At 61.3% G+C, this 57,671-nt stretch carries 48 protein-coding genes (1 of these 48 running past the window's edge); 26 read left to right on the forward strand and 22 right to left on the reverse strand.

Annotated elements, in window-relative coordinates; all coding sequences use genetic code 11:
- Positions 1 to 836: 836 nt before the first annotated feature.
- Positions 837 to 1,145, forward strand: coding sequence for a hypothetical protein (locus VGG64_16290; GenBank protein ID HEY1601163.1), 309 nt, complete (start codon positions 837 to 839; stop codon positions 1,143 to 1,145).
- Positions 1,146 to 1,319: 174 nt separating this feature from the next.
- On the opposite strand, the gene VGG64_16295 is transcribed toward VGG64_16290, so the two are convergent.
- Complete coding sequence (locus tag VGG64_16295; protein ID HEY1601164.1) at positions 1,320 to 1,946, reverse strand: hypothetical protein; 627 nt, start codon at positions 1,944 to 1,946, stop codon at positions 1,320 to 1,322.
- Positions 1,947 to 2,144: 198 nt separating this feature from the next.
- Between VGG64_16295 and VGG64_16300 the strand changes: the two genes are divergently transcribed.
- Positions 2,145 to 2,432 carry a Trm112 family protein gene (locus VGG64_16300; protein HEY1601165.1) on the forward strand — a complete coding sequence of 96 codons (288 nt, stop codon included), beginning with the start codon at positions 2,145 to 2,147 and terminating at the stop codon, positions 2,430 to 2,432.
- A 59-nt stretch (positions 2,433 to 2,491) separates the two neighbouring features.
- Positions 2,492 to 2,836, forward strand: coding sequence for a histidine triad nucleotide-binding protein (locus VGG64_16305; GenBank protein HEY1601166.1), 345 nt, complete (start codon positions 2,492 to 2,494; stop codon positions 2,834 to 2,836).
- A 16-nt stretch (positions 2,837 to 2,852) separates the two neighbouring features.
- Here VGG64_16305 and VGG64_16310 read toward each other — a convergent pair whose 3' ends face one another.
- From VGG64_16310 to VGG64_16320, 3 genes are all read right to left on the reverse strand, one after another.
- Positions 2,853 to 6,728: a family 10 glycosylhydrolase gene (locus tag VGG64_16310; protein ID HEY1601167.1), complete on the reverse strand. Its 3,876-nt coding sequence runs from the start codon at positions 6,726 to 6,728 to the stop codon at positions 2,853 to 2,855.
- A 631-nt stretch (positions 6,729 to 7,359) separates the two neighbouring features.
- Positions 7,360 to 8,604 carry a sulfatase-like hydrolase/transferase gene (locus tag VGG64_16315; GenBank protein HEY1601168.1) on the reverse strand — a complete coding sequence of 415 codons (1,245 nt, stop codon included), beginning with the start codon at positions 8,602 to 8,604 and terminating at the stop codon, positions 7,360 to 7,362.
- A gap of 174 nt (positions 8,605 to 8,778) precedes the next feature.
- Entirely contained in the window at positions 8,779 to 9,387 is a 609-nt protein-coding gene (locus VGG64_16320; GenBank protein HEY1601169.1) for a hypothetical protein, read from the reverse strand.
- Positions 9,388 to 9,678: 291 nt separating this feature from the next.
- Between VGG64_16320 and VGG64_16325 the strand changes: the two genes are divergently transcribed.
- On the forward strand, positions 9,679 to 10,503 hold the full coding sequence (locus VGG64_16325) for a sugar phosphate isomerase/epimerase family protein (protein HEY1601170.1): 825 nt from the start codon (positions 9,679 to 9,681) through the stop codon (positions 10,501 to 10,503).
- Between the two features lie 64 nt (positions 10,504 to 10,567).
- On the opposite strand, the gene VGG64_16330 is transcribed toward VGG64_16325, so the two are convergent.
- Positions 10,568 to 10,963: a 4Fe-4S binding protein gene (locus VGG64_16330; GenBank protein ID HEY1601171.1), complete on the reverse strand. Its 396-nt coding sequence runs from the start codon at positions 10,961 to 10,963 to the stop codon at positions 10,568 to 10,570.
- Positions 10,964 to 11,298: 335 nt separating this feature from the next.
- Between VGG64_16330 and def the strand changes: the two genes are divergently transcribed.
- The gene (def, locus tag VGG64_16335; GenBank protein HEY1601172.1) at positions 11,299 to 11,880 is read left to right on the forward strand and encodes a peptide deformylase; all 582 of its coding nucleotides are present in this window, start codon (positions 11,299 to 11,301) and stop codon (positions 11,878 to 11,880) included.
- A 155-nt stretch (positions 11,881 to 12,035) separates the two neighbouring features.
- Complete coding sequence (gene fmt / locus VGG64_16340; GenBank protein HEY1601173.1) at positions 12,036 to 13,025, forward strand: methionyl-tRNA formyltransferase; 990 nt, start codon at positions 12,036 to 12,038, stop codon at positions 13,023 to 13,025.
- A gap of 285 nt (positions 13,026 to 13,310) precedes the next feature.
- Here fmt and VGG64_16345 read toward each other — a convergent pair whose 3' ends face one another.
- Positions 13,311 to 13,457: a hypothetical protein gene (locus VGG64_16345; protein HEY1601174.1), complete on the reverse strand. Its 147-nt coding sequence runs from the start codon at positions 13,455 to 13,457 to the stop codon at positions 13,311 to 13,313.
- Between the two features lie 258 nt (positions 13,458 to 13,715).
- On the opposite strand from VGG64_16345, the gene glyA reads away from it, so the two are divergent.
- The 4 genes from glyA to VGG64_16365 all read left to right on the forward strand — a co-directional run bounded on the left by glyA (position 13,716) and on the right by VGG64_16365 (position 17,159).
- The gene (gene glyA / locus VGG64_16350) at positions 13,716 to 14,969 is read left to right on the forward strand and encodes a serine hydroxymethyltransferase (protein ID HEY1601175.1); all 1,254 of its coding nucleotides are present in this window, start codon (positions 13,716 to 13,718) and stop codon (positions 14,967 to 14,969) included.
- A gap of 152 nt (positions 14,970 to 15,121) precedes the next feature.
- Positions 15,122 to 15,577, forward strand: a complete 456-nt coding sequence (locus tag VGG64_16355; GenBank protein ID HEY1601176.1) for a response regulator — start codon at positions 15,122 to 15,124, stop codon at positions 15,575 to 15,577.
- Positions 15,578 to 15,760: 183 nt separating this feature from the next.
- Positions 15,761 to 16,726 (forward strand): alkaline phosphatase family protein, encoded by a 966-nt coding sequence (locus tag VGG64_16360; GenBank protein ID HEY1601177.1) that lies wholly within the window; start codon positions 15,761 to 15,763, stop codon positions 16,724 to 16,726.
- A gap of 130 nt (positions 16,727 to 16,856) precedes the next feature.
- On the forward strand, positions 16,857 to 17,159 hold the full coding sequence (locus VGG64_16365) for a Dabb family protein (protein HEY1601178.1): 303 nt from the start codon (positions 16,857 to 16,859) through the stop codon (positions 17,157 to 17,159).
- 94 nt (positions 17,160 to 17,253) lie between these two features.
- Here VGG64_16365 and VGG64_16370 read toward each other — a convergent pair whose 3' ends face one another.
- Together VGG64_16370 and VGG64_16375 are read right to left on the reverse strand one after the other, a co-directional pair.
- On the reverse strand, positions 17,254 to 18,099 hold the full coding sequence (locus tag VGG64_16370) for an arginine deiminase-related protein (protein ID HEY1601179.1): 846 nt from the start codon (positions 18,097 to 18,099) through the stop codon (positions 17,254 to 17,256).
- Positions 18,096 to 19,370 carry a TIGR00300 family protein gene (locus VGG64_16375; protein HEY1601180.1) on the reverse strand — a complete coding sequence of 425 codons (1,275 nt, stop codon included), beginning with the start codon at positions 19,368 to 19,370 and terminating at the stop codon, positions 18,096 to 18,098. Before VGG64_16375 ends, VGG64_16370 begins: the two co-directional genes overlap by 4 nt.
- A gap of 336 nt (positions 19,371 to 19,706) precedes the next feature.
- Here VGG64_16375 and VGG64_16380 point away from each other — a divergent pair, with 336 nt between their 5' ends.
- The 3 genes from VGG64_16380 to ispG all read left to right on the forward strand — a co-directional run bounded on the left by VGG64_16380 (position 19,707) and on the right by ispG (position 23,371).
- The gene (locus VGG64_16380; GenBank protein ID HEY1601181.1) at positions 19,707 to 21,077 is read left to right on the forward strand and encodes a hypothetical protein; all 1,371 of its coding nucleotides are present in this window, start codon (positions 19,707 to 19,709) and stop codon (positions 21,075 to 21,077) included.
- A gap of 40 nt (positions 21,078 to 21,117) precedes the next feature.
- Positions 21,118 to 22,116: a substrate-binding domain-containing protein gene (locus VGG64_16385; GenBank protein ID HEY1601182.1), complete on the forward strand. Its 999-nt coding sequence runs from the start codon at positions 21,118 to 21,120 to the stop codon at positions 22,114 to 22,116.
- Positions 22,117 to 22,222: 106 nt separating this feature from the next.
- Positions 22,223 to 23,371: a (E)-4-hydroxy-3-methylbut-2-enyl-diphosphate synthase gene (ispG, locus tag VGG64_16390; protein HEY1601183.1), complete on the forward strand. Its 1,149-nt coding sequence runs from the start codon at positions 22,223 to 22,225 to the stop codon at positions 23,369 to 23,371.
- Positions 23,372 to 23,385: 14 nt separating this feature from the next.
- Here ispG and VGG64_16395 read toward each other — a convergent pair whose 3' ends face one another.
- Both VGG64_16395 and VGG64_16400 read right to left on the reverse strand, forming a co-directional pair.
- Positions 23,386 to 24,207, reverse strand: a complete 822-nt coding sequence (locus VGG64_16395) for a class I SAM-dependent methyltransferase (protein HEY1601184.1) — start codon at positions 24,205 to 24,207, stop codon at positions 23,386 to 23,388.
- A gap of 196 nt (positions 24,208 to 24,403) precedes the next feature.
- Positions 24,404 to 26,515 (reverse strand): tetratricopeptide repeat protein, encoded by a 2,112-nt coding sequence (locus VGG64_16400; GenBank protein HEY1601185.1) that lies wholly within the window; start codon positions 26,513 to 26,515, stop codon positions 24,404 to 24,406.
- Positions 26,516 to 27,160: 645 nt separating this feature from the next.
- Between VGG64_16400 and VGG64_16405 the strand changes: the two genes are divergently transcribed.
- Positions 27,161 to 27,982: a DUF1570 domain-containing protein gene (locus VGG64_16405; GenBank protein ID HEY1601186.1), complete on the forward strand. Its 822-nt coding sequence runs from the start codon at positions 27,161 to 27,163 to the stop codon at positions 27,980 to 27,982.
- 56 nt (positions 27,983 to 28,038) lie between these two features.
- Here the strand turns inward: VGG64_16405 and VGG64_16410 are convergent, their stop codons facing one another.
- The 3 genes from VGG64_16410 to VGG64_16420 form a co-directional block, all read right to left on the reverse strand.
- Positions 28,039 to 29,001 carry a GNAT family N-acetyltransferase gene (locus VGG64_16410; GenBank protein HEY1601187.1) on the reverse strand — a complete coding sequence of 321 codons (963 nt, stop codon included), beginning with the start codon at positions 28,999 to 29,001 and terminating at the stop codon, positions 28,039 to 28,041.
- Positions 29,002 to 29,120: 119 nt separating this feature from the next.
- Positions 29,121 to 29,453, reverse strand: coding sequence for a Rieske 2Fe-2S domain-containing protein (locus tag VGG64_16415; protein HEY1601188.1), 333 nt, complete (start codon positions 29,451 to 29,453; stop codon positions 29,121 to 29,123).
- Positions 29,454 to 29,634: 181 nt separating this feature from the next.
- The gene (locus VGG64_16420) at positions 29,635 to 30,558 is read right to left on the reverse strand and encodes a lysophospholipid acyltransferase family protein (protein ID HEY1601189.1); all 924 of its coding nucleotides are present in this window, start codon (positions 30,556 to 30,558) and stop codon (positions 29,635 to 29,637) included.
- 682 nt (positions 30,559 to 31,240) lie between these two features.
- On the opposite strand from VGG64_16420, the gene VGG64_16425 reads away from it, so the two are divergent.
- Entirely contained in the window at positions 31,241 to 32,203 is a 963-nt protein-coding gene (locus VGG64_16425) for a serine acetyltransferase (GenBank protein HEY1601190.1), read from the forward strand.
- Between the two features lie 41 nt (positions 32,204 to 32,244).
- On the opposite strand, the gene VGG64_16430 is transcribed toward VGG64_16425, so the two are convergent.
- The 3 genes from VGG64_16430 to VGG64_16440 all read right to left on the reverse strand — a co-directional run bounded on the left by VGG64_16430 (position 32,245) and on the right by VGG64_16440 (position 36,742).
- Positions 32,245 to 33,489: a PQQ-binding-like beta-propeller repeat protein gene (locus tag VGG64_16430; GenBank protein ID HEY1601191.1), complete on the reverse strand. Its 1,245-nt coding sequence runs from the start codon at positions 33,487 to 33,489 to the stop codon at positions 32,245 to 32,247.
- A 292-nt stretch (positions 33,490 to 33,781) separates the two neighbouring features.
- On the reverse strand, positions 33,782 to 34,954 hold the full coding sequence (locus tag VGG64_16435) for a DUF1570 domain-containing protein (GenBank protein HEY1601192.1): 1,173 nt from the start codon (positions 34,952 to 34,954) through the stop codon (positions 33,782 to 33,784).
- Positions 34,955 to 35,146: 192 nt separating this feature from the next.
- On the reverse strand, positions 35,147 to 36,742 hold the full coding sequence (locus VGG64_16440) for an ABC transporter permease subunit (protein ID HEY1601193.1): 1,596 nt from the start codon (positions 36,740 to 36,742) through the stop codon (positions 35,147 to 35,149).
- A 219-nt stretch (positions 36,743 to 36,961) separates the two neighbouring features.
- Here VGG64_16440 and VGG64_16445 point away from each other — a divergent pair, with 219 nt between their 5' ends.
- The 6 genes from VGG64_16445 (at position 36,962) to VGG64_16470 (ending at position 43,359) form a co-directional block, all read left to right on the forward strand.
- Positions 36,962 to 37,663, forward strand: a complete 702-nt coding sequence (locus tag VGG64_16445; GenBank protein HEY1601194.1) for a HEAT repeat domain-containing protein — start codon at positions 36,962 to 36,964, stop codon at positions 37,661 to 37,663.
- Between the two features lie 521 nt (positions 37,664 to 38,184).
- On the forward strand, positions 38,185 to 39,732 hold the full coding sequence (locus VGG64_16450) for a hypothetical protein (protein ID HEY1601195.1): 1,548 nt from the start codon (positions 38,185 to 38,187) through the stop codon (positions 39,730 to 39,732).
- 290 nt (positions 39,733 to 40,022) lie between these two features.
- A complete protein-coding gene (locus VGG64_16455) occupies positions 40,023 to 40,955 on the forward strand; it encodes a diadenylate cyclase (protein ID HEY1601196.1) in 933 nt (310 codons plus the stop codon).
- 253 nt (positions 40,956 to 41,208) lie between these two features.
- Positions 41,209 to 42,231: a DUF1559 domain-containing protein gene (locus VGG64_16460; GenBank protein ID HEY1601197.1), complete on the forward strand. Its 1,023-nt coding sequence runs from the start codon at positions 41,209 to 41,211 to the stop codon at positions 42,229 to 42,231.
- The gene (locus tag VGG64_16465) at positions 42,218 to 43,042 is read left to right on the forward strand and encodes a redoxin domain-containing protein (protein ID HEY1601198.1); all 825 of its coding nucleotides are present in this window, start codon (positions 42,218 to 42,220) and stop codon (positions 43,040 to 43,042) included. Before VGG64_16460 ends, VGG64_16465 begins: the two co-directional genes overlap by 14 nt.
- Positions 43,039 to 43,359: a hypothetical protein gene (locus tag VGG64_16470; GenBank protein ID HEY1601199.1), complete on the forward strand. Its 321-nt coding sequence runs from the start codon at positions 43,039 to 43,041 to the stop codon at positions 43,357 to 43,359. The genes VGG64_16465 and VGG64_16470 overlap by 4 nt, the downstream gene beginning before the upstream one ends.
- 36 nt (positions 43,360 to 43,395) lie before the next feature.
- On the opposite strand, the gene VGG64_16475 is transcribed toward VGG64_16470, so the two are convergent.
- Both VGG64_16475 and VGG64_16480 read right to left on the reverse strand, forming a co-directional pair.
- Entirely contained in the window at positions 43,396 to 44,073 is a 678-nt protein-coding gene (locus VGG64_16475) for a DUF6690 family protein (protein ID HEY1601200.1), read from the reverse strand.
- 220 nt (positions 44,074 to 44,293) lie between these two features.
- A complete protein-coding gene (locus VGG64_16480) occupies positions 44,294 to 45,400 on the reverse strand; it encodes a Gfo/Idh/MocA family oxidoreductase (GenBank protein HEY1601201.1) in 1,107 nt (368 codons plus the stop codon).
- A 121-nt stretch (positions 45,401 to 45,521) separates the two neighbouring features.
- Here VGG64_16480 and VGG64_16485 point away from each other — a divergent pair, with 121 nt between their 5' ends.
- On the forward strand, positions 45,522 to 46,811 hold the full coding sequence (locus tag VGG64_16485; protein HEY1601202.1) for a class I SAM-dependent methyltransferase: 1,290 nt from the start codon (positions 45,522 to 45,524) through the stop codon (positions 46,809 to 46,811).
- A gap of 43 nt (positions 46,812 to 46,854) precedes the next feature.
- On the opposite strand, the gene VGG64_16490 is transcribed toward VGG64_16485, so the two are convergent.
- Positions 46,855 to 48,006, reverse strand: coding sequence for a hypothetical protein (locus VGG64_16490; protein HEY1601203.1), 1,152 nt, complete (start codon positions 48,004 to 48,006; stop codon positions 46,855 to 46,857).
- Positions 48,007 to 48,357: 351 nt separating this feature from the next.
- On the opposite strand from VGG64_16490, the gene hemE reads away from it, so the two are divergent.
- Positions 48,358 to 50,301, forward strand: coding sequence for a uroporphyrinogen decarboxylase (hemE, locus tag VGG64_16495; GenBank protein ID HEY1601204.1), 1,944 nt, complete (start codon positions 48,358 to 48,360; stop codon positions 50,299 to 50,301).
- Positions 50,298 to 51,737, forward strand: coding sequence for a protoporphyrinogen oxidase (hemG, locus tag VGG64_16500; protein HEY1601205.1), 1,440 nt, complete (start codon positions 50,298 to 50,300; stop codon positions 51,735 to 51,737). Before hemE ends, hemG begins: the two co-directional genes overlap by 4 nt.
- Here hemG and VGG64_16505 read toward each other — a convergent pair.
- Entirely contained in the window at positions 51,723 to 53,018 is a 1,296-nt protein-coding gene (locus tag VGG64_16505) for a glucose-1-phosphate adenylyltransferase (protein ID HEY1601206.1), read from the reverse strand. The two genes, hemG and VGG64_16505, sit on opposite strands and share 15 nt — an antisense overlap.
- Positions 53,019 to 53,188: 170 nt before the next feature.
- On the opposite strand from VGG64_16505, the gene VGG64_16510 reads away from it, so the two are divergent.
- Complete coding sequence (locus VGG64_16510; GenBank protein ID HEY1601207.1) at positions 53,189 to 54,247, forward strand: App1 family protein; 1,059 nt, start codon at positions 53,189 to 53,191, stop codon at positions 54,245 to 54,247.
- 94 nt (positions 54,248 to 54,341) lie between these two features.
- Here the strand turns inward: VGG64_16510 and nadE are convergent, their stop codons facing one another.
- Together nadE and VGG64_16520 are read right to left on the reverse strand one after the other, a co-directional pair.
- Positions 54,342 to 56,333, reverse strand: a complete 1,992-nt coding sequence (gene nadE / locus VGG64_16515; protein ID HEY1601208.1) for an NAD(+) synthase — start codon at positions 56,331 to 56,333, stop codon at positions 54,342 to 54,344.
- Between the two features lie 90 nt (positions 56,334 to 56,423).
- Positions 56,424 to 57,278: a DUF480 domain-containing protein gene (locus VGG64_16520; GenBank protein HEY1601209.1), complete on the reverse strand. Its 855-nt coding sequence runs from the start codon at positions 57,276 to 57,278 to the stop codon at positions 56,424 to 56,426.
- Positions 57,279 to 57,503: 225 nt separating this feature from the next.
- Here VGG64_16520 and VGG64_16525 point away from each other — a divergent pair, with 225 nt between their 5' ends.
- Positions 57,504 to 57,671, forward strand: partial view of a Dabb family protein gene (locus VGG64_16525; GenBank protein ID HEY1601210.1) — the 5' end (the start) only. The gene runs 279 nt beyond the window's last position; only the first 168 of its 447 coding nucleotides appear in the window; it begins with the start codon at positions 57,504 to 57,506; the stop codon falls past the right edge of the window.

Genomic DNA, 57,671 nt, shown 5'->3' on the forward strand with positions numbered 1-57,671 from the left:
CGAACCCACAACCCCTTGCGGGGCACCTGATTTCGAGTCAGGCCGCTAACCATTCGCATACCCTCCGAAGCACAACGCCCGATTTCAGGCCGCGTCACAGACCACCTTCACCCTCTCGGCACGCTCGGTCGGACCGCCTTACCGATCAACCGCCAGGACGAAGATAGTTCTGCAAGCGCGATTTGAGGCACGGGCAGCAATAAATCTAGTGTCGGGTCGAGTCGTGTACAAGGTTAGTGCGTTTCGGTTGCCAGCCGACGTCGTACGACGAAAATCTGGCGCACTGCCGAACGCCGCCAGGAATTGGACACGACAGACGACCTAAATTGACGGGATTAATTGCCCCGCTCTTCCGATACATGTGCGTTTGACGTGCGCAATATGACGGCCAGGCACAGATTCTCCGTGCGTCGGAACTACGCCAAATATGCCGCCGCCGGCCCGCCGGCGAGCCTCTTCGGTGACCGCAAAACGGTGTTACGACCCGTACCGGCAGGTTAACCGTGCCGCCGGGCGGGAATCAGTAACGGCCATCCGTGGTGAGCCTCTTGTAAGGGTTCTGGCGCAATGTGCTTACGTGTCGACCACTTAGAAATGCTTCTGGTCTGCGAGGCTCGACCGCCGATATCTCGCTAGTACCGGCCGTGGGGTAATGCTGCACGGTCGGTTGTCCGGCGGAGTCGGTGACTAGCGATGGATCGCAAGCCGTGCGAACGCCCTGACCAAGGCGAGGTCGGGTGTGGGTTCGCTCGGCGGAATGATTCGCAGCAGTTACACGAACCGGCGGACCGCGACGCGGTGCCGGTTGCCTCCAACAATCGGCAACTCATCAACTTATGGCCAAAGAACTGATCCGTGTCGTAACGCGAGCGGCCGATGGATCGATCCGCATCAAGGACTACAGCAAGGAAGATTCTCTTAAGAAACTCCACACGCAGATTGGGGTAGACGACTGCAGCACCGATTTGGGACTGCGCGGATTACCGGTGTTTCGCGGTCTGATTGGGCCGATGCCCGAAGGCAAGAACATCATCCGCTATGAGTCGCCCGAGGTCTTCGAAACTCTGACCAAGGAGTGGAGCACCGCGAAATCGACGCGGCGCTCGCGGCGGCCGAAGATCGTCGAAGACGTCCCGCAGCAATAGTCGGCTATCCTGGGAGTACTGCAATCTGACCATCGCTGCATTCCGCCGCTTCACAGGGCGGGATTGCCGATGGTCAGTTTGTTGATACACCTTCATCTGCAACGCCCGTCAGGCGCGCACGGCGCATTACCGGCGAGCAGCATTCCTCTGCCAGCTGCGTGACGCGCGGGGTGCCTAGCGGCTGAGCGCCGTCGTCGAACCCGTGGTCGGTGATGGCGACGATGACGAAGCGCCCGACAAGGTCGGCGGCGGATCGAGCCGAGCCACGCCCCCCATCGAGCCACTTGTTGGTACGCTCGCCACGACCGACGACGATGCGCCAGGTTGCGGCGGTGACACAGCCACACGGCTGGTAACCTGGTCGTGTACCGTGTGCCAGGTGGTTACCGGCACGTGTACCGTTTCCGTCGTCGGCACGGTTTCGTAGCGTGTGACAGGAACCTGTACGACGTCGCTGTGCGTTTCCCAACGCGTGTACGGGATCGTGCGAGTCGCCAACGTCGGCTGAGCAAAGGGGTTGTATCGCCCTTGCCAGTACGTCTCGGTTCGGTACTCGGTCACGGGAACCGAATACGTCCGCACGACTCCTTGGGTGTCCGTGCGATACTGCCCACGCAGGACAGTCCGAGAACTGGGCTGATACTGCGTCGAGGGTATCTGACGCGGAATCGTGTGATTCGTCTCTTTGTAAGTGACCCCGGAATTCGGGTCTTGATAGTAGCGAACGTCTTGGGCGGTTAAGCCTAGCGGGCTAAGTAAAACCGCCACTAGGGCCGCGGCCCATACAATGCGGCGTTGCATGTTTATGCTCCCGACGTGCCGTGTCGGTGATTCCTTATTGGGTGGGCCTGCCACACCCCTGACGTGGCTTCGCCCGACGTGCTGTCACATTGCCAGCATGCCGATGCGGGTGGGCCCTAGTCCTTTATCGGCACGTTCCGTATAACACCGTTAATCGCGTTTCGCCTGCCGTTCGGACTCTTGTGGAGCGTGCCCTCGGTGATCAGCAAGGAACTCCTCTCGATCTTGGTTTGTCCCGAGGCTCGCACGCCGCTGGAACTCGCGGATCAGACGCTGCTGGCCGCGGTCAATCGTGCTATCAGCGGCGGCCAGGTTCGCAACAAAGGGGGCGAGACCGTGGCTGAAACGCTCGACGCGGCCCTGGTGCGGCAGGATCGGGCCGTGCTCTACCCGATTGTCGACCGCATTCCCATCCTGTTGCTCGATGCAGGCATTGCCTTGGACCAGGGCGACGTGCATTTGGGCGCGCAGCAAAAGCCGTCTTAATCGTGCTACCGCCACGGGCAGCACGATGACCGCGAGTTTATCGGCGAGGCCATCTGAACATGCCTGCAAAGACCATCTTCAAACGGATCATCGACGGCGAGATTCCGGCCGATGTCGTCTACCAGGACGATCGTTGTTTGGCATTTCGCGATGTTTCGCCACAAGCGCCCACGCATATTCTTGTGATCCCGAAGCGCGAAATACCGTCGCTCTCCGACCTGACCGATGACGACGCATTGCTGGCAGGTCACTTGCTGTTGGTCGCGCGGCGCGTAGCGCGGGACCTAAAACTGACGGGTGGTTACCGCGTGGTCATCAATTGTGGGCCGGACGCCGGCCAATCGGTCGACCATTTGCACCTGCACGTTCTGGCAGGTCGACAGCTGACCTGGCCGCCGGGCTGACGCCCACGATTCGCGGCTATCGCAGGAACGACGGCATGGCGCGTCGCACGCGATCCATGATTCCTGGTTTGGTTTCCTCGTCTGTGGCCGTGGCGGGCGTGGCACCCTTGGGCACATAACGAGGCCGCGACGCCACGTTTTGCGACAGCGGCACGTTGGCCACCAGGAATCGTGGCCAATAGCTTTCCAATAGACGCAAGCAATCAGCCAATTGCCGGCTTTCCAGCGTGTAGAAAGCGAAGGTGATCATCTTTTTTAGTTCGCGGATTTCCTGCTCGTCGAATTCGCGCAGCTCGACGTCGTCGATCCAGACCTCGCCCGGCCCGGTCATGTCGAATCGCACGCGGAGGTCGCTCAACTGTTCCGTGGGCAGGTCGCGAATTTCGAATAAATATTGCATCCACTCGGTGCCGATCGTCTGCCCGGTTCCTTGCCCGACCGGCGCGTAACGGTAATAGTCTTGTCCCTTCCATCGCGCGCTGACGGCCAGTCTCAAAGGGGGCTGCCGCGCCGCATCGGCTACGCGCAGCCAGACCAAAACGGACAAATGGCCGCTACGCAAGGGAACAAACGGCGCGCTGATCAGCGAGGCGGCCCCCTGCGTGCTGGCAAATCGCAGGCTCTGGGCCCCGGTTTTCTTCTGTTCGGCATCGAATTCGGCGTACGCGCCGGCTTGCTCGCGCATCTGCCAACCGGGTAGCGGATCGTCCGCGGCGGGCGGCTGCTCGAAGCCGACATTGGCAAGCAGCTTCATTGCGGTCGGCTGCTGCAATAGCGCCACGCGTTCGCCCAAATCGCGAATGCGCAGGTAAAGCTCATTTTCCACGTCTTGGGCGAATGTCACCTGCGGATCTTGCAACTTGACATCCGCGGCCGAAAAACGCCCCGCCAGCAGCTCGAAGGGTTGCAATTCGATGGTCCAAGTCTGCCGCGCGCCGGTCGTCGCGAGCTCCGGTAATTGACGGGACTTTCCGAACCGATCGAGACGCGTGCCCGCGGGGGCCTCGACTTCGACAGTCAATCGCGTCTGCCATGGAGAGTCGTTGGTGAAATACACGAACGTTCCATGCCCATTCGCGTGGCGACGAATTGTGATCGGCTGCGTGGGGCCGTCGATCGTTTCGAAGGCGATTGCTGGCAACTCACGATACGTGGCCACGAGATCGGCGAGCGATTCTTCCTCACCCAGGGGCAACAGCCACCCTCCATCGAACATGGCCTCGGCGTCGAGCGTGGCAATTGCGTGAATAAAGCGTTGGCGATTGAGCGGACCAGACGGCAATGGCTGCCCGACCAACAATGTCTGAGCCCCTTTGAATGGGCTCTTGGCGTCGAACGTCGGCACCCGCAACTGCTGCGGCTCGTGAAAGAACAGCGCCGCGGATACTGCCTGGCCGTGCAGGGCCCGATCCAGCTCCATCGATTGATTCAACTCTAGCCCGACCGCCTGATTCGTGAGCGAGTTCAGCGGTTCGATCCATTGCGGCCGCGTTAGGACGAGGTCGTTGCTGGCTTGATACAGCTTGGGATCGATGCCCAAGGACAGCAGCACTCCTTCGGCGCTAGTGCGTGTGCGCAGGTTGGGCCGTAGTGCCTGTTCGATGTCGGGCCGTTCGAACATGTGCGCACCCAGCAAATACAGTGGCGCCGGTCGGTCGGTCACGCGCGATAGCTCACCGTGCATGCGGACGTGCAATTGGTTCAAGGCCTGGCTACGCCATTCCAGCCAGGGGCCGCGATACTCGGCAGCGATCAACTTGATGCGCGCGTCATGGCTCTCTGGCTCGAGCGGACGGATCCCTTTCTCATGCACGAAGCGATCGACGGTGCGCTGGTCGTAGCCCCAATCCGCGCCCGGTAGCTGGGCGTAGCCATCGGCAGAGAGTTGCACGGCTAGCCCCTGGAACGCTCCGTGATGCTGGTAGCGCTCGCACAATTCGCGCACGACCGCCAGCATAGCGTCCTGCACGCGCACATTTAGTGGATTGTAGTAGGGACCTAGTCCTTTCCGCGTTTCGTGCTCAGCGAGCCAGGGCTTGCCGCCGGCATCGACCGGGGCCACACCGACAGCCTCTTCCTCGTCGCGCCGCTTGAGTGCCTCGAGCTCGGCGAGCGGCGCGGAAAACTGCAAGGCCGGGATCAGCCGCATGCCCTCGCGATCGAACAGTCGGAACAACAGTTCCAGGATGTCTTTACGATAGGGGTCTTGGCCCGACGTGAAGTACGTCCCCGTGTCATAGCGTGGAGTCGGTTCCAAAAGTCGGCTTGGATAAATCGTGCTGCCGTCGGCCAACACGGTCATCACCAGTCCGTTGTAGCCGACGTGTTGCAGATACTCGACAAGGCGGGTCGCGCCTTCGTAGTACGTCACCCAATCGTCCAGTCCGCGACTGCTCCACTCGTCGAAAGCCTCGCTGGCTGAGAAGTTCTCTGGGAACAGCGGACGGTCGTAGAAGCCGGCCAGCAGCCGGTCGCCGACCGGGCCCTTGGCGCCAAACGCATGCGGCAGGAACGTGGGGCGATTCGTATCACGTCCCAGGCCTGAGACTCCTGACGCCTTCGGACCAATCACGCGTATCTTGCCGAACACGGCTCGGGAGCCGTCGCGCTGATTCGTTACCAGCAGCAGAGGAGTCTTAGTGCGCGGCCAGAACGTCACGCGATGCTTCGCCAACCCCGGCTCGTTGCTGGCCGCCTCGTCGGGCAGGCATACTCCCGCATCGATGCCTATCGGCGTGACCTGTCCCGAGGTATTTGGCTCGATGACGCTGATACCCAAAGTTTGAGCGACGTCGGTCGGATACTCGATTTCGACGACGTGCGGTTGTCCGGGCCGGGCGACTGGCAGCGGGAACGCCTCCCAACTTACATTCGGCTCGCGACCGCCGGGGCCCAGTTGAATCAGTTGGCCCAGCGGGTGCTGCCAGGACGTGGCATCACCATTGCCCAAGGGGCCTCGTCGCATGCCAGGGATGAGCGGCACGTTGCCCAACCGTTCCCACCAAGGCGGGCTGGCCGGATCTAGCTCGAACAGCGTTTCTGCCACAGCCGGAAACGGCGCTGCTCCGGCCGGCTGGGGCTGTGAAGCCGCCAGGACCACGACTTGCACTTTGCGTTCTTCGACCGTCTGCTTCCATCCCAAGCGGTTTTGTAGTGCGCGACGATGAACGGCGATGCGCAGATCATAAATCCCTTCGCTGTCGGGTAGCTTCACGGACAGAATGGTCGGCTCGGTTGCGCAGCCATCGGCGGTGAGACTCAACTCGCGTTCGTTCACCCACAGTGGATCCCGCGATGTGCGTGCGGCGAATAGCTGTGACACCAACAGCACCTTGCCACCGATGCCCGGCGGCAGCAGGTGGGGTTCGACTTCGATTTCGGCAACTTCACCGGCCGAGAAGATCACCGAATCTCGCGCCAGCTTGACGCGCAACCGGTCGCCGGGCACGCGGCGAATCAATAGCCGATTGCCCGCCTGATCTAGCGGCGCCGTAAAGACCTCTTGAGAAATTTGCGCGAGCGGAACGTTCAGGTCGACGCCGGTGGGATTCTCACGACTCACCAGCGACACTCGTAATGACGAAGTCAGCGGCGAGGTAACCGTAAAATCTACGCCGTCGTACGCGCGGATGCTGCGTGGTTGAACGTGCAAGATAGCGCCATCGGACCACATTGAGCCCGGTTCGTCGGCTTCAACGCCCAAGGGTATCGGCTCGGCCAATGTGCCTTCGGAGAGCGAGGCCGATCCTTTCCAGTGCTGCCCGCTGCCGCCCCCCCATTCCATCCGCAGCCGTAGGGTTGGTTCATGAGCACGGACACAAAGCGGTCCGACTAGCAGCGTAACGGCGGCCGCGACGAGCGCGATTCCTGCAATGCGGCATGCATTCGTCATTGCAACCAGCGGTGTACTGACCTGCGCTCGCGAGTTTTCGCGACGACTCGAGCGCGCAGCATGCCCCCCGGAAATACCCCAACGGCATTCCGTGGCGGGGCAATCGGCCGAGCGGTTCATTCCACCCGCCGCCGTTTGCCATGCATGCGGACTTCCTTGTCCGATCATCGCACGCTCGAAACTGTTGCTATACCTTGATCAACCCGGTGGGCCTGCATGCGCAATGCACAAGCTCATGTTCGTGCATCGATGAAAGCGCCGTTCGATCGACATGAAGTTGCAGACGACTTCTCACACAAAATTGCCATCGACGCGCCATTGGCGCCACTCGCTGTTGCCGGCGCCGAATTGAGCGACGACGACCTTAGCAATTCATCGGGCGACCGCGCCAGAAAACTTGCTGTAAGTAACAGAGTGGCAAAGAGAAATGGCGTTCCAAGGGCCGCGGATTATAGATTCGCTAGCCGCTTCCACCTATCCCACAATGACGCACGGCCAGGCGAGATTCGGTCTGTCGGCTAGCAGCCTGCGTCGACGGATTTTGCCCGCAACCGCTAGCAACGACCGATGGACGCAGGGAGACAATTCGCAAAGGCAATGTGCAGCGGATCTTTCGCAAGCGGCACGGCGGTTAATCCAAGCCTGCTAGCAGTACGTCCGCTAGCGGAGTTGATGACGTTTCCGACGACGACTGCGCGGACTCTGCCAGCACTTGTTCGAGCAGGTCGACGACCTCGGCACAGCGATCTGCCACGTTGTTCACGTCCCAGCGATCATCTGGTTTGGCGTAGAGTTCGACCGCGGGATCGTGTGTCGCTGCCGCGTCGCCGGTCGCCGTGCCCGGTCTCAACAGATACCAGGCCGGCGTGCGGATGGCGCGATATTTTCCCTCGCCGACCAGGATGGCCCGGTCGCGATACGTCGCCGGCTCGTCACGCACGAGCGACAACAGGCTGCCGCCCGGAGGGTCCGTGCCGAGCGCCGGCAGCGCGAGCCATTCGACCAGCGTCGGCAGCAAATCGTGCGGTTGCACCAGCGCCTGACTGCGATCGCTCGCGCCAACGCCGTCGGGCAGCCTGATAATCCAGGGAACGTGCGCCAATTCGGCATACAGCGAATCGTCGATTGGTCCGATGCGGCGATGTTCGCCCAGGGGGAATCCTCGCGCTGACATCACGGACAACAGAGTACGGTCGTAGATTGGCACTCCCTCCAGCCCTTCGAGTAGCATGCCAAGGCAGATGTCGAGCAACGACACCTGGCCTGCATAGGCGTGCGCAATGGACAAACGCTCGTCGGGATCGTAATTCTCCGGCAGCCATCGACTGGGCACAGCGACATCTGCCAGCGCCGGCGGATCATCCTCGTCGCAGTAGGCGTTGCGGAATTCCAGCGGCGCATCCCACGACGAGCCCAGACTGCCGCAGTGCAACCACAGGCAGAAAGGTTCTGCGGCTGATTCGAGCCACTGTCCTGCCACGGCAAAGAACCTTGCCAGGTTGCTCTGATGAATTTCGTCGACCGGCATCGCAGCGTGATTCAAATCGATGGGAATCACTTCGTCGATCGTCGCAGCCCAAGGCATCTGGGCTACGGTCGGGTCATCGGTGATCAGCGCCGTATGAACGTCGGCCTTATTCAAGCGCTCGATCAGCGTCGGCGCGGTGTGGCCGGCCATGCTTCGCCGCAGAATGTGCGATCCGGACGCCAGCGAAGCATACTGAGCTGCCAGGTCGGGTGATTCGATCAGAGCCTGATCGAATAAAAAACCGTCCGCGGCCAGACGGTCGAAGTTCCGCGTCGAGATCCACGAGTTTCCGTAGCAGCCCAAGTAACCTATGTGCAGCCGATCGATCACCAGGCAGATCGCATTCATGCCGAACGGTTGCCGAGGTATGCCAACGGGACCAAGCCTTTGCGCCGCGCGCCAGCCGCGATTCTACCGAGAATCACCGCCGAGGACACAGGCGCATTCCCGGTAATGACACGTGCCGCCCTCGCGTAGGCCAATGAAAAGCCGCATTGGCTTTCAGCTCGCGACAGCCTGCCGTTAGTTGCGATCGCGCAGGAGTGCCACGAACATTCGTAGCTCTTGCACGTCTTCGCGGAGCTGTTCGAGCTCGAAACGAACGTTCGACAGAGGCGATTCGCTTGCCAAGTGGCGGGCTCGTTCGACCTTGATCTTGGCCAACTCCAGGTCAGCCTTGAGCCGTTCGATTTCCGAGGGACTGACCGTGCCATTGAATTGCAGGTTCGCCCCTTCCGCCTTGGTCAACGATTCCTGCGCACTGCGCAGATCGGACTCGGCGCCCGAGACATAAATCGCGGCGTCGTTCGAGTCATCGTTCTCGGCCAGCTGCACCCGCTCGTGCGCCTCGCGAACATTTTCCTGAATTGCCTGCATGACGCTGGGACGAATCGTGTTCGGTAAACGGCGATTGGTTTCCTGATATTTTTCCAAGGTCGCTTCCATCAGTTTCAGGTAGCCCTTGGCGTAGCGGATGTCGAGCTCTTTTTCCTTGGCTTTTTCTTTCTCTTTGTCGGATTTGTCGGTGGAGGCGTTCTCTTTCTGGTGCGCCGACAACGGGCTGGCGACTTGGATTGCCAGGAAACCGCAGGCCATCAGTCCGGCTACAAAAATCCATCGTCGATTCCACATGGTCTCAACCCTCGATCCGAAATGTGATTGCCGCCAAAGCGGCAGCAAAAATCGCCTTGAAAACCTCGCGGAAATATAGCTTGTAGTTAGCCGCGCGGAGTTGCGCCGGTTTTGACGCCTGGAGCGGTGGCCGGCACCCGTGCCAGGCAAGAAGCCGGCCTCCTTGTCCGACCGCTCGCCCACCGTTACGCTCGACCCCAGTACACGGTGCCCGCGCGGGCCGACGGCCGGATCACCGCACGCTCTGCCATCAATCATCCGCATCCACGACGATAGCCATCAGGGTCTGCCATGAAATTCGCCATTTGCAATGAGACATTCCTGGATTGGCCCTTTGAACGGGCATTTGGCTTCGCCCGCGAATGCGGTTACACGGGCATCGAGATCGCGCCCTTCACGATGGCGACCGATGCCAACGAGATCTCGGCCAGCCGCCGCAGCGAGGTCAGACGTCAGGCCGAGGCGGCCGACCTGCAGGTCGTTGGGCTGCACTGGTTATTGGCCAAGACCTCGGGCTATTACCTCACCAGCCCCGACGACGCGATCCGCCGTAAGACGGCCCAATACGTGCGCGACCTGGCGCACCTATGCCGCGACCTGGGGGGCTCGATCATGGTGTTCGGTTCACCCCAACAGCGCAACTTGCTGCCGGGGGTGACCGAAGAACAGGGGATGGCCTACGCGACCGAAGTATTCCAGGCCGCCATGCCCACGCTCGAAGAATTGGATGTGACGTTGGCCGTCGAACCTTTGGGCCCGGCCGATGGCAACTTCTTACTCACGGCCGACGCCGGCGCGAAGCTGGTAGAAATGGTGGGCTCGCCGCATTGTCGATTGCACCTGGATTGCAAGGCGATGGCCAGCGAAGCACGTCCGATTCCCGAGATCATTCGCCGCCACGCGTCGCTGCTGATGCATTTTCATGCCAACGATGCGAACCTGCTCGGACCGGGATTTGGCACACTCGACTTTGTGCCGATCTTCGAAATGCTCGGCGAGGTCGATTACCGCGGCTGGGTCTCGGTCGAAGTGTTCGACTACAGTCCCGGCGTCGAACGGCTGGCAGGCGAGAGCATCGACTACATGCAACGCTGCGTGGCGGAATTGACCGGCTGAGGTGGGATCGCCACTGGGGATCGCCACTGGGGATCAGAGCTGGATCAGCACTGGGACGCCGATGTCAGCCGGCGCCAACCTTTAGCTCGGCCAGGTGCTGTGCGGTGCCGACCAGCCGGTCCCAGTTATCCGCGATGTATTCCGGTGGTCCACCGATCTGCGCCACAACCTGAGCCACCTGCTCGGTCGGCACCATTTCGATGGCATCCCAGGGACAAACCGTCAGATCGTAAGGGTCGCTCTTCTTACGCGCGATTCGCACGCAGACTTCGCACCCCACGCACCGCTCGATGTCGATTTCGCACCAACTCTGCAGATTGAACATGCCGGGGAACTGTTGCACTTTGACGATGCAATCCACCGGGCAGACCTCTAGGCAAGCCTCGCAACCAGTGCAGTTGTCGGCATTGATGACAGCCAATTCTTTGGGGAGCTTCTTGCGCGGGCCTTGTTTGGCCATGGGGATCAGGTCCTCAAATCTCGATGTCCAGCGGCGGGGGCAGGGGGGCGTGCTCTGCCAAATCGCGGATCGTTTCCACCGTGCCAGCCATCGCCAGCAGCGGTAGACATCCAATCATAGGGACAAATCGGGCGATCGCCAACCGCGCCGTGAGTCGTTCAGGGCAGAAATCGCTTGGCCCGCTGCCGGGCCGACATCCCGCGCGGCGTTATTAGCCGATCGCAACCGCCAGCCACGGAAAGGCTTCTACGCAGCGGCGGCCAGAACTATAATTCTGCCAATGACTTCAATCAAACGACTTGAACGCCATTTGTCGGCGACGGAGACGATCTAGCTTGCGGATCATTCAGTTTCCCCACCCCACCCTGCGGCGCGTATCGAAGCCGCTCCGCCGCGTCGATGACGAATTGCGGCGCATTGTTCGAGAGATGTTCGACGTGATGTACGAGGCCAAGGGCATTGGACTGGCCGCCAACCAGGTCGACCTCCCCTATCGGCTATTCGTCCTCAATCTAATGGGCGATCCGGCCGAGCCTAGTGCCGAGCGCGTGTTCCTGAATCCGGTTTTGAGTCAGCCCAAGGGGTCTGCCGAGTCCGAGGAGGGATGTTTGAGCCTACCCGGCTTATATGCCCCGGTCCGCCGTCCCGAGCAAATAACCATTAGTGCTTACGACCTGGCCGGTAACGAGATCGACGAGACGATCGAGGATTTGTACGCGCGTGCCGCGCAACACGAGACCGATCACTTGAACGGCGTACTGTTCATAGATCGACTAAGTCCGACGGTTCGCTTGGCGATCAAGGATTCGCTGGAAGAGTTCGAAATCGAATTTGCCGACCGCCGCCAGCGCGGTGAGATTCCCGACGACGAGCGCATTTCCGCCCGCCTGGCGGAACTGGAAGAACAGCGCACCTGATTGAAATATTGGGCGGCAGCGAGGATCGGAGCATTTTCCCATCTCCCCTTGCGAGAGAGGGTGATCGGCCGCAGGCCGATCGGGTGAGCGGGGGGAGGCACTCCGACAGTTCACCGGCACCCCACACTTCGCCTTCGGACTGAGAGCAAGCGGCCATGCGACTTGTCATGTTTGGCACCGGACCATTTGCCGCCCCGACGTTTCGCGCGCTGTACGAAACATCTCACCAGGTCGTGGCCTTGGTCACACAACCACCGCGGGTCGTACGCGGCAAAGTCGTGGCAGCAGACAGCCCATTGCGCGACGAGGCAGTCCGACGTGGCACGCCCATTCTCGATCCCGAGGACATCAACACCGCCGAGTCGCAATCGCGACTGGCCGAATGTGATGCCGAGCTGTTCGTGGTGGCCGATTATGGGCAAATCCTTTCGGCCGAGACACTGGGGCTGGCACGGCACGGTGCGATCAACCTGCACGGCTCACTCTTGCCGAAGTACCGCGGCGCGGCTCCGATCAATTGGGCGCTCTACAAAGGAGAAACAGAAACGGGCGTGAGCGTGATTCACATGACGCCGCGTATTGATGCCGGTCCAGTACTGGCTCAAGCCAAGCTCACTATTGACCCCGACGAAACGGCCGTGGAGTTGGAAACGCGGCTGTGCGAACTTGGTGCCCCGCTGGTTTGCCATGTGATCGAGGCGATCGTCGCCGGATCGACCGCTTCGCTACCGCAAGATCTGGCCCTGGCGACCAAGGCCCGCCGACTGCGCAAAACGGACGGCGCGATCGATTGGTCGCGCACACCCGCCGAAATTAAGAATCAGGTGCGGGCACTGCAACCCTGGCCGAGAGCCTACACCGACTGGCTGCGGACCTCGGGCAGCCCGTTGCGTCTGATTATTGGGCAGGCGCAGGCCGTCGAATACATGCAGCCATCTACGTCCTCAAGGGCGAAGGACGCAGAGCCAGGGGAGGTTCTCGTTGCCGACAAGCAGAACTTTTTCATAGCGTCTGGCCATGGCGCGGTGGCGATCTTGCGAATACAACCGGCAGGTCGGCAGATGATGTCCGCCGCCGACTTCCTTCACGGTCATCCGATCCGCGTGGGTGACCGATTGGGTCTAGCGGAAGAGCCGGCGGCATAGCAGTCGTTTGCTGTGCTTCGCGACCGCGACTCAGCTTTTCGCCTCTTGCTGAAATGAGTCGCAATAGCGACCATATCCGCGTTTCTACGGGACCTGGCGCCTCGCTAGTCGCTAGTTATGCTCGGAAGGTTTACAAACGCGGACGGCCGCCGCCAATTCGATATCGATCCCGCGCCTTTCCATCCAATAAAGGCTATGAATTCCAGAACGGGGCCGCTGAGTTTCGGATTCGGGAAGCGGCTAACGTAAGCAGCGCCAATCATCGGGTATACGCGTACGCGATTGTCAGTCGCTGTAATTTGTCCCGGCACCGCGACGAGACGTTGCGTACGGCCGGCACGCGAGCCCCCAGGCCAATATTGCCACCACGACCAAGATCTCGCCGATCCCGAATTGGAACCAGCGGCGGTAGGTGGGCGTGATCGTGGGCATTGATTAATTATAATGCTGTAGCGCCGACGGCGCATATATAAAGCCCCGGGGACGCCCATGTGCCGGGGCTCGATTGCTCGACCTCGTATTACCCGATCTCATTGAGATCGCCGAATTCCGCGTGTTCAGACGCTACCCGCCAGTCGCGGCGTTTGACGAACCACCCATCGGTCCGGAGAATAGATCGCTTCGCTGCGCCGCATCGGGCACTTCTGGGCCGGCGCTGTTGTTTCACGCCTGAGGAGGTCGCGGACCACGATGAATTGGATTGAGCAAGAAGACCCCGAAGTTTGGGCCGCCATCGCTGGCGAGATCAAGCGCCAGGAAGACGGTCTGGAGATGATTGCCAGCGAGAATTACACCAGCCCCGCCGTGATGCAGGCCGTAGGGAGCGTGCTCACGAACAAATACGCCGAGGGGTATCCCGGCCGGCGCTATTATGGCGGCTGCGAGTGGGTCGACGTGGTCGAGGATCTGGCCCGCGATCGCGCGAAGCAACTGTTCGGCGCCGAACACGCCAACGTGCAACCACACTCGGGCAGCCAGGCCAACTTGTGCGTTTACCTGACGGCGCTCGACGTGGGTGACACCGTGCTGGGGCTCGACCTGGCCCATGGTGGTCATCTCACGCACGGTATGAAGCTGAACATTTCGGGCCGGCTCTACCATTTCCATAGTTATGGCGTGCGGCGCGACAATCACCGCATCGACTTCGACCAGGTGGCGGCTCTTGCGCGCGAGCACAAGCCAAAGATGATCGTGGCCGGAGCCAGCGCCTACCCGCGCGAGATTCCGCACGACAAGTTCGCCCAGATCGCCCGCGATTGCGGCGCGAAGCTGTTTGTCGACATGGCACACTACGCGGGCCTGGTGGCGGCCGGTTTGCACAACAGCCCCGTCCCCTTGGCCGATTTTGTGACCACGACCACGCACAAGACACTCCGTGGCCCGCGCGCCGGGTTGACTATGTGCAAGGCCGAGTATGCCAAGGACGTGGATCGCAACGTGTTCCCCGGCATCCAAGGGGGACCATTGATGCACGTCGTGGCAGGCAAAGCCATCTGCTTCGGCGAGGCCCTGCGTCCCGAGTTCAAGCAATACGCGCAGCAGATCATCGACAACGCCAAGGTCCTGGCCGAGGCGCTGTTGGCCGGTGGCGTGCGATTAGTAAGCGGTGGGACCGACAATCATCTGATGCTGGTCGACGTTACGCCACTGGGCCTGGGGGGCAAGAAGGCCGAAGAGACGCTCGATCGTTGCGGTATCACGGTCAACAAGAACATGATTCCCTTCGACGAACGCAAGCCCATGGACCCTTCGGGCATTCGTGTCGGCACGCCGGCGCTGACGACGCGCGGCATGGGCCGGGACGAAATGCGGAAAATCGGCGGCTGGATGATCGACGCGCTCAAAGGGGCTGACGACGCTAGCGCTACGAGCCGGGTGCGCCAGCAGGTGTCGAGCCTGTGCGAGTCGTTCCCGGTGCCAGCCGCGTGCTTGCCCACGGCCTAACCGATATCGCGTTGGGCGACAGTCGATGGATCGCGTGAGTGGGCCCATTCTCGGATCAACCCGCGCGCCGCTATAATCTCGCAACGGCCGACGGGCCGGCCAAGCATCGCCGGACGAGTCCACATCCACACGTGGGAGGGAATCCAACACCGATGGCTGTCGCGCGCAAGAGTCGAATCCTGATTGCCGACGACAATCAGACCAATGTCGAGCTGCTGGAGGTTTATCTCAGCGGCCTGAACTGCGAGATGGCCGTGGCCGTTGACGGCCGCGACACGCTCGAAAAGGTGGCGTCGTTCAAGCCGGATCTAATCCTGCTCGACATCATGATGCCCAAGCTGAGCGGCTTTGAAGTCTGTAAGCAGCTCAAGGGAAGTCCCGATACCAAGGGAATCATGATCCTTATGGTGACGGCGCTGAATGAATTGGGAGACATCGAGCGGGCCGTGAATGCCGGCACCGACGACTTTCTTAGTAAACCGGTCAACAAGCTCGAGCTGTTGAAGCGGGTCGAAATCATGCTCCGGCTCCGCCACGTCGAAGACGAGGTCGAGCGGCTGCGTCGTTATATCGAGGGCATGGAAGACTCGACGGGTCCCGGCGCCTAGGCTGTGCGTCGCCAGAGCGGGTCGCTCGCGAATCGGCGCCGCTTGATTTCACGCGCCGGTCGACTTATCGTGCGGCTGGAGCCTGGCCACGCGACCGTGACTTAGCGGGGCCAGGCCAAGGCTGCTGCCGGTTCTGGCTGGCACTCGCCATCGAGTCACGCCCACTGCTTGGGAAATCCTCTCATGAACGTCCTACTAAGATTTCACTTTCCGTGCCTGCTGCTGGCCCTGTTGATGGCTTTGGTCCCGGTCACTAGCTCGTTAGCCGCGGAGCCGGTCGCGAAAACAAAAAAGGTTCTCTTCATCGGCATCGACGGTTGCCGCTTCGACGCGGTGCAGGCTGCCAACGCGCCGAACCTCGATCGCTTGATGGCGGAAGGATGCTACGACGCGGATTGCCAAATCCTGGGCGATCGTTTCACAGGCAACGACACGATCAGCGGGCCGGGCTGGTCGAGCATTCTGACCGGAGTGTGGGCCGATAAGCACGGGGTGCTCGACAACGATTTCAAAGTTAAACATTACGACCAATACCCGCACTTCTTTGCCCGTCTGAAGGAAGTGCACCCCGCGGCGCAGACGGCGTCGGTGGTAAGTTGGATTCCGATCCAGCAGCACATCGTTAGCGCGGCCGATCAGGCCAAGTTGTATCCGCCCATTGGCAAGGATTACACCGCCTCGGACGTCATGGCTGCCAAGGCCGCTGCCAAGATTCTCACCGAGAGTGATCCAGAGGCTCTCTTCATCTATATCGGCCAGGTCGACGAAACCGGGCATAAAGACGGTTTCCATCCAACGGTGCCCACGTATATCAAGGCCATCGAAAACGCCGATGCCTGCGTGGGGACGGTGCTGGATGCCGTCAAGGCGCGGAAAACGTTCGACAAGGAAGATTGGCTGGTGCTCGTTACCGCGGACCATGGCGGCAAAGGAACCGGTCACGGCGGCGGCCACAATGTGCCCGAGATTCGCAATAGTTTCGTTATCGTCAGTGGGCCGGCTGCCAAGCAGGGACCGCTCGACGAGCAGACGTACCTGGTGGATGTGCCGGTCACGGCACTCGCCCATTTGGGAATCTCGGCCGATCCAAAATGGAATCTCGACGGACATCCGATCGGGCTGAAGGAGAATGCCGCGGCCGCCAAGTAGGCGGCTGGCAGCCCAAAATGTCGAAATGCACGGAAGCGAGTTAACGGGCGCCGGCGGTACTCGACCTGGATCCTGATCGCGCCGCGGAAGTGTTTACCTATGACGATGACAAAACCGGGAGAACAGTAACGTGCTTGTGCATAACGTCTATTTCACATTAAAGGATCCGGCGCCCGAGGCTATTCAGAATTTGATGGCCGAGTGCCGCAAGTATCTGACCGATCACCCGGGCGTGGCCTATTTCGGTGTCGGCACGGTGGTTCCTGATTTAGATCGACCGGTGAACGTGCGCGACTTCCATGTCGGCTTGCACATGGTCTTTGCTGATCGCAAAGCCCACGACGTGTACCAAGTCCACGAACGTCACAAGAGCTTCATCGAGAAGAACAAAGACACCTGGCAGCAGGTGCGGGTCTTCGACAGCGACGTTTAGAAATGATGAATGCGGAATTCAAAAAGATGAATGACGAGCGGGACGGCCGACCCGTAAGGCTCATCGTTCAGCATTTCTCATTCACCATTTGCTTTCACGCCGCGGCGGGCGTTGGTTGATTGCGCCAGCTGGCGGCGTCTTCGCCGTCGAGCCGCAGGGTCAGGCACTTGGCGCTGCCACCGGCCTTTACGAACTCGTCGAGCGGCATCTCACGTGGCGAGAAGCCACGGTCCGATAGCGCGCGATGAAGTTCGGGGCAGCCGGTATTCGTGATCACGGTAGGTCCTACGACCACGGCGTTGCAAGCAAATCGTTGCGCTTCGGCGCGACTGACTGGGACCAACTTCGGCACCAGCTCCTTCAATACCGCGGCACCGTAGGCGTCGAACGCGCCCGGATAATAAATGGCCACGCCGGGCGCGAGAGGGCAGAAGCATGTGTCGAGATGGTAGTAGTAAGGATCGACCAACTCCAGCGGAATCACGCGGCAGCCGAGCCGGGCACCGATCCATTGATGGGCCTGCGCATCGCTGCGCAGACGGTAGCCGGCAAACAGTGTGTCGCCGCAAAACAGCGCGTCCCCCGCGCCTTCGAAATTAAAGCCCGCCGGAATGTGCTCCACGCGAAATTCGTGATCGGTAAGCCAGCCCTCGTCGTGCGGTTCCTCCCCCTGACGCTCGCTGTGCCGAAAGCGCGCCAACAGGGCCACATCGTGATACAACAACGCTGCGTTGGCAGTAAACACAAGGTCCGGCAGGCCCGGCACTGGCGACATCGTGATCACGTCTGCCCCGGCCGATTCGATCGTCGTTTTCAACGATTGCCATTGGGTACAAGCGGCCGCATGATCGCTCGGACGTTCGCGGTGCATCCAGGCGTTGATCTCGTATTCGATTCCGTAAAACTCAGGCGAGCACATCAAGATGCGTGGTTGCGTCATGGTGCGACCTCGCTTTCCATCTCGGCCAGTTCTTGCACCAACGCGCGCAAAAAAGGTTCGACGTCGGTCACGATTCCCACCGTTTGAAACGAACCGCGATCGTTGAGCTTGATCACGGTCGACGGATTGATGTCCGCGCACACGACCTTTACCCAGGCGGGTAGCAAATTCCCCACCGCGATCGAATGCAACGTCGTGGCGACCATCAGACAGAACGTCACGTCGCGACTCTTGGCGCGCATCTGCCGTTGTGCATCCAGGACGTCCGTAATCACCTCGGGCAGCGGGCCATCGTCGCGAATGCTGCCGGCCAGCAGGAAATCAACGTGGTGCCGCACACATTCGTACATGATGCCCGAGGTCAGAAGGCCCGTCGCCACGGCTCGTTCGATGCCACCGGCGCGACGTATGCGATTGATCGCGCGCAGATGGTGTTCATGCCCAGCCTCGGCCGAAGCCCCGTGGCTCAGATGAACTCCCAGGCTGGTGCCGAACAGCGCCTGCTCGATATCGTGCGTGGCCAGCGCGTTGCCGGCGAACAGCACGTCGACATACCCCTCGCGAATCAACTGACAGACATGTTCACCGCTGCCGGTATGGACGATGGCCGGTCCCCCCACCAGCAGCGTTCGTCCGCCGTCGGCGCGAGTACGACTCAGCTCGCGAGCAATCTCACGGATGGCGATGCCCTTGGGCTTCTCTGTCGAGACGCTGCTCCCCATGAATTCGAACATGTGGCGTTGTGCGGTGCGTTCCTGTGGGAAAACCCGCACGCCGGCATGGCCGACGATGATCAGGTCTCCCTTGCGGACGTCTACCATCGGCAGGCAGCGTGCCTGCTTGCGGTCGAGCGAAACAACGAGGCCGCAGTCCATCTCCTGATCGGCGACTTCGGTCCAGTGGCCGTCGAGACGTACTTCCGTGCGTTGATTCGTCGTGCTGTAAAATCCTTCGGGGAAGGCCGAGTCCATGTCGGCCGCTTCCAGGCGGCAATCTTGCCACACCGTGGGAACGGCGCCGTGGTCGCTGATCTGTGCCAGGATGTCCGCCAAACGCACCGCGTCGCCGGCCTGCACTTCCACCAGCGCGTAACTAGGGTCGCTGCGGGCCTGACCAATCGCGATTTGCTTGATGCAGAATGTTCCGCCCAGGCTGGTGATTACGTCCAGCACCTTGGGCAGGATTAAGCTGTCGATGATGTGGCCGCGAATCTCGACTTCTTCGACGAACGCGGCAGTCCCCTGAGGGACTTCATTGATGGCGGTTTTCATACCGGCCCCCAGCAAAGCGTAGGGTGACAACCTGCGAATCGCCAGTCGGAACGACCCGGCCGATTTCGCGCGGGCTTGCGCGCAGAGAAGGGACTGACAGCACGCGCGAGACCCGTTAGGATCAATTCTAGGTTGGCCCGCAGATTTGGGCCATCAGACTCGTATTAATCGCGCCCACCGGAATCGGGCTGGGCGAGCATAACTCGAAGCCCTGCCGACACTTCACAACGGCAAGGGACGCCTCTATACTGCAGCTCAGGCAGCCTTTCAAGATCCCGGGTCCGACCCACTCTGGTGGACCCGTTGTCAACGATAACGTAACCAAGAGCAAGCGTTATGACTGACTCACCGGATACAAACCGCTGGGAAGAATTGGCGAAGGAGCTGGGCGCCGAGGTTAAACCGAGCACGCCACCGCCGAAGCCGGCGGCAGCCCCTCCCGCGGCAGCGCCCCCCCGACGCACGAGCGAGACACCGCGCACGGCGCAGCGGCCGACGGCCGATTGGTCGCACCTGGCGGCCGATCTAGGAGTGACCCCGGCGGCGGCCCCTCCGCGACGTCCGGAACGCACCGTCCCGCCGCGAGCCGTACCTCCCAGAGTCGAACAGGAACGAGTGGACCAGCAACGAGTGGACCAGCAACGAGTGGAATCGGCGCGCAGCGAAGCCTTGCCTGCCGAAGCAGCTCGCCCGGACGCGTCCCGATCCGAAGGGTCGCGATCAGAGCCACCGCGATCAGAACCGTCGCGCTTGGAAACGACCCGCTCCGAATCACCGCGCACCGACGCACCCCGCCGCGAACCACCGCGACGCGACTCATCGCGGCACGATCGTGGGCGAGGCGCTTCAGGGCGATCCAACCGACCGCCTGAGCGTCCGCACGCGCCGCCGGCGCAGCGGGGACCGGTTCCGCGCGCCGAGCATACGAGTCCGCCCGAGCGCGTTCGTACGTCGCCCGAGGACTTTGATGAAGAATTCGCCAGCGACGAAATCGAAGAATTGGTCGATTTCACCTCGACTGATGCACCGGGCGATATCGCCGAAACGGCGTCGGGCGAAGGGGAACGCAAGACAGGCCGTCGACGCCGTCGTCGCCGACGCGGCCGTGGCAAATCGGCAGACAGTTCCCCCAAGGCGCCTCGCGAGCCTGGCAACTGGGATGAAGATTCCGCACCACTATCAGACACGAATGAAGACATAGCCGACGATGAGTTTTCCGCCAGCTCGGAGATAGAGCAACTGGAAGGCGCCGACGAGCCGGCAAGCTCTGGCGAGCGCGGTCCGTCGGAAGAACGTGGGCGTCCACGCCGCCGTCGCCGTCGTCGCGGTGGACGCCGCAACGGCGAGAACAAGGAACCGACCGCCGCGCGACGCGACGAGCCCAGATCGGACGAGGCCCGCTACGAGGATCGCCCGATCGCTGATAAAGAGATTGATGATGATTCCGACGACGATGATTTCGATCTGCCGTTGCACGGTATCCGTGAGCCCGACGATTCCACACTGGACGACCACGACCACGACCACGACCACGACGATGATGACGATCACGATTTGAAGGCCAATCATCGCGGCATTCCCACTTGGGATGAGGCCATCGGTATGATTGTCGGCGCGAATCTCGAAGCCCGCGCGAAGAATCCCGGCGGACAATCCAGTTCGCGAGGCCGCCGTGGCAACGGCCGCGGACGTTCGCACGGACGATAGCCGATGATGGTGGCCGTTGCCCTTACCAGGAGACCAGGCGGTGAAGATACGTTTGACCTTGGCGTGTGCTCTGCTGGCCTTGGTGGGTTGCGCCGCGGAAAAGCCGTCGGACGGCGCGAGCGCAAACGGTGCGAAGACCTACCGCATCGCCGTGATCCCCAAGGGGACGACGCATGAATTCTGGAAATCGGTTCATGCCGGCGCCGAGCAGGCTGCCAAAGAATTCGGCAATGTGGAAGTAATTTGGAAAGGTCCGTTGCAGGAGAGCGATCGCGAGGGACAGATCTCGTTAGTGCAAGATTTCGTCACAAGCCGTGTCGACGGCATTTGCCTGGCGCCACTCGATTCGCAAGGCTTGATCGCGCCAGTGCGGGCGGCCAAGGCCGAGGGTATTCCCACGGTCGTCTTCGATAGCGCCCTGGCGGCCGACGAGGACGACATCGTCAGCTACGTCGCCACGGACAATTATCACTGTGGCGCGATGGCTGCGCAAGCGATGGCCAAAATGCTCGACGGCAAGGGGCGCGTGATCCTATTGCGTTACAGTCCCGGCAGCGAAAGCACCGAGCAGCGCGAGCAAGGATTCCTCGATACGCTGGCCAAAGAGTCGCCTGGCATCGAGATCCTGTCCAGTAATCAACATTCGGGCACGTCGTTCGAGAATGCCTTCTCAGTCAGCCAGCAGCTGTTGCTCAAGTTCGATAAACAGGTTGACGGTGTCTTTACCGTGTGCGAACCGAACAGCACCGGCATGCTGAGGGCATTGTCCGAACGCGAGGAATTGGCAGGCAAGGTCAAGTTCATCGCTTTCGATCCCAATTCTCGACTGATTCAGGCCATGAGCGAGGGCACGGTACACGGTATCGTGCTGCAGGACCCCGTGAAAATGGGATACCTGGCCGTCAAGGCTATGGTCAATCATCTTACCGGCCAGCCGACGGAGAAACGCGTCGCGATCGAGGAATTCATCGCCACTCCGGCCAACATGAGCGAGCCTGAGATGGCCAAATTGCTGACGCCCGTCCAGTTCGAGGATTAATATCGGTCGCGGATCGCGGTTCTAGTAGCATCAGAGGGCAAAAATACCGTACCGGTGCCAACAGGCACGCGACGCGATTCAACGAGGGAGCGGATACCAAGTGGAAATGAAACGTAATCCGACACGTGCCGTGCGAATCGGCACCGTTACGATTGGTGCCGACCATCCGGTGGCCGTGCAAAGCATGACCGCCACTCACACGCAGGACGTGGCCGCCACCGTGACCCAGGTCAACGCATTGTTGGATGCCGGCGCCGACGTGGTGCGAATCGCAGTCGATAGCAGCAAGGATGCCGAGGCGCTGGCCGAGATCCGCCAGCAGACCAAAGCTAATCTTTCTGTCGATTTGCAAGAGAATTATCGCCTGGCCACCCTCGTGGCCCCGCACGTCGATAAGGTTCGCTACAACCCGGGGCATCTGTATCACCACGAGCGAACCAAGCCTTGGCAAGATAAGGTGAAGTTCCTGGTCGACGTGGCGGTAGCGAACGATTGCGCCATGCGCGTGGGAGTGAATTGTGGCTCGGTCGACCCGGCTGTGGCCGACAAGTTTGCACCCGGCGACTCGCTGTCACCGATGCTGGCCAGCGCCCTGGAGCATTGCGAGTTATTGGACTCATTGGGCTTTACACGGTACTGCGTGTCGCTCAAGGATTCCGATCCGTCCAAAGTCGTGGAGGTGAATCGCCGCTTCGCCGCCGCCCGGCCCGACGTCCCCTTGCACTTGGGCGTCACCGAGGCTGGCATGCCTCCGGATGGTGTGATCAAGACGCGGATCGCCTTCGAGCAACTCATTAGCCGTGGAGTAGGCGATACGATTCGCGTATCGCTCACGGTGCCCAACAATCGCAAGCCGGAAGAGATCGCCGCCGGCCGTGCGATCTTGGCCGACATCGCCGTCGGACGCGTACGCAGCGTGGTCGATTACGGTCTCGATACGCTTAACATCATCAGTTGCCCGAGCTGTTCGCGGGTCGAGAACGAGGCCTTCATCGATTTGGCTCAGCAAGTCAAAGAGATGACGACTTACGCCCGCGACTACGCCATCACCATCGCAGTGATGGGCTGCCGTGTGAATGGCCCCGGCGAGACCGATGATGCCGATCTAGGGCTGTGGTGCGGACCCAACGTGGTGAATCTCAAGCGCGGTGCCGCCGAGTTGGGGGCCTTCCCCTATGACGCCATTCTGCCGAAGCTGAAGGCCGAACTCGACGCGCTGATCGCCGAGAAGTCCGCCGTAGGATCGCCAGGCTGAGCGGATTGAGCAATTCAGTCGCGGCGCAGGATCGTTTGGACAAGGTGCACTCGTCCCTCATGTAAATTCCTGGCCAGGTTGGCGGCCATTTCCAGAAATTCTGGTCCCATGACCACTGGCAGACCCAATGGTGGTGATGTTTGCAGCCTGGTTTGCAGATCCGCAAACCAGGCCAGGCTGGCGGCGGTCTTGTCGGCCCATGAGACTTCGTGAAAGCCTGCCGCGCCAAGGACAGTTTTCATTGCGTCGTGCGTGAGCAGGAAACTCAGTTCCGGTCGGCGCGCCCAGGGAACCGGAAAGATCAACGAGCGGCCGTCACCGGCCACGACGTCGTAGATTGCCAGTCGGCCTCCCGGCTTCAGGACGCGATGGATCTCGCCATACAGCCGCGATCGATCCGCGATGTTCATGGCGACATGTTGTGTCCAGGCGTCGTCGAAGTGCATGTCATGAAAGGGGAGAGCGAGAGCATCCGCTTGGCTGTAGTGAACAGTCTTCGTCATGCCGCAGCGCGCAGTAAGCATCGTGGCAATGTCGACGAAAGGCTGGCTGAGGTCGATCCCCGTCACCTGGCAACCGTACGTGGCAGCCAGAAAACGGGCCGGCCCACCCAGCCCGCAGCCGACGTCGAGAATTTCTGACCCCGTTTGGATGTGCAACGATTCGGCCAGTTCTCGCGAGGCTGTCAAACCGCGCACGTGAAATTGATCGAGCGGCACGAGATCGGACCATTTCAGCGGTCCGCTTTCCAAGCCCGCATTCCGTAAGGCGTCGGTCACTCGCGCTTGCAGTGAGTTTGCGCCGTACTGTTCACGGACGATTTCCTGGCTTTCCATCAATAGTTACTCCTCGCTCCGCTCGTAAGGCAAAGCAATAGTGCGTCATTATATCAGGGCAATACAAGGGGCCTGATTCCACTGGTGAGAAACGCATCAGCGTTTTGCAGAATCTCGGTAGCAACTGGTGCGACCCATCGAGCGACCATGGCCTGCGACCAATTCGCTTGCTTATTACAGGTGGGGCGGCAAAATGCTACTTAGGCGCCTTGTCAGGCGGACGTAACCACGCAGGGCGCGGACCAGATACTTGACCGCAGGCACCGTCTTGCCGCTGATACTGCGCCCCGAGCGCCTCATCGAGTGCCGCTTGCGCCTTTGTGTAGTCGGGCTTTAGTTCCAATGCCTTGCGGAAGTAGCCGATCGCATCGTCGACGCTGCGGCTGCGGACTAACACGCCCAAGTTGTACCAGGCTTCCGGATAGTTGCGTCGCAGGCGGGCTGCCTCGGCGTAGTGACGAGCCGCCAGCGCCGGATTGTTGCGTCGCGCCAGTAAAGTGCCCATTTCAAATTGGGCCTGTGCATCGGTAGGATCGAGTTCCAGACCCCGCTGAAAATGGAGGCGCGCTTCCTCATAATGCGCCTTGCGCACCAAAGCCGCGCCCAGGCCGAAATGTGCCGGCGCGAAATCAGGGTTGATGCGCAGCGCACGCTCATAGTCGAACTCGGCCTGTTGCCAATCGTCCCTGAGCGTGCGCAATCGTGCCAGGCTGCAAAGCGCCGCGACATTGTCAGGGTCTAGTTGCAACACTGCTTCGAATTGCTGTTGCGCCGCGTCGTACTCGTGGGCTTCTGTAAGCGCCAGACCGAGACTGCGTTGTGCGGTAAGGTTGCGCGGCTCGAGCAGGCAAGCCTTCCGGAAGTGCGCGATCGCCTCTTCCAGTTGGCCCGGCCGGAAACCGTCGCGTCCTCCCCAGCCGAGAAGAATGGCCCCCGCACCGTCCTGCAAAACCGAGTCGTCAGGATTCACGGCGAGCGCCGCGGCGTACAACGCAGACGCTTCCTCGTAATCCCCTCTGTCGTGCAGAAGGCTCCCCAGGTTTTGCCGGGCGACCCCGGCCGCAGGGTTCTCCGCGAGGATCTCTCGATAGAATTGTTCCTCGTTCCGATAGTGGTACGTTCGCTGGTACGTGACGGAGCCAAGAGCCAACAAAATGAGCGCGGCGATGCGTGGCATCCAGCCCGCGCGTGCTGCCGAGACACGTTCGGCCGCGAGCGCAAACCCAGCCGCGGCTAGCGCGATCAGCGCCACGCTGGCATGGTATTGAAAATGATCGGCGACCTGTGAGAACTTCGCATAGAAAACGTTGAAGAATCCCAGCACGGGGACAAGTATCCCGGCAAAGATCAACACCGCGGCCAGAGGGCCGCGCCCCATTCTCGATTGCGCGCGCCACAGGACGGCGATCGCTCCCAGCGCGGCAATAGGAAAGAGACACTGCCACCACGTTCGGACATCGACGTCCCAGCGCGGATAGAAGAACGTCAGCGGTCGTGGCCACAGCAATTTTCCGGCATAAAACCACAATGCCCTGCCGGCAAGCAGCACCCGTTCGATAGGGTCGAGCGACCAGGCGGCCCCTTCAGCCCCCACATGGTTCTTTTCAACCCATACCGTTAGCAGGCCCAGCAGAAATGCCACGCCGAAAAACGGCGAGAGTCTGCCCATATCGTGTCGGGTGATGCGCCCTCGCTTCCACCAATACAGAACCAAGAGCACCGCGGGCAGGGTCACAACAGCCGTCTTGCTGAATAGCGCCAATACAAACAGCCCCAGCGCCAACGCATACCACCGCCAGCGTTTGCCGTCCGTATGCTCATCTTCATCGGAGGCATCGGGTGGGGAAAATCGCAGGTAGCTCAGCATCGCCCCCAGCGCCAAGGCCAGCGACAATACATTCTTTCGCTCAGCGATCCAGGCGACCGACTCGACTTCGACAGGATGCAATGCGAACATCGCCGCACCCAGCCATGCGCCCGGCACTCGTAACGTGCGCAGCAACCGCCACAACAGCAGCACGCTGGCCGCGTGCAGGAGGATGTTCACGACGTGATAGCCCCGGGGATCGAGCCGCCACAGATGGTACTCGACCCAGAAGGTCGAATATGTCAAAGGGTAGAACTGTTGATTCGCCACAGCCGACGACCACATCTGTCGCAGGCCGTCGAGCGATCGCACGGTGAGGTTCTTGCGGATATTGTGGTCATCGTCAAAGACAAAGCCCGCCCGGATTGCCGGTGCGTATGCCAGCAGCACCATGACGACTAGCGCGGCAGCGGCGAGAATCGGCCTGCGATGCCAGGGCAAGGTTGAATCTCGCTGGCGCAATCGAGGGCTCGCTGCGCGAGCTTTCACGTTGGGCTCAGGTTTTTTGGATGCAGCCATCAGCGTAAGAGCGTTTCTTGGCCGCGCGATCGCCCCATAACCTGAACCAGGCAAGCCTGCGGTCGCTGCCGACAGCCGTACCTGCGGAGATGCCATGAAAGACGGTTCGGCCATCACGACTACGCCGAATCCGGCGAGTGTGCGACAAGATTACCATCCCGCGGGCGTCCCGCATACATTTCCCAATGCCCCAGAGAGGCATTTGCGGCCGGGTCAGAACCCCGACCAAATACGCATTCCATCATTCCTTTTTCTCATACGGCAGTGTCGAGTGTTCGCGCCGGTGCAAACGAAGTCCGACGCACGCGGACGCTCTGCCCGGCGTCTTTGACAAAAGTCAGCGGCGGGCAACGTGCGAGGGGGGCAACACGTTCGGATCTTGCGCTCTTGGGCCGATCATCGTTTCCCATTCCCCCTGAAGCACCTGGAACTCTCGTTTGCCGCCCCACGGTCTCGTTGCCAGAACCTTGCTAGCAACAAAGTCCTCTGACCTTCTGCGTTTTCCCTTGAATTGGTACTATCCTCCCCTCGCCGGTAGATGGAGCTGGAAAACAACAAGGGCCGACCGTGGTTCATCGAACAGGGGCTCACTCTCTCGCGCGACTGCTGGCTGCGGGGATCTTGACCATCGCCGCCCTGGGCGGTTGCGCTGGCGTTTTCGAACATTCGGCCGCGCTTCCGGTCCGCCATGCCGTCGTTCTCGACCAATTGGTCATTCACACAGACTTTCGCATGCCGAAGCAGGATCGGCTGTTTGACGATCTGCGCGCCTTGCGCGAAACCATGAGATCGACGTTGGCGCTGCAACCAACCACCGAACCGATCCATATCTATTTGTTTGAAAACGAACTGCGGTTCAAAGCCTATCTCGCCAAGCATTATCCAGACTTCCCAGCCCGCCGGGCCTTTTTCCTGCAGACCGAGAACACGCTGGCGGTCTACGCCCAATGGGGCGATCGCGTGGCCGAAGACCTGCGGCACGAGGTCGCACACGGTTATTTGCACGCCTCATTCCCAACCATCCCACTTTGGTTGGACGAGGGGCTGGCCGAATACTTCGAGACGCCGCGTCTCGATGCCGGTCTGAATCGACCGCACGTGGCTTTGCTGCAAACTCTCACAACGCGCGACGGTTGGCAGCCCAACCTCGCTCGCTTGGAGCAATTCAACAGTGTCGCCGAGATGCAGCAGGCCGACTATGCCGAGAGTTGGGCCTGGATTCACATGCTGCTGGAAACGATCCCTCCGCGTCGCGAACTATTGCAGAAGTATCTGCGCGAAATGCGACGCGACGGCTCGTTTGAACCTCTTTCGGCTTATCTGGCTCGATCGTTGCCCGACGCCGACCAGGTCGTGCGCCAGCATCTGGCCGATCTGACGAAGAAATAGCAGACGCAGGGCGGCGATTTCCCCGCGTCCTGCGGCAATTGCACGCGGCGCGCTACCTAACTGAATTCGACCTGCTTGCGATAGGCGATCCCTTGGTCGACTTCGCGGAAGCCCAGCTTACGGTACAGCGCGAGCGCTGCGGCATTGCCGGTCATGGTCTGCACTTCGATCAAGGAAATTCCCTGTGCGACCAGGCGGCGAAAGGCATCGGCCAAAAGAAACGTAGCGATTCCTTTGCGGCGACGATCGGCCGCGACCTCGAGTTCGTATAAGCCGGCGGCTTGCACGCCCCAGCCCGCCGCGAAGCTTTCCAGAATCCAAAATCGCGCAGTGGCCGCGGGCCGTGTTTCGTCGCGTTCCACCAGGTCGAAACTAACCACTTGAAAGTGGTCTAGCGCGCAGGCCTCCCACCAGCTGCGTGGTCGCGCGTCGCAAGTCTCCTCGATCACCGACGTGCGGCGTATTTGCATCTGTACGCGATCGACCGGAGGCCGAAACCCCGTCAGCTCGCGCTGTAGCACGATGACCCGATCGATTTCCAGGTACCCGCCCGCCTGGAAAACCCCATTGGCGAACTGGTTCGAGGCCAGCACACCGGGCAGCTCGCTGCCGCCGTAGAGCCCCAGGTAGAATGGATCGAGTGGGCGAATACCGCCGGCGTAAAGCACCTCGGCCCCGCGGCCGCGCAGGTAGGACTCGCTGCGGGCCAGCAACTCTTGGCCGATATCGGCTTGTTGGTAGTTGGGCCGCACCAGTAGCAGGCTGGTGACGCCAAAGCGATGATTCACACCACGGCCGTCATCTGTCGGGCCAAATCCTGCATGCACGAAACCGACGACGACCCCCTCGTCGATGGCAAGGATCAGGCCGTCGTTCTCGAAGTAAGGTTTCGAGAGCACGATTTGCTCGAACAACTCAACGGATACCGGTTGCGCCAATCCGCGTTCGCGCGGCTGCGCACGCCAGACGTCGATCAATTGCGGCGTATCGTAGTTGCGGAAGGAGCGATATTGAATCAACGTTGGTCACTCGATTCAGCCGTGACACGCGCGCCGCGTGACGGTCGTCCATACACCATTTAGCACATGTGGCTGCGTTGCCGTCCGACGCTTTCTATCGCAGCCCGTGGGGCAATTGTTCAGGGTGCATCCGTCGGTAAGTGGCCTTCTAGGTCGACCCACACGGCGTCCGCTTCGATCTTGACCGGAAAGCCAGGCTGGCGAATTCCACGGCTCAGCTGATGTTGGCCCGTGCGAACGTCGAACTGCCAGCCATGCCAGGGGCAGGTTACGATCGTACCCGTCAAGCAGCCGTTTCCCAATGGGCCTCCCTGGTGCGGACAGACGCCGTCGAGTGCGTAGATGCTGCCGTCTACGTGAAATAGCGCCACGATCCGATCCTCGACCGTGCATTCTAGCGCCGTCCCCGGTGGGCAACTGGCCAGATCGGTTACACGGATCCAATGGGGCATGACGGGTTGGCTCGACGGCTAGAAATGGCAGGCGAAAATCGTGCAGCAGCGAAATCGATCGGCCGGACATGCCTGGGAACGCCGGTGTCCGAGACGCAGTTGGGACGCTGCCCATTGTGTGCCCGGATTATAGCGCGGCGCGAGCTAGCGAGCCATCGATCTACCGGGGCCAACTCACGTCTCACGCGGCGCGGCGACGTTGGCGAGGGTTGCGGCGGTCTTTCCAGCGATCGTGCAGCCACCAATATTGGTCCGGCGTACGTCGAACAAACTCCTCGATCGTGCGGGTGTACCACTCGGTTAATGTTCGCACTCCGGCCGTCGTGCGACTGTCGGCGTCGCGCGGGTCCGCGATTCCGCAAATCGTCATCTCGTAATGCAGCGGTGACTGCAAACGTCGTGCGTAACCTACGGACATAGGAGCATCGTTATCGAGGGCCAACAGTGCAATAGCCTTGTGGGCCGACGCCGGGCGACCAAAGAACTCGACCCAGCACCCTTTGCTGCCGGCATACTGATCCGCCAGAAAGGCCATCGTTCCGCCACTGCGCAACACGGCCTGAATCTGATCGTAGCCCCCCTTGGTGGGAATAATGTGCTGTCCCGTCGCCCCGCGGAAGCGACTGACAAACGCGTTGAGGTAGACGTTGTCCAGGGGTCTGGCCACGGTATAGGTCGGAAAGCCGAGTATGCCGAGGAAGAAGCCTGCCAACTCGAAGTTGCCAAAATGCCCCGAAACCATCAGCAAAGGACGGTCGTCCAATAGCGCACGGACCAGGATGTCGGGATCCTTCAACCGCATGTAGTCGCGCCAATTGGTCTCGTGGATTTTCCGCGGGGCGTGCGCCACCTCGGCCACCAGTACAAAAAGGTGCTTCCACATTCGTTTGGCCAGCTTGCGACGCCGCTCGGGGGGCAACTCGGGAAAGGCGTGCCGCAGGTTGTCGTCAATCACCTTACGGCGCAGCGGTATGACGTCCGTCGCGATCGTGGCCAACAAATCGGCCATCCACTCGCAGGTTTCCATCCGCACGGCCTGAACCAGGCAAATGAACAGGCGGACGGCAAGGTATGTCAGATACTGGGCAATATTCTGCACTGGCACACGCACTTCCACGAGCCTGGTCGCGGGGCAGCAAATTGCCCGGGGGAGGTATCAGGGCCGGGCGATCGTCTGGCGGGATCACGCCCGAGTAATGCGGGCAGAATTGTGCCACGTCCCGCGAATGAGGCAAAGAGCGGTTTTCGATGCGTCAGAAATGGCGCCGGCCCAACGGCTGTCCACGTACGGACCGACAGGTTGCACCTGGCAATCCAGTAGGTTGGTGGTCACGCAGCCAATCGGAATGCTACCATGCTGGCATGGAAATCTTCTTGTCGGCGGCCACCTCCGAGGGGTAATCCTCCTAAACTTCCGGCGCCAACGCCGCCGAAAGAGAATTTCAGGAAGCTTGATTTTACCGATCCTGCCACCTACGATTTCCCGGTAAGGCGTTCCCTCGCGGGGTTGCACTCCGGCGGCACGCATCACCGGAAACAAACGCTCGAACCGGAAGAATCTTTGCCCGGTAATCAAATTATGCCAGCTAGCTGGTCCTTTTTCGACGACTTGCGTGGACGACATACCTATGGTCGTGCCCGGACCCTTGCGCTAAGCTGTCGCTGTCCGGGCTAACCGGACGCTTCCCTCTGCATTGCTGCACGCCGCGTTGTGTTTTTTCCCAGTTGCCGAATCACGTTTCGGCGCGCCTTGATCTACCGCATTGGCCGGCACGGAGTGGTCCTTCATGGCTTCAGACGTTCGCTTGAAAGAACAGCTTCCCGAGGTGACCCAGAGCATCGTAGACACCTATACCGAGGTGGGAACGATCAATCACTTGGGGCACTGCCCGCTACCGAACAACGACGTGATCGTGCAGGTCGTCGAAGATCTGCAAGAGATCATCTACCCGGGCTACCGGCGGCAAGAAGGGTTGCACCAGGGGAACGTCGGCTATTACGTCGGGGCACTGGTCGACCGGCTGCACGATCGGCTCACGACGCAAATTGGTCGGGCCCTGCGACACGAGGCGCAAGCGCCCTGCGGCGGAGAAAACGACATCGATTTCGAAGCCTTGGGCCAGGCGACGACCATTCAGTTTTTGAAGCAACTCCCCGAGTTGCGGCGTATGCTCGCCCTCGACGTGCAGGCGGCTTACGACGGGGATCCCGCGGTAAAGAATCCCGATGAAGTGATTTTCTGCTATCCCGGGCTGGTGGCCATTACGGTTTATCGGCTGGCGCATTTGCTGCACCTGCTCGAGGTGCCGCTGATTCCCCGCATGATGACTGAATGGGCCCACAGCCGGACCGGCATCGACATTCATCCCGGCGCTACGATCGGGCAGCGTTTCTTCATCGATCACGGTACCGGCGTCGTGATTGGCGAGACCTGCGAGATTGGCGACCAAGTGAAGCTCTATCAAGGCGTGACCCTGGGCGCGCTGAGCTTCCCGACCGACGGTGATGGACACATCGTGCGCGGAAACAAGCGGCATCCCACAATCGAGGATCGCGTGATTATTTACGCTAATGCCACGGTGCTCGGCGGGCAAACGGTCGTCGGGTCGGATTCCGTGATCGGATCGAGCGTCTGGCTGACGCGCAGCATTGCCCCGCGCACGACCGTCGTCTTGGAAAAGCCCAAGCTGCGCATGCGCGGAGAACAAATTGAAGAGGAAGACGAAGTCGAGCTGAATTACCAGATTTAGCCCGGCGGGCGCATTGCGCACCGTTTTCCGTTGACCGACATCTACTTTCGCACGTCGTAGACCAGCAGCTTGTCCTGGTCGCGCAAGTAAAGTCGGCCGTCCGCCACTACCGGATGGGGCCAGCTAGGTGCCTCGCTGCGTTCCGGTTGCTCGAACCGGCCGTGCAGGCGAAATCCATCCGGCGTCGCTTCTACCAGGCTGACCAGCCCTTGCTCGCTACGGCAATACAACAGGCCGTCGGCACAGACGATCGCGGATTTGCCGCAGCTGCGGTCGGCCCATTTCACTTCGCCGCTTGCCAGGTCCAGGCACGTGAGAATGCCGGGGTCATCGCTACCGTACAGATAGCCATCGACCACGACGTAGCCGCCATGGTGGTTTTTCATGTGCTTTGTGAAGTACACCTCTTTGGCATCGAAGGCGCCCGCATCGTGTGACACGGCCACCAGTCCGCCGCCGGTGCCGTAACCGCTGGCGGCGAAAACTTTGTTGCCGAGGTAGACCGGCGTAGAGATATTTGCCGTGCCGTTGGCAGGCGCGTCGTAGCGCCATAAAAAAGCGCCGTCGGCCGCATTGACGCCGATGATTCCTTTGGCCGTGAACTGTACATACTGCTTCACGCCGTCGATCTCGGCCTTGATTAGCGAAGAGTAGCCGGCCGGATCACCGACTGTAGCACTCCAAACAGTCTTGCCATTCTGTTTGTCCAGAGCCACGATCGTGGCTTGATTGCCCCCCGGCGTGCAAAGGACCCAAGGTCCGTCAACCAGCACCGATTCGCTATAACCCCAATTCGGAATGCCGCCGCCGAATTCACCCACCAGATCGCGTCGCCACACGCCGGCGCCGGTTTTTGCGTCGAGGCAAACCAGGTCGCCGTTGATGCCCAACACGTAAACTCGATCGCCGTCGATCGTGGGAGTAGAGCGTGGACCGGGATAGCCGGCCCCCTCGTGTCGCACAGGACCAAGGATGGCCGACCAAATCTCCTTGCCTTGATCACGCGCATTCAAGGCCAGCACCAGTTCCTGCCCGTCGCGATTCCCCATCAGGTAGACCCGGCCCCCGGCAACCGCCGGAGTGGAAAAGCCAACGCCCACGCCACTGGTCTGCCAGGCGAGCTTGGGCCCACCCTCGGGCCAATCGCGCAACAACCCGGTCTCGAGAGAAATGCCGGTGCGTTGCGCGCCGCGCCAAGTGGGCCAGTCGCTCGTGACGCGTGGCACGGGTGCCGCACCGATCTGAGTGCATGCCAACAGCGCAAGGAGCAAATGCGGAAGCTTCATGATGGTTGATTTCCCGGGGAGTGAGTTCGCGGCAGGCTTGGGGGAGCATTCGCTGCGGTGCGGCAGTCTTTCGGGCGGGCAGGGCTGCTGTACCACAAAGTGGCGGTGGGGTGCCCCGTGGCAAGACCTTTCGAGTCCACGGCGACAGCATCCAATTTTGCACAGACGCCCGGTGGGGGCAAGCAGGCAACAACTCGAAACCGAGTCGAGGGCTACCGAAATTCGCAGTTTCGCGTCGCGGGGGCGGCAAAGGAATTGCCGCCGCGACGTGACCCACCGGGCCGAATCCCGCCTAATGCAGCAGCTTCAGCATGTATCGCTGAAAGTCGACTTCCAGCTCTGCTGGGTCGCCAAAGGCTGCCGTGAATTCGCTCAAGCGGGCGTCGGGATCATCCCAAATCAACTGCTTCTTGGCTCTGAGCATTTGCAGATAGGCCCGGTACTGTTTGGGCTTTTGGCGAATCAGGAAATAGTTCAATGCCCACGCTTCGGCATAGGCATCCGGAGCCTTGGTGGTGTCACGAAATCGCGCATCATCAGCCACCAACGTCCGCAAACTTTCGGTAGGGCGGCGTTGCAGGTACTCTCGAAAAGCCGTCAGGCGCACCAGGTTGATCGAGCCAATACTCCCCCATCCCTTTTTGCTGCTCAGGTCGGGCGTTTCGAAATAGACCGCGATCCCTTCGCTAATCCACAGCGGGATGTCGGCATAACGGGTTTGCAATCCGCAATTGAACGCGATCTGATGCGTAGCCTCGTGAATCACCGTGGCCACCATTCGCTCGGCATCCGGTCGCGCGAGCATCTGGTTTATTTCCGCCAACGAACCGCGGCGATCGCCGGCGGCGCGCAGGCTTTGCACGCCCGTCAGGTCGTACATGGTCATGCGATTCGTGGCCAGGCTGTAGTAGCCGATGATCGATTTCGCGGCTTCGCCCACTTCGCTCTGCGCGAAACGGCCGTACGATACTTCGTCCGAAAACACGATCGCAACCAGGGGAAACTCCGGCGTGCGCAGCTCGAACCCTTGTCGTGACCAATAGTTTGTAAACGCACCGTACAATCGCTCGAACAAGCCACCGCACCACTGGGCATAAGTCTTCGACGTGTTGTAAGCGATCAAGTAATGTTTGGTGGTATGGACCTCGAAACCGGCAGGCAATTCTTCCAGCAAGCGAGACGCCAGGCTTGCCGACGAAAGCGGCTTGAACGGCGCATCGTCCTCTTCGTGCAAAACCAAGTCGTCGGGTGGCACAGTCCACAAGACACCGTCTTGCCCTTGGACCAATAGCCCGCCATCCTCGGCTTCGACCAACACACGCCCGGCGATCTGCCGCTCGCGCCCTTCTTTTTTGGCCGTGACATGATCCATGCCGCGCAACGGCGCAAGCGGGCAGCCGGCCAACAGCAAGGCGGCCGCGACCCAGCGGAACGTGATGCGTCGTCGAGCGCGCACAACAGACATGAAGAGCTCGATGCAATGTGGGCGGGAAAGGGGGGCCAGCCCCCCGTGGCTCAGAGGCCCCTTTTTTCTACCGTAGCAGATCAATGTAGGAAATGTAGCCGATGGACGGTCGCTACCGCCGAAAAAGAGCCGATTTACGGGCCTTGAGCCGCCGCCAAGTCAGCAGAATCTAGGTGTAGCGGACTGCCGCGGTCAATGGCGATCTTGAGAGCCCGCCGTTCGGGTCCAGCGATTTGCCAATAGAACCAGCAGGGCCGACAGCACGATAAACGCTAGCGCTAATGCCAAGCAGATGCCGGCCACCTGATCTTCGACTCCGTAGTGCAGCAGGCCGGAAATCCGCACGGACAATGGTTCGATGCCGGGTGGCGTAACGAGTATCGTGGCTCCCATTTCGCCCACGGCGACGGCCAACGCCACCCACCAGGAAATCAAAATCGTGAATCTTCGCTGCGGCAGCGCCACGCGGCGAAAGGTCGTCCAGGCATTGGCGCCGTCTAAAGCCGCCGCTTCCATCAAGCTAGTGGGCAACGTGTGAAAGGCATGCCACAGCACCAGGCAGGCCAGCGGTAAAGCCCGAATCGTTTGGGCGCAGACCGGTGGCAGAATCGTGCGATCATAGAGCGTGTGGGCCCAGTTCCAGTGTGGTGTATTGAACATCCAAATAATGCACAGCCCAATGACAGGCCCCGGCACTGCAAGCCCGAGCACGATAACCGATATCAGGATCGCGCTCGCCGTGCTGCGGCAACGACTGCTCCAAGCCAGCATCGTCGCCAACACTACCGTTGCCGTTGCCGCCACGCTGCCGACGACCAGCGAACTGCGGATCTCGCGGCCAAAACGGAGCGGACTGCTGGCAACGATGCTCGCGCCTTTGAGTAGCGACCAATGACGTTCGCGACCCTCAGTGCTTTGTACCACGACGACACCGCATTTCCACGCCAGATTCACTAGCGGCAGGCCGACCAGCAGCAGCACGGCACAAGCCATGAGTACCGCCAAAGGCCACCTCCAAACGCCGAACAGAAAAATCAATCGTGGCCGGATCGATACCTGCCGCTCGCGCGGGGCAAAACGTGCGATGATAAAAATCCCGGCCAAGGCCGCCCAAGCGGTGATGGCAATGCCCGGAAGTGCTCGGAGCGGCGCCTCGTGCGGAGCAGCGCCGATAGCCATCTCGGTATAAAGTTCCTCAGCGTAGGTGCGAATCTGAAACAGGTCAGTGACGGCGATCTCGCCAGCCACTCCGATGGCGACCCACAACGTGGCTGCGACCACCAAGGGCGCCGCATGGCGCAATGTCACACGATAGAACACGTGCCAGGCCGAGGCATCCAGCAGAGCTGACTCTTCCAGTTCGGGCCGGACATTTCGCAGTCCAATGCTCACGATCAGCACCACCCAGGGAATGGCCGCCGCGGCATGGACCCAAACCGCTCCTCGCCAACCGTCTAGCCACGGGGGTCCGAAACCGGATAAAGTTTGCCAACCTTGCAATCCAAAGCCCGCCTGCCAGGCACCCACTTGCAGATACAGTGGCAGAAACAACAGCCAGGAGAGCGCCAGCAGAAATGCCCGGCGGCCGGGCACGTCGGTCCGTGCGAGCACCAGGGCGAGGAGCGTCCCCAGGGGGACACTGATTCCGCAAACCCAGGCGGCGAGCTGCGCGGTATTGGCTGCCAATAGCCAGCCACGCGAATTGCTGGGACTAAACGCCGCCACGGCTCCGATCCCCAGCAATATCAGTAAGATCAATGCTTGCGCCGTGGGGCGTGAGCGGTTCATATTGCGACGAGCCTGGTTTAACGGGTTTGCCACGCCAGTGTAAGTTACCCAGGCTTTGGCGGCTAATGCCTACTTGATGAGGTCCACAGCGTTCGACTCCCGCGAGCCGGCACTATCGACTTCGTAATCGTCTTGGCTCTGGACGACACGCCGTGTATAGTCCGCCTCCCATTCGTCCCCGGGCGTTCTGCCCCTTATCCACCGAAACGGTCTGCCCGCATGCGCACTGTGTACGGCATACAGTTGCTGGCGCTCGCCTGTAGCGTATGGCTGATTGCCGGCTGCGCATCGGCTCCGAAGTCCAAAGGCTGGAGCGCGTGGAGCTTTTCCAAGAAGCCCAAGGAAGACGAGAAGGGGCCGAAGATCGTCACTCCGCGCGAAAAGATGGAGCAACTGCGCGAGCTCGGAGCAAACAGTTCCAAGATGTCGCCCCAGTTGAGAGAAACAGTCGCCGGCGAACTGACGCAGGGAATTGTCCACGAAAAGGATCCAGTCCTCCGCGCGCAGATCTTGCGAACCCTGGCACACTTCCCTTCGGAAAAGTCGGCTTCGATCCTGGCGGCAGGGTTGCACGATCATGATCGCGATGTGCGCATCGCGGCCTGTGAATCGCTCGGAAAATATGGCGGCACCAACTCGGTGCAGGAGCTTTCGCAAGTCATCAAGGACGATGCCGACGTCGACGTGCGCCTGGCGGCGGTGCGTGGCTTGGGCGATGGAGCCAGCCCGGGCGCGGTAGCAGTTTTAGGCGAAGCGCTCGACGATCAAGACCCTGCCATGCAGCACCGGGCGATTGCCTCGATGAAGAAACTGTCGAACCAGGACTTTGGCACGGATGTCGAAGCCTGGCGTCAGTATGCCAAGAGCGGCCAAGGCCCCCCCAAGCCAACTCTGGCCGAGCGCATCCGCAAATGGTTCTAGAAAACCAGCGCCTCTTCGTCCGTCGTGGGCAGCGCGACGAATTTTCAGACCGCGGCCAGGGCGACGCGACCTGTCCCAGATATTCTTGACTTTTTGTTGGCGAAAAACGTCGTTCGTCGCGGCCACGGACTGCGCGAAGTTCCCGGACTGGTGAAAGGTTATGGGGTGCCTGACTCTTTTGCCCGGCCGGCCCAACCGGGCAATCACGCACGCTATCAAGGGGTGCCAATAAACTTACCGATACAACTGCTGCCACCCCCAACCGGCTCGGCCGGCGGGACGTTCTTATAACACTTGGCAAGTGGCGGACATGTTACTTTGCGATGTCTGTTTGGTTGCGCCAGCGAACAACCTCTGGGGAAGTTCTGCTAGCTGAGCCGGCACTGTACCGTCCGTGACACAGTTAACTCCGCCGCACGACATGTTGCCTTGGCCTGCCGTGGCTTTGCCAGCAGGCTGTCTCTTGTTCGGGCGCCTGCGGGATCATTGGTCCCACGGTGAGCGGCGATTTGAGATACATAATGCGACACACCCTGCTTTTCACCGTCTTTTCCACCGTGACGTGCCTAGGTCTGGCGCTGGCGGCCGAGCCTGCGACCGCCGCAGGCCCTCGCTCGCGCACGGCTGCGAACGAAGACACGCGATTCTCGTTGGGAACTACTGACGATGTCGAGCCGCGCGAGGGCTTCGCCGGCGATTACGCCGAGGAATCGCTCGGCCAGCCCGCCGTCGACATCGCGCGGCGCGCACTGGGCTATGCGAAGGAGCCTGAATTGTCGGACGCCGTCCGGCCGCTCGACCTGGGCAACGAAAGCGACCCGGCTCAGGAGAGCCAGTTCGACGACGTCGCTCCCGTGATTCAAGAGCGCGTCCTCAGTCCGCGCATGATCAAGCTCCGCGACAAGGCTCGCGCGACGCTGGCCTACTATAATCGGAAACACCTCAACACACGCGATCATAACCCGTGGGAGGTGATGCACTCGATCGTCGCCTACGGCGTGCATTCGCAGCTCAACCGCAGCGGACCAGACGGTGCGCCGGTCAACGCCATATCCTGGCTCTGCTGGAATGGCGACTGTCACGGCACGCGCATCCTCGAAGCCAATGGCAATCGTCTTGCCGCCCGCAAGGGGCCGCAAGTGCAAGGACATCCCGGACAGTTTCTGGCAATCCTCGCGCAGTCGTGCGTGGCGACAAATTGCCCGATCAAAGTCGGCGATCAGCGCTTTACTTTGGTCGACCTGATCGAATCGGAAAAGTTGGGTTGCCAGGCAGGCACGGAGCTGACCTTCAAACTGATCTCGCTCACCTACTATTTGGATGTGGACGCCCACTGGACCAACTCGGCCGGCCAGGAATGGTCGATCGAGCGCCTGGTCCGTGAGGAAATGTCACAGCCGGTCATCGGCGCCGCGTGCGGAGGCACGCATCGCTTGATGGGTCTCGCCTACGCGGTACGCAAACGCGAGGAGTCTGGGCTGCCGATGACAGGCGAGTTCCGCAGGGCCAAGAAATATCTCGACGAATATCATCGTTACACCCTCACCAAGTTGCAAAACTCGGATGGCTCTTTCAGCACCGAATGGTTCAAGGCGCCGGGCGCCCGGCCTGACATTGGCCGGCGCATCCAGACCTCGGGCCACATCCTGGAGTGGCTGTCGTATTCGCTCCCCTTGGACATGCTGGAAGATCCCCGTGTCGTGAAGACCGTCGAATACTTGACGAACGTGTTGCACGAGGGTGAAGAGCGCGAATGGGAGGTCGGTCCGCTGGGGCACGGCTTGCACAGCTTGGCGATCTACGATTCGCGCGTGTTCAAGCCCCGCAACGAGGTCAGCGATCGCACAGTCTCGACCGAGGAAACCACGACCAGCGAAGCGGCTGCGCCCATCGTTACAGGGCCGCTCGACGCCCGGACGCCCGCTGAACTGCAAGTTCCAGATTACGAGCTGCGCGCCACACAGCCGAAGGCTACGGCCAACGCGACGCCGCGGACCACGCGACGCGACCCTAAGGCTGTGCCGCAACCGAAACGTTCTGCCCGTCGCCCACAAACCGCTCGGCCGTAGTTGTCGCCCCTAGGGCACTACACAATCGCATTTGCCGATCCGTCGTGTGCCGAAGTATGATCGAAGGGGACCCTGCCGGCGCTTCCGCCGATGCGTGCCTTGTCGCAGGCGCCGTTCCAGCCGCTCGAACTCGCGCTGGCCATTAAGGGTTCGTCATAACGCACCGCGATGGCTGGTTAGTGTTGCTCGCGACGGCAAAACCTCGTACATTTCTGGCATCCCGCCGAGCTCATCGGCCATTCGGGGGCTGTGTCCCGTCTGCGTATCTCCTCGAGGTTTTTGCCTAGCGAATGACCCCTGCACGTAACAGCGAGGAATTCCTGACGATCTTTCAAGCGGCGGTCCGCCTGGCCGAAGCCGTGCGGGTTGACGCAATCCTGTTGCTCGTCGATCAGCCGATCGATTGGCAGCAGTTGAAAGACAGCAGTCGCGGACAAAAGATCTTGCTCGCCGCTGACTCGGAAAGTGCTGTGGCTGGATCCGCACAGATCGGCCTGCCGGCGGTGATTCTACCTGACTCGTTTGACACCGCCGTACACGAGAAGCTGTCGCAGGCGCTACTGAATGCCGTGGCCGACGAGCTGTTGGCCAGCGGCGCACGCGTGGTCGCCTTATATGGGGGATTCGAGCCCCATTCGATCGATTCCATCAGCTTGATCGACCTGGGCGAGCACCTGGGCCGGCTCACCGTTCGGGATCTGCGGCAACTCGAAACCCGCGTGCCGCTGGATACGCTGCAAACAGTGTTGAACCTGGCGCTCGAGATCGGCCGCGAAGGGCGCGAAGGCAAGCCGGTGGGGACGCTGTTCGTGGTCGGAGATGCCCACAAAGTACGCAGAATGAGCCGCTCGGCCAGCTTTGATCCCGTCAAAGGATACAGCCGACGCGAGCGCAATCTAAAGAGCGCGAAAGTCCGCGAGGGCATCAAAGAGATTGCCCAAATGGACGGCGCGATTCTGGTCGCGCCAGACGGCACCGTCGAGGCCGCGGCCCAGTATCTCGACGCCTCGGCGGCCGACGTCACGCTCTCGAAGGGGCTGGGCGCGCGCCACTGGGCCGCTGCCGCTATAAGTCGTGCTACAAAGGCCGTGGCCGTCGCCGTCAGCGAGTCGAACGGCACGGTGCGCGTCTTCCAGGATGGCGAAGTCGTGCTGCGCATCGAGCCATTCCGCCGGCCCATGAAATGGAAGGACCTCGAATACGAGGGGGGCGCCGACCACTAGGGTCGGCGGCCAATTGTCGTACCTGCGAAGGCATCAGCAGGTGCTGTCCCCACGCCATCCCGGCCTGTTTCTGGCCGGAGCCTTCGGCCCGTTTGTTCCAGGGTCACCGAGTCGTTTTGCTCCAGAATCCGATTCTTAGTACGTGTCATTTTTGATTGATCAAAAATATTACTTGCATAAAACAAAATCACGTATATTATGTGACCAAATCCGCAATCCTTCTCATTCCGTTGCTCTGGAAAGGCCAAGTCCGGTGAGTTACGCACCGTCAAGCACCAGTCGTCGCAGCCAATCTCCGCAGGCGTTCACCTTGGTCGAACTGTTGGTCGTCATAGCCATCATTGGGCTGTTGGTCGGACTGCTTCTGCCCGCGGTACAGGCGGCCCGCGAGGCGGCTCGTCGCAGCCAATGCCAGAACAACCTCAAGCAAATCGGCCTGGCGCTACAGTGCTTCGAGGGGAGCCGTGGATTCTTCCCGCCCGGCTATATCAGTCAGCCCACAAGCTTGTTGATGGGGCCGGTGGATCCGGGCTTCGACGACGCTGGTCCTGGCTGGGGCTGGTTGGCGCTGGCGCTACCGTACATCGAGCAAGGGAGCCTGTACGGTTCACTGAACCTGAACCTGAAATGCTGGGACCCCGCGAACACGACGATGGTCCAAACGCCGATTCCGATTTTTCGCTGCCCATCGGACTACATGGGGGAAAATCCGGGATCAGAACAAACGGTGAATGTCTCGGATGTCGCAAACAACACGCTGGCAACGTTCGCGCGAGCGAACTACGTCTCGAGTGTGGGGAGCAGCACGCTGTGGTGCAGTTGGCCCATCTCGATCCAGCCGAACGGAGCCCTCTATCGCAACAGCACGACGCGCATTGCCGACGTGACTGATGGACTAAGCCAAACCGTATTCGCGGCAGAGCGATCGTCGAACATCAGCGACTCGGTCTGGGCCGGCATCGTTCCCAACTCGGTTCACTGGTCGTATCCGCCCTATGCAGGCATTGGGACCGGAGGGTTGAACACGCCCTACGACGGTCCCGGTGCGTTCGTCGGCGCGCATGGCGGTCCGTGTCCGTATGAGGATCCTGTGGTGATTCATCCGCCGAACAGTCCACTGGGACACAGCGACCAGTTTCAATCGACGCATCCGGGCGGATCGAACATCCTGCTGGGGGACGGCTCGGTGCATTTCTATAGCGATGGGCATGCACTTTCGACCTGGGTAGCTCTCGTCAGCCGCAACGGCGGAGAGGTGATCGGTGAGGCATTTTAGTCTGTCGCGATGCGTCCGCTCTCGCGCGTTGCTCTGCCTGCTGGGAAGCCTGTCTGTCGTCGGTCTAGGCTTGTACGGTTGGGTCGATGCTTGGCCAAGATCCCGGGCAAGCGTCCAGCCAGCCCAGGCCGCGGTGCCGCGCAGCGCCGGCGTACACGCGAATGGAAAAGTTCATTTCGACATTTTATCGAAGTTGCTGGCCGAAGATCGGCGCAGCACAGCGCCGGATGCATGGCTGCGCGAATTGGCAGCATTGCCCGCTTCGTTTCGCGTTGTCACGCAAGGTCACGAACTGATCGACCATACCGCCCCCGATTTCACCCTTTATGATCATCACCATCATCACTGGAAACTGTCCGAGCAGGTCGCTCAGGGGTCCGTCGTGGTGGTGTTTTACCTCGGTTATTACTGCAACGCGTGCGTACACCATCTGTTCGAATTGAATGCCGACGTTGATCGATTCCGATCGTTGGGTGCCGAGGTGGTGGCGATCAGCGGCGACGAGCGGGAGGCAAACCAGAAGCAGTTCGAGCGCTATGGAGCCTTCAACTTTTCGGTGCTGACCGATCCGGCCCATCGCGTGGCCCAATCCTTTGGAGTTTTCGTTCCCGCCACAAACGCCGCGCCCGAGCTCGTGCTCCACGGCACGTTCCTTATTGATCGGCAGGGGCGGGTGCGCTGGGTCCATTATGGCGACACGCCGTTTCGCAGCAGCCAAGCGTTGCTGTACGAGTTGGCTCGCATTGAGGAAAAACTGCCGCAGCCGACGAGCGCGCTCGTGGTTGTCGACGAAGACGCGTGTCGACCATGAAGACGGCACAGATTCTTTCCATACTGATCACGCTGGTTTTGGTCGCTTCGGGATGCCGTCGCCCGACGCAAGAAGACCGCGACAATCGCAGATTGCTGGATGCGATCCTTACCACGATCACGATCAAGAATGCGCGATTGCTCGATGACAACGAGCAGTGGGCCCAGTCGCGCCACGACGCCGGCCAACTCACAGACGGCGAATTCGACAGCATGACTGCCATCATCGCCAAAGCACGCCGCGGTGATTGGTCACGAGCCGAGGCTGATGGGTACGCCTTCCGCAAGAAACGCCCATTCGTTCGAGAAGGGCAGTAGCAGCTCAGGCCGTCGTTGGCCGATGCGCGAGTCCATCTAGCTTGGCCGATCGATCAGCAGCGCCACCTCGAACCGCGCGTAGGGAACCTCGCTGCGAACGATCGGCGCCGGTCGAATGCGCATCTCGCTCGTTACCTTGCCCCACGATTTCACCTGGTAGACGAACAAATTAGGTTCCGGCGCGATCGCGCGTTTAAAGCTGAAACGCGACTCGAGAAGTGCCACGAGCTTGCGAGCGTCTCCGGTTGTGCCAAAGAAAGTGATCCGTTCGACCTGTTGCTTCTTGTTGAAATAATAAGTCAGCGAGCCGGCAATATCGGCGTCGGTCGTCCCGCTCACCAGGGGGACGCGATAACCTTGCACGTCTAACTCTGCCAGGCTGGCCGATACCCGGGGCCAGGTCGCCATGATCCAATTCGTGGTGATTTCGAAGCGCAGCACTTCTTCCAGCGGATGCACGACCTGTTGCTTCTGGGCGCTAGAAACCTTGACGGCGCCCCCCTCATGCGGCGCGCCGGCCGAGTTGAAATCGGCAACATGGGCTGGCGCTGCTTTTGTTTCCGTCGTTGCCACCTGAGCAGTTGTTGCGTCGGCGGTGGCAGCGGGCCAAAACCGTGCGCTTAGCCCCTTAATCCCCCCCAACGTCGACATCACGTAGGGAAGTGCGGCGGTGGCGACCACGATCAGACCGAACAGCTTGTTCTTAGCAAACATAGGCGCCTCGTTTGCGCGGCCCAAAACCCCTGACGGCCCATCTGGCGCGATTGTTCCGGACTGCAACCGGCAGGCGAGGGAATCGCACCACGACTCATCGATTTCTATCGGTTGCGCAGTGAGGCAACTCGCATTAAGCGCAGGCGCACGGCACCACTACGCCAGATGGCGCAACTGGAAACTCCCCTTCGTCCCGGGCGCAGAATCGGCCGCCGCAGAGCTACGTTTTGGGGATCGCCACCCGTTCGCCCCCTTTCATGGCCGACTGGTGGGCGCAGATGCCGGTCATGGTCCAATTGGCGCTCGCGCCGGCGTCGGGGCGCGGCGGCCGATCTTCCACGATGGCGCTAATGAACTCGTGGGCCAGGTGCGGGTGCGAGCCACCATGACCACTGCCTTGAATGAAAGAAAGATGCTGCGCATCGTCGGCGTCGTACACTCCCTTGGTTGTGTAGCGGCGAATCCCCTCGGGAAGCAAGTGGGCAAAGTCGGGCACGGTAACCCGCTCGGGCTTTTCGCCCTGATGCAGCACGCACGGTTCGTGCTCGATGCGCGTCCATTCAAACGTAGCCTTGTCGCCGTAGACGTCGAAGCTCTCGATGTACTGCCGCGCCGTCTCGAACAGGCTGCGCGTGACCTCGCAGGCCAGATTCGAGTCCGCCATCTTGATCGTGGCCGTCTCGACAGCGAACGGAGAGCCATACTTGGCCGTCAGCGCCTCGCTAATCTGGCCCGACCCGTGGCAGACCACGCTCTCGGCCCGTTTGTTCGGCAGGTGCAGGCAAGGGCTGACGCAGTGCGTGGCGTAGTGCATCGGGGGCAATCCCTCCCAGTAGCCAGGCCAGCCAGCCATCTCCTGCTGATGCGCACCGCGCAAAAACTGAAGGCGTCCCAACTTCCCGGTTTCGTAAAGCTGCTTCACGAATAGGAATTCGCGACTGTAGACCACGGTTTCCATCATCATGTAGTGCTTGCCGCTTGCCTTCTGGGCCGCGACGATGGCCAGGCATTCCTCCACGGTCGTTCCCATTGGCACGGTGCTTGCCACGTGCTTGCCGGCCCGCAGGCCTGCCAGGCTCTGCGGCGCATGATCGGGGATCGGCGTGTTGATGTGCACGGCGTCCACATTCGGATCGGCCAGCACGTCCTCGTACTTTTGGTAGCGAGTTTTAACGCCAAAATGGTCGCCAATCTGGTCCAACTTCTCTTTGCTGCGCTGGCAGATGGCATACATCTCGGCTTGCGGATGATTTTGGTAAATGGGAATGAACTCGGCGCCAAAACCCAAACCAATGATTGCGACGCGCACCTTTCGAGGGCTTGCCATAAGGGATCCTATTCCGCAGTGATGTCCGGGGAGCAATGATTGCGGTCGCAGCAGGGCGATACCGCAGTGACCAGCAAGAGGTGATTACCAGAGAAAACGTGGCCAGATTACAATACGCCGTGTGACGACGCAAGAAAACGCTGCCGAACCATCGAGCGAAGCACACCGGCTCGACGATTATCGCTGGCTGACATCCGCCGAAGCTAGGCCCTGGCTCGAGCTAGCCACCACGGCCACACAGTCGACGGTGCAGCTCACGGCACTGTTGCGCCGGCAACTTTCGCCGGCGCGCACGCACCTGGTGCTGGAACAGGTCGAGTTGCGGCGGCGCGCGACCGCCAAATTTGCAGCCGCGGCAGAAATGTTTTTCGCACCCCGCGCACTTGAGCAGGCCACGGACCAGTTCGTGGCCGCCTACAAGGCCGCGCGGTTTCCGGCGGACGAGCCGGTCGCGGATTTGTGCTGCGGCATTGGCGGAGACCTCTTGGCGCTCGCGGCCCGCGGGCCTGTGACCGGTGTCGACCGTGATCTGGCGCTTGCGCTGCTGGCAGCGAAAAACGTCACGATTCCTCAGGGCGAGCACGAGACACCGCTCCATCAACCGGCGGCCCAGGGCAGGGCAGGGGGGACTACGCCAGTCGGAGTGATCGTTGGCGACGTGGCCACGTTCGATGTCGGTAATATCGCCGCCTGGCACATCGACCCTGATCGTCGACCGCAGGGACGCCGCACCACGCAAGTGGAATTGCACGAGCCCGGCCCGGACGTGATCGATCGCCTGCGCATGTTGTGCCCACAGGCCGCGGTGAAACTGGCGCCGGCGGCGGTTGTTCCTGACGCCTGGGCCGAAGTTGCCGAGCAAGAATGGATCAGCCGCGCTGGTCAATGCCGGCAACTCGTCTGCTGGTTCGGAAGCCTGGCAGAAAATCCTGGCTCGCGCCGTGCGACGATCGTTGATCGCGGTTGGCCGGTGGTGCGATCGATCGTCGGTTGTGCAGACGACGAAGTGCCGCATGCAGTCGCGCTCGGCCGGTATATATTCGAACCCGACGCTGCGGTGCTGGCCGCTGGTTTGACGGCAACGCTTGCCAACGAGCATGGCCTGGAAGCCATCACGCCTGGTGTGGCCTATCTCACGGCAGACCGGCCAATCGTCGACTTGGCACTGGCCCGTTTCCAGATTCGCGAGGTGTTGCCGCTCGACCTGCGACGATTGCGCGATGTATTGCGGTCGCGGAACATCGGCACGCTGGAGATCAAAAAGCGCGGCGTCGAGTGCGAGCCCGAGCAGCTGCGCCGCCAATTGCGACCGGCGGGCGATGCCTCGGCCACGCTCATCGTGCTACCGATGGCCGGCCGGCCGACAGTGATCCTGGCGGATCGCCTGGTCGCGGCCGGATCGACAGGTTGATCCGCCGCCCCTGCATCGCCGGCACCCACACGCGTCCCAGGGGTCAACTCGTGCGCAATCGCTCGACCAGTCCCGCGGTAAAGCCCAGGGGGTCGTCACGATCGCGGCTGGCCGCCATCAGCCGATCGTAGCAGCCGGCGCGGCGCGCCAACTCCAACATGCTGGGGGCGAAACCCGTAGTGCGCACGGTCGGGCCCAGTCGTTCCACCGCGGCGTCGAAGGCTTCTCGATCTCGGCCGGCACGCGCGAGCAGCGCGATCAGAACCTCGGCCGGGCCAGCTTCCTCGGCGGCATCCGCCCGCTCGCGGAAAAAACGGATAGCGGCATCTACGTTCTCGTCGAGCAGTCCTTGAAAGAACAAGGCGTGGGCCGGATACGTGTCGGCGAACGGTTCCTGTCCCGGGAACTTGTATTGGCTGCTCAGCCGTCGCCCGTACTCGGTCAAGTCGAGCGCGGTGCGCAGCGCTTGCTTGTCATCACAAGAGAGCGCGAATCGCACCACGGCCGCCAGGTGCGTGGTGTCGACATGATAATTGTCGTTCTCGAACAGCCAGGGCCGATTCGCCACCAGCGCGGCGAGCGAAGTATCCTCCGGCTCCGCCCCTTCCCGTCTTGCGATATCGGCCTTTACGTTGCGCAGCAGCTCGCCGTGCAGGTGGTTGATCAACAGGGCGGCCACCTCTTGCCGGTCGGATTTTGGTCGGTTGTGCATCTGGCCGTCGAACAACGTTATGGCGTTGCAGGTGCCGTAATGAGCCAACACGTACTCGAATCCCAATCGTGGACAGGCCCCTTCGTACAGAGCGACTTCGATTATCTCTTCATAGTTCTCGGCATCGCGCGGAATTTGTTCCAGACTGCGGGCCACCGCCGCCCGATCGCCCACGGGGCGCAGGTACATCCAGGCCTCGCGCACACGGCCGTGAGAAAGCAACAACTCGCCCACTTCGCGGCAGGCCGCTAAATAGGCGTCTTCCATTTTGGTCCGCACGGGTTCGGGCAGGTCGTCCAGGCTCGAGGTCATGATTACTGACAAGCCCAGCGTGTGCCGCGCTTCCATCAACCGCGCATCGAATAACTCGTGGTATTGTTCCTGTTGCCGCAAATGTTCGGTTAGGCGGTGAAAGATGCCCACGATTCCCTCGTGGTCAGCGGCACTCTGCAGTTCGTCGAAAAGAGTCTGGGTCTGCGCCATCGGAAGATTTTGCACTGGTTGCTTTGATTGTGAGGAAGGTGCCCTAGGCAATCGTATCAGAGCAAATCCTTATATTCCACGATGCAGATCGCGGCGCGGGGCGCCGTTTGTCGGATTCGAGCGGTGAAGTGCCTCTTTTTCCTCGGACACGCCTCGGTTAGCATGAAACCAAGCGTGCCATCCCGCGAGTGAGACACACGGGGATACTTTCTCCGGCCGATGATGGCGATGCCGACGCGGCGCGCGGCAGAGATTCGCCGTGGGGCTAACGAAGATGCCGCTGGTATTGTCTCGTGACTTATGCTGGATGGCGGTTTGTAGAAACAGTTTTAGGCGAGTAACCCCTCGATCATGCCCAACGACGTGCCAGGTTTCAGCGGATTGCGTGTAGCGGCGTTCGAGAGCCGTCGCGCCGACGAGATGGCACGTCTGATTGAGCGCATGGGGGGTGTTGCTTCGGTCAGCCCGTCTTTGCGTGAAGTACCGCTGACGACCAATCCCGACGCCGTCGACTTCGCCTATCACTTGATTAGCGGCCAGATCGATATCGTGGTGCTGATGACCGGCGTGGGCTTGCGCCACTTGGTGGCGCAGGTCGAGCGGCACGTCCCGCGCGACCGCTTTTTGGCGTCGCTTTCGGACGTGACGACGGTCGCGCGCGGGCCCAAGCCCGTGACTGTGTTGCGCGAGCTAGGGATCACTCCCACCTGGCGCGTGCCCGAGCCGAACACCTGGCGCGAGGTGTTGGCCACGATCGATCAGCACGTGCCCGTCAGAAATCAGATCGTTGCGGTGCAGGAATATGGCCTGCCCAATGCCAGCCTGGTCGCTGGGCTGGAAGCGCGCGGAGCTGGCGTGCGCACCGTCAAAGTTTACGAGTGGGATTTTCCCGAGGATACCCGGCCGCTCGCGGACAATGTCCGCGCGATTGCCGCCGGCGAGCGAGACCTGGCCTTGTTCACGTCGGCCCACCAGGTGGTGAACATGCTGCGGATGGCCGAGCAATTGGAAGTGACGCCGTCGCTACGGCAGCAATTCCGCCGCATGGTGGTCGCCTCGATCGGCCCCACGACCAGCGAAACGCTGCGCGACAACGATCTGACGGTCGACGTCGAACCAGAACATTCCAAGATGGGGCACCTGGTCGCGGCGGCAGCCGCCCAAGGCCCCGAACTGCACCGGCGCAAGCAGCCCATCACCACATCGGGCAATGGTGCCCGGCACCAACCCTCTACCCTCGGGCCGGCGCGAGGGCCCTGGGACGACGGCCCGTTTATGAAGGCCTGCCGCCTCGAGCCGACCGATCGCACTCCGATCTGGTTGATGCGTCAGGCCGGGCGCTACATGGCCGAGTACCGCGCCGTGCGCTCGAAGACGACATTTTTAGAGCTGTGCCGTAACCCGCAGCTCTGCACCGAAGTCATGCTCACGGCCGTGGAGCGCTTGAACGTCGATGCGGCGATCATCTTTGCCGATCTGTTGCCCATGCTCGAGCCGATGGGGCTGGATCTGGAGTTTGCCGCCGGCGAAGGTCCGGTGATCCATAATCCCGTGCGCGACGCGGCCGACGTCGATCGTGTCGTCGAGCTTGTGGACGTCGATTCGCTCGACTTCGTCATGGAGACCGTGCGGCTGACGCGCGCCGGCTTGCCCGCCCAGATTCCCGTGCTGGGATTTGCCGGCGCGCCGTTCACGCTCGCCAGCTACACGATCGAAGGGGGCGCGAGTCGCAGCTATCTGCACACCAAGACGCTGATGTACCGTGATCCCGGCGCGTGGGATGAACTGATGTCGCGGCTGGCGCGCAGCGTAACACGGTACTTGAATGCGCAAGTCGCAGCCGGCGCCCAGGCCGTGCAACTGTTCGACAGTTGGGTAGGTTGCCTGGGACCGGACGACTATCGCCGTTACGTGCTGCCCTACACGCGCTCGATCATCGAAGGAATCACGCCGGGCGTGCCCGTCATTAATTTTGCCACTGGCAATCCGGCACTGTTGCCTTTATTGGCCGAAGCCGGTGGGCATGTGATTGGCGTCGACTGGAGGATTCGTCTGGATGATGCCTGGCGTGCCGTCGGCGAAGGGCGCGGGGTGCAAGGCAATCTCGACCCGCTCGTGCTGCTTTCCGAGCCGGACGAGATTCGCCGCCGCGCAAAAGACGTTCTCGACCAGGCGGCTGGGCGGCCGGGGCATATCTTCAACCTGGGGCACGGCGTGATGCCTCAGACGCCCGTTGAGAATGTGATCGCGCTCGTCGAGGCTGTGCATGAGCTCGGGGCGCGTCGCCGGGGATGATCAGCCACGATCAACAAACGCCGCGCACGCGAATCGCGATCATTGGCGGCGGCATAACCGGTCTCGCGGCCGCCCATCGCTTGGGCGAGTTAGCGCCCGCCTGTCAGGCCACGGTGTTCGAGGCCAGCAGCCGTCTGGGCGGCATTCTGCACACCGTGCAACAGGACGATTTTCGGCTCGAGTTCGGTGCCGACAACTTCATCACCAACGTGCCCTGGGGTATCGATTTGTGCCGGCGCATCGGTTTTGCGGACCAGTTGCTCGAGACGGCCGCTACGCGCCGCCGTGCTCTAGTCGTGCGCGCGGGCAAGCTGCATCCCGTGCCCGAGGGCTTCATGCTGATGGAGCCGCGCGAACTGTGGCCGGTGCTGAAATCGCCGCTACTGAGTCTGCGTGGAAAAGCGCGCCTGCTGGCCGAATTCTTCATTCGCCCACGGCAGGCGACGGGAGACGAGAGCCTGGCGTCGTTCGCCCGACGTCGCTTGGGACGCGAGGCGTTCGAGCGGTTGGTGCAACCGTTGGCGGCAGGCATCTACACGGCCGACCCAGAAAAGCTGAGCCTCGCCGCCACGATGCCGCGATTCTTGGAAATGGAACGGCGCCACGGCGGGCTGATCCGCGCGGTCCGCAAGAGCAAGAGTGCAGGCGGGAATAGCACCGGCGGCGCAGGGAGTGGTGCCCGCTACAGCCTGTTTGTCGCCCCGCGCGAGGGAATGCAGTCGTTGGCCACAGCAGTGGCCGCGCGCCTGCCGGCAGAAACCATCAAGCTCAATTGCGCCGTGACCAAGCTCGCAGCGCGACCCGGCGGTGGGTGGAATGTCTGGACCGCCGAGGTCGCTGAACCGACAGCGTTCGACGCGGTTGTGCTGGCCACGTCGGCGCCGCTGGCGGCGAGACTCATCGAGTCTTTCGATAGCCTCCTGGCCAGCGCGCTCGCGGCGATTCCTTATGCCAGCTCGGCCGTGGTGGTCGCAGCGTACAAGGATTCTCAGTTGCAGCGCCCCTTGGATGGATTTGGCTTTGTCGTGCCCGACATAGAACGTCGCCCCATCCTGGCGGCCAGCTTCAGCAGCATGAAGTTCGTGAATCGGGCGCCGCAGGGTTGGCAGTTGGTGCGCGTTTTTTTGGGGGGTGCCGCTCGGCCTGATCTCGCGCTTGCTACGGAGGACGAGTTGCGGCGGATCGCGGCCGAGCAATTGTCGGAATTGATCGGCGCCCAAGGCGCTCCGGCCTTCGCACGCGTCGGACGCTGGCCCGGCGCGATGCCGCAATATCACCTGGGGCATTTGGAACGTGTGGCCGAGATTGGCGAGCTGGTTAAACCGTGGGCGGGCCTGCAGCTGGCCGGAAACGCCTACGAAGGCGTCGGCGTGCCTGCCTGCATCCGCAGCGGCGAAGCGGCCGCCGAACGGATCCTGGCCCTATTGCCTGCCTAGTGACCAGCCGTCACGCAGAATAGCGTCCTTGGGAACGACCACGATCCCATCGCGCACCATGGCTTGCGCACTTTCCTCTGTTGTTTCCAAGCCGGACTCGTTGATCACCCGCACGTTGCGGCCGATGCGGCAGTTCTTGTCGACGATTGCGCCCTCGATCAGCGTGTTGTCGCCGATTCCGATCGGCGGCCGGCCCGCCGCGCGGTGCGAGTCGACGTCGTCGGGCGTTTCGTAGAAGTCCGCCCCCATGATGACGGCATTTCGCACTGTAACGTTGCGCCCAATACGGCAGCGCAGCCCGACGACGCTATTTTCGATGACCGCGCCCTCGCCGATATCGCAGCCGTCGGCTAGCAGGCTGCCACGAATCGTGGCCCCCCGAATCCGCGACGGCGCCAGAAAGCGCGGGCTGGAATAGACAGGTTGCAGAGGCGAGGCCAAGTCGAACGGAGGTCGCTCTGCCGCCAGCTCTAGATTCGCCTGATAGAAAGAACGGATGGTGCCAATGTCTTCCCAGTAACCGTCGAACAAGTACATCTGCACTTTGTGCGTGCGAATCGACGTCGGAAAGATTTCCTTGCCGAAGTCGTGATAGTCTGTCTTCGAAAGAAGATCGATCAAGGTCTGCCGATTGAAGAGATAAATGCCCATGCTGGCCAGGCAATCGCGACCGTTGCTTTTCAGGCCGCGGGCGTCGATCCAGGCCGGATCGGTGCGGACAAGATTGACCTCTTCCGGCGTCTTGGGCTTTTCCAGAAAGCCGACCACGCGTCCGGTGTCGTCCATGCGCATGATGCCGAACCCCGAGGCGGCCTGGCGATCAACCGGCAACGCCGCGATCGTGACGTCGGCCTTGGACTCGCGATGGGCGCGCACCATGGCGGCAAAGTCCATGCGGTACAACTGATCGCCCGAGAGGACCAATACCAGGTCGACCCCCGGCTGTTGGATGTAGCGAAGGTTTTGCCGTACGGCGTCGGCCGTGCCCTGATACCAGCCGGCTTCGTCGAGCGTTTGCTGCGCGGCGAGGATTTCCACAAAGCCGCCGCTAAAGACATCGAAGTTGTACGATCGGCGAATGTGCCGGTGCAAGCTGACCGAGTTGAACTGTGTCAGCACGTAGATGCGATTCAAACCGCTGGCGATGCAGTTCGAGATCGGAATGTCGATCAGTCGGTATTTTCCCCCCAAGGGGACCGCTGGTTTGGACCTAAACTTGGTCAGCGGATAGAGCCGTTGTCCACGTCCGCCACCCAGAACCAGCGTCAATACTCGATCCATGAAGTGTCCTAATCGATTGCAGCCGCGAGCGACGCCCAAATAGTCAGCCGGCGGCCCATAAGGGATATGATGGACACGTATCGTAGGTGGTAAACCGCGATTCGGCCAGACCCAGAAAAAGACGATGGCCGGAAGGCAAGACCCGGCTGTGTCACTGCCTGATCAACTGCATGGCAAAGCCAACCGCCGCTCAAATTCACAGTGACGAGCAGCTGCTCTTCTTCCCGACGATTGGCCGCTTCGAGGCCGACGCTGGCTCGTGGTATTTGCCGATTCACGGCTGGATTTTCAAGCCCGAGTTCGATTCGCTCCGCCGGGCGGCCGCGGTCAGTTTGTTGCGCCGGTGGGTAGGGTTGGAAGCTAGCGGGCTGGAATCCGAACTCTTTGAAGCGCGTTTGCGATCCTTTCTGGTCAATAATCGTCCACGCAAGGTCGTGGCCGTTTCGCTCGACGAGCAGCATTACAGCCTGATCCGCTCGGCGGCCAATGGTCACATCGTCGATGCGTTGAGGCTATCTCCCACAGCCATCGACGTTGTATTGGCGAAGCAAACATCAAACGTCCCTCCCGCAGCCAACGATGGACGCGTCTTGCAGTTCGACGCAATCCTACCGGCCGGCGATGCGCGTGCCGTGAGCGGGGCGATACACTTGCTGAACGAACAGGGGTTGTCCGTCATCTCGGACATCGATGACACGATTAAGATCACGCACGTCCACGATCGCGTGGCCCTGTTGCGACAAACGTTCTTGCGCGAGTTCGAGCCGGTACCGGGCATGGCCGAACTCTATCGGCGCTGGCGTGCCGCGGGAGCCACGTTTCACTATGCATCGCGCAGTCCCTGGCAGCTGTTTACGCCCATTGGCGATTTCCTGGCCGCCCACGGCTTTCCAGCGGGCACTTTTCACATGCGCCATTTCCGTTGGAGAAACGCCGGCACTCTCAAGCGAGACCGCACCGGGTCCAAGAAGCTGGCCGTGATCGATGAAATCCTTGCGGCCCTGCCGCATCGACGATTCGTGTTCGTCGGCGATTCGGGCGAGCACGATCCGGAAATCTATGGTGCACTGGCGCGCCGCTATTCAGAACAAGTGCGCGCGATCTTCATTCGCAACGTGACGGGCGAAGATGCCACGAGCGATCGCCTGCAGCGTGCCTTTGCCGATCTGCCCATCGAGCGCTGGCAGTTGTTTGACGACGCGCAGGAATTGCCTCTCGATCTATCGTGAGGAAGGTTTCCGCGGGGATCAGGCAACCGATGACAGTCCCGGCGTTGTCAGAGAGTGGCCGGGTGAGGAGGCTGAATCGCACCGTACCGCGTCGTCAGTCCAACGTCGCGACGTACGTTCGTAGCTCGGCCAGTTCGCGTTCGTAGCCGCCTGAAAGGATCGGGAAGCGGCACCAAGTCTTGGGGTCGAGGTTCTCGTCATCCAGATGGAAAGAGGGAGCGTAGCGCTCCCGCTTCCATTGATTGCGGCACCACAGCCGAAAGAATCGCTCGACCCATTCGCCCAATTGCCGCACCGAGTATTGGGGAAAGCGAGGCTGCATTTGTTGAAAGACCTCGATCGGCACCAGCTTGTCACGGATCGCGGCCCGTTCGATCGCGTCCAGCAACTCATAAGGCATCAGATCGGCCTCGTCGGTCTGGCCGGCAGCCGAGGGCCGCAACTCGGCCGTAGGAGGCTGACAGTTTACGGCCGCGAGCGCAGGCACCGGTTGACCTCCCTCGGGGCCCACGGATTCGAGCCATACGAGCCAGGAACGCAAGTATGCTTTGTCGATGCCGGCAATGGGCGAAAGTCCGCCGCTGGTATCACCGTCCATCGTGGCGTAACCGACGGCCGCCTCCGAGCGATTGCTGGTGGCCAGTAGCAAGCCCGAGCGCAAATTGGCCAACATCCACACGCCCGGGGCACGGACACGCGCCTGGATATTTTGTAGGGCCAGATCATCGTTACCCCAGGTCAGCTCGCGTCCCACGGCCAGCGAAACCATCGTCACGTATTGCTTCACCAGGCCATCGACGTCGAATTCGTAGTATTGCGCGCCCAGCGCGTGGGCCACTCCGGACGCCGCATCACGTGTCGTTTGCGAACTGTTCTGCGTCGCTTGATAAACGCATGTCACGAGCTGTGATATCAGTTCTGACGACGATCGCGCGCCGCGCAGCTCCGCGAGGTATCTCAGCTTGTCGATATAGCCGGCTAATCCCAGCTCGCGCACGCCTAGATCGACCATCATGGCCGCCAAGCAAGCCACGGCCGAGGAATCGGCGCCCCCACTGGCGGAAACGACCACGCCGTTCGATCGGCTCTTGCGCATGTAGTCGAACAGTGCCAGCGCCACGGCGCGGGCAAATTCCTCTTCCTTCGCGTGCGGCCCGGTCTCCCAGGCGGCCCGCTTGATTGCGGCCGGCACCGGCGCGACATGCGGATATGAAAAAGCTGCTTCGACAGTCGCGGCGTTCGTCTCTAACCGGGGCTCGAAGCTTCCCAAACGCGATTGCTGCATGCGCGTGGCGTCGACGTCGACGATAGCCGTGGTCAGTTGCCAATCGGCGAAGGAAAATCGGGGTCCAATCGCCGCCAGCTTTCCACCCGATGCCACCAATGCGCCGCCATCGTAAATTGCACGACCGGCCTCGTTGCCCAGCAGATTCGCGTACAAATAGCTGACGCCAAACGTGCGCGATCCTTCCAGCACAAAGCGGTGTCGAATCTCCATCTTGCCAAAGGCAAAGTGACTGGCGCTCGGGTTCAAGATGACGTCGACGCCGCGGCGGGCGAGTTCCGCGCCGGGGCGATTCGCAACCCAGGCATCCTCGCAGATCTCGAAGCCGATCTTTACACCGCCGACATCGAAGTCGATATCGCCCAGGGGGTAGTCTTGGCCCGCGATTGTGAATTCGCCACGATGCCCGGCGGGCCAAGGTTTGAACCAGCGCGGCTCGTAATGAATGCCGTCACCCGCCAGAAAGCGCTTGGCGACGAAGCCCAGTATCTGGCCGTCAGCCACCAGGCAGGCCGTGTTAAAGAGCGCGTGTTGATAGGGGACGGGCAACCCCAGCGAAACAATCAGTCCCGTGGTGTGCGGCACGATCTCGGCCAGCACGTCAGCGGCCATCTGCTGCACGCCCGGTGACTGAAAGGCGTCTTCGCAGCCATAGCCCGAAATGCACAGTTCAGGCAGGCACAGAATGCTGACACGCTCCGCCTGCGCCGCCGCGATCACCGCCAGAATGCGGTCCCGATTGCCATTCCAATCGAGCGGCGTCTGATTGAGCACCGCCGCCGATACTTTGACGAGCTTCATGAAAGGCTCTTACAGCCAGCGAGCGCCAGGGGAAAGCCACAGTCGGCCGATCTTCGCCATACTCATTTATAACGCGCAGCCCTGATCGGTTCACTCGCCCAATACCTGGCGGAGGCGGTCCAACTCGTCGCTATTGGTCTGCGAGCGGCTGGCCAGATCGGCAAGGTCTGAACGCAGTTGGGCGACACTCGAGCGCAACTCGTCGACTTCACGACGAAGTGCAGCAAGCTCGGTATCGCCAGCCGACGATCGGTGTCCGACGGTCGCTGCCGCGACAGCGGCATGACCCTGCGCTACCTGGGACGATTCACTGCGCGGCGTGGGAGCTGCTATGCTCCGCGGTGACGCCCCCTCGGCATGCGCAGGCTCGCCGGGCGGTGGTCCCGAGTGATCGCCAATTTGGCGACGGACTTTGTCCATCTCTTCGGGCAAATAGAGCGCGTGGCTGACGATCTGGCCGCGCCCGTCGGGCGTCAGGCTTTGAACCAACCCCTTGGACCTTAGCGAATCCATGATCCCGCGCAGGGCCGACAGGTCGGGGATGGGATCCATGCGTGCCGCCCTGCCGCGGAGCTCGCCCTCGGTCTGCGCACCGCGTAGCAGCAACTCGGCCATCACTGCCAACTCGACCTTGTCCACGCCCAGCCATTCGTAAAGGTAATGCCGGTACTTGCCCACGCGGCCGCTCCCCTGCACGGCGGCGACCGCGCCGAGAGCCCGCAACCGGTCGAGCGACATTTCGACCTGATCAGACTCATATTGCGTGAGCGGATGACGGTTGTTCTTCTGATTGCAACCCGTCACCAACCCGTTAAGGGAAAGAGGGTAGGTGTCGGGAGTGGTTTTGGCCTTCTCAGCCAACACGCCCAAGACACGGCGATCGATGGCGGCAATCGGCTGCCAGCGCGGCGCCGTGGATGCGGAATCGGTGTTGGTGCTCGACATGTTGCTGGTCCTTGGCAGGCGGCCGGCGGCAGGATTCAAGCGTTGCGCCGGCGGGCACTCTTTATGCCATGCCTCGCGACGAGCGTCCAGAGATCGTCGGCCGTCTCGATTCCGCGCAGCAGACCCTTTCGGCAGGCGTGTCGGGCGAGTAAGTTCTGGACTGGATTTGTCTTGACGATGAGCCACTCTCCGTCACCCGCGTAGCGCCCTCAAAAGGAATCCATCATGAAAAAAACTGTTGCGGTCCTTTCCGTCCTGTCGGTGTTGGTCTGCTTGAGCTATGCGTGGGGTGCGGCCGTCGCGGCGAATTCCGCCGGCAAGAACTCTACGCTGTTGTCACACAGCGTATACTTCGCGCTGAAGGAGCCATCCGATGACGCGCGCCAGCAGCTA

Source organism: Pirellulales bacterium, assembly GCA_036490175.1.
Lineage (GTDB): Bacteria > Planctomycetota > Planctomycetia > Pirellulales > JACPPG01 > JACPPG01.

What these genes read in the sequence shown, in the direction of transcription:
- VGG64_16380 (HEY1601181.1), top strand. Translation starts at nt 19,707, where the DNA reads ATGACTGACTCACCGGATACAAACCGCTGGGAAGAATTGGCGAAGGAG.
- nadE (HEY1601208.1), bottom strand. Translation starts at nt 56,333, where the DNA reads ATGAAGCTCGTCAAAGTATCGGCGGCGGTGCTCAATCAGACGCCGCTC.
- VGG64_16475 (HEY1601200.1), bottom strand. Translation starts at nt 44,073, where the DNA reads ATGTTTGCTAAGAACAAGCTGTTCGGTCTGATCGTGGTCGCCACCGCC.
- VGG64_16510 (HEY1601207.1), top strand. Translation starts at nt 53,189, where the DNA reads ATGGCAAAGCCAACCGCCGCTCAAATTCACAGTGACGAGCAGCTGCTC.
- VGG64_16415 (HEY1601188.1), bottom strand. Translation starts at nt 29,453, where the DNA reads ATGCCCCATTGGATCCGTGTAACCGATCTGGCCAGTTGCCCACCGGGG.
- VGG64_16310 (HEY1601167.1), bottom strand. Translation starts at nt 6,728, where the DNA reads ATGACGAATGCATGCCGCATTGCAGGAATCGCGCTCGTCGCGGCCGCC.
- VGG64_16290 (HEY1601163.1), top strand. Translation starts at nt 837, where the DNA reads ATGGCCAAAGAACTGATCCGTGTCGTAACGCGAGCGGCCGATGGATCG.
- VGG64_16345 (HEY1601174.1), bottom strand. Translation starts at nt 13,457, where the DNA reads ATGCCCACGATCACGCCCACCTACCGCCGCTGGTTCCAATTCGGGATC.
- VGG64_16455 (HEY1601196.1), top strand. Translation starts at nt 40,023, where the DNA reads ATGACCCCTGCACGTAACAGCGAGGAATTCCTGACGATCTTTCAAGCG.
- hemG (HEY1601205.1), top strand. Translation starts at nt 50,298, where the DNA reads ATGATCAGCCACGATCAACAAACGCCGCGCACGCGAATCGCGATCATT.
- glyA (HEY1601175.1), top strand. Translation starts at nt 13,716, where the DNA reads ATGAATTGGATTGAGCAAGAAGACCCCGAAGTTTGGGCCGCCATCGCT.
- VGG64_16520 (HEY1601209.1), bottom strand. Translation starts at nt 57,278, where the DNA reads ATGTCGAGCACCAACACCGATTCCGCATCCACGGCGCCGCGCTGGCAG.
- VGG64_16305 (HEY1601166.1), top strand. Translation starts at nt 2,492, where the DNA reads ATGCCTGCAAAGACCATCTTCAAACGGATCATCGACGGCGAGATTCCG.
- VGG64_16445 (HEY1601194.1), top strand. Translation starts at nt 36,962, where the DNA reads ATGCGCACTGTGTACGGCATACAGTTGCTGGCGCTCGCCTGTAGCGTA.
- VGG64_16490 (HEY1601203.1), bottom strand. Translation starts at nt 48,006, where the DNA reads ATGGCGCAGACCCAGACTCTTTTCGACGAACTGCAGAGTGCCGCTGAC.
- VGG64_16395 (HEY1601184.1), bottom strand. Translation starts at nt 24,207, where the DNA reads ATGGAAAGCCAGGAAATCGTCCGTGAACAGTACGGCGCAAACTCACTG.
- fmt (HEY1601173.1), top strand. Translation starts at nt 12,036, where the DNA reads ATGCGACTTGTCATGTTTGGCACCGGACCATTTGCCGCCCCGACGTTT.
- ispG (HEY1601183.1), top strand. Translation starts at nt 22,223, where the DNA reads ATGAAACGTAATCCGACACGTGCCGTGCGAATCGGCACCGTTACGATT.
- VGG64_16440 (HEY1601193.1), bottom strand. Translation starts at nt 36,742, where the DNA reads ATGAACCGCTCACGCCCCACGGCGCAAGCATTGATCTTACTGATATTG.
- VGG64_16320 (HEY1601169.1), bottom strand. Translation starts at nt 9,387, where the DNA reads ATGTGGAATCGACGATGGATTTTTGTAGCCGGACTGATGGCCTGCGGT.
- VGG64_16370 (HEY1601179.1), bottom strand. Translation starts at nt 18,099, where the DNA reads ATGACGCAACCACGCATCTTGATGTGCTCGCCTGAGTTTTACGGAATC.
- VGG64_16355 (HEY1601176.1), top strand. Translation starts at nt 15,122, where the DNA reads ATGGCTGTCGCGCGCAAGAGTCGAATCCTGATTGCCGACGACAATCAG.
- VGG64_16435 (HEY1601192.1), bottom strand. Translation starts at nt 34,954, where the DNA reads ATGTCTGTTGTGCGCGCTCGACGACGCATCACGTTCCGCTGGGTCGCG.
- VGG64_16360 (HEY1601177.1), top strand. Translation starts at nt 15,761, where the DNA reads ATGAACGTCCTACTAAGATTTCACTTTCCGTGCCTGCTGCTGGCCCTG.
- VGG64_16430 (HEY1601191.1), bottom strand. Translation starts at nt 33,489, where the DNA reads ATGAAGCTTCCGCATTTGCTCCTTGCGCTGTTGGCATGCACTCAGATC.
- VGG64_16375 (HEY1601180.1), bottom strand. Translation starts at nt 19,370, where the DNA reads ATGAAAACCGCCATCAATGAAGTCCCTCAGGGGACTGCCGCGTTCGTC.
- VGG64_16505 (HEY1601206.1), bottom strand. Translation starts at nt 53,018, where the DNA reads ATGGATCGAGTATTGACGCTGGTTCTGGGTGGCGGACGTGGACAACGG.
- VGG64_16425 (HEY1601190.1), top strand. Translation starts at nt 31,241, where the DNA reads ATGGCTTCAGACGTTCGCTTGAAAGAACAGCTTCCCGAGGTGACCCAG.
- VGG64_16450 (HEY1601195.1), top strand. Translation starts at nt 38,185, where the DNA reads ATGCGACACACCCTGCTTTTCACCGTCTTTTCCACCGTGACGTGCCTA.
- hemE (HEY1601204.1), top strand. Translation starts at nt 48,358, where the DNA reads ATGCCCAACGACGTGCCAGGTTTCAGCGGATTGCGTGTAGCGGCGTTC.
- VGG64_16325 (HEY1601170.1), top strand. Translation starts at nt 9,679, where the DNA reads ATGAAATTCGCCATTTGCAATGAGACATTCCTGGATTGGCCCTTTGAA.
- VGG64_16330 (HEY1601171.1), bottom strand. Translation starts at nt 10,963, where the DNA reads ATGGCCAAACAAGGCCCGCGCAAGAAGCTCCCCAAAGAATTGGCTGTC.
- VGG64_16315 (HEY1601168.1), bottom strand. Translation starts at nt 8,604, where the DNA reads ATGAATGCGATCTGCCTGGTGATCGATCGGCTGCACATAGGTTACTTG.
- VGG64_16480 (HEY1601201.1), bottom strand. Translation starts at nt 45,400, where the DNA reads ATGGCAAGCCCTCGAAAGGTGCGCGTCGCAATCATTGGTTTGGGTTTT.
- VGG64_16295 (HEY1601164.1), bottom strand. Translation starts at nt 1,946, where the DNA reads ATGCAACGCCGCATTGTATGGGCCGCGGCCCTAGTGGCGGTTTTACTT.
- VGG64_16470 (HEY1601199.1), top strand. Translation starts at nt 43,039, where the DNA reads ATGAAGACGGCACAGATTCTTTCCATACTGATCACGCTGGTTTTGGTC.